The organism is Streptomyces sp. NPDC002851 (genome assembly GCF_053591935.1).
The window spans coordinates 1-57,671 of sequence record NZ_JBSFUT010000019.1 but is presented as its reverse complement, the minus strand read 5'-3'; the positions used below and the strand labels follow the sequence as shown (position 1 = coordinate 57,671).

43 protein-coding genes and 1 tRNA gene (1 of these 44 running past the window's edge) are annotated in these 57,671 nt (G+C 71.7%); 27 read left to right on the top strand and 17 right to left on the bottom strand.

The features are described 5' to 3' along the window. Window positions 1-759: the start of an alpha-L-fucosidase gene (locus ACWD10_RS21085; RefSeq protein WP_451093118.1), read on the bottom strand. Its footprint begins 909 nt before the window's first position; 759 of the gene's 1,668 nt are visible here — the first part of the coding sequence; it begins with the start codon at window positions 757-759; the stop codon falls past the left edge of the window. A 269-nt stretch (window positions 760-1,028) separates the two neighbouring features. On the opposite strand from ACWD10_RS21085, the gene ACWD10_RS21080 reads away from it, so the two are divergent. After that, window positions 1,029-2,420, top strand: a complete 1,392-nt coding sequence (locus tag ACWD10_RS21080) for an amidase (protein WP_451093116.1) — start codon at window positions 1,029-1,031, stop codon at window positions 2,418-2,420. A gap of 42 nt (window positions 2,421-2,462) precedes the next feature. On the opposite strand, the gene ACWD10_RS21075 is transcribed toward ACWD10_RS21080, so the two are convergent. Further along, complete coding sequence (locus tag ACWD10_RS21075; RefSeq protein ID WP_451093288.1) at window positions 2,463-2,717, bottom strand: hypothetical protein; 255 nt, start codon at window positions 2,715-2,717, stop codon at window positions 2,463-2,465. A 318-nt stretch (window positions 2,718-3,035) separates the two neighbouring features. Between ACWD10_RS21075 and ACWD10_RS21070 the strand changes: the two genes are divergently transcribed. Further along, a complete protein-coding gene (locus tag ACWD10_RS21070; protein WP_451093114.1) occupies window positions 3,036-3,506 on the top strand; it encodes a hypothetical protein in 471 nt (156 codons plus the stop codon). 105 nt (window positions 3,507-3,611) lie between these two features. Here the strand turns inward: ACWD10_RS21070 and ACWD10_RS21065 are convergent, their stop codons facing one another. The 3 genes from ACWD10_RS21065 to ACWD10_RS21055 all read right to left on the bottom strand — a co-directional run bounded on the left by ACWD10_RS21065 (window position 3,612) and on the right by ACWD10_RS21055 (window position 7,944). Further along, window positions 3,612-5,384, bottom strand: a complete 1,773-nt coding sequence (locus ACWD10_RS21065; RefSeq protein WP_451093112.1) for a hydroxysqualene dehydroxylase — start codon at window positions 5,382-5,384, stop codon at window positions 3,612-3,614. 93 nt (window positions 5,385-5,477) lie between these two features. Continuing rightward, complete coding sequence (locus ACWD10_RS21060) at window positions 5,478-7,001, bottom strand: SDR family NAD(P)-dependent oxidoreductase (RefSeq protein ID WP_451093110.1); 1,524 nt, start codon at window positions 6,999-7,001, stop codon at window positions 5,478-5,480. Between the two features lie 124 nt (window positions 7,002-7,125). Continuing rightward, complete coding sequence (locus tag ACWD10_RS21055) at window positions 7,126-7,944, bottom strand: (2Fe-2S)-binding protein (protein WP_451093108.1); 819 nt, start codon at window positions 7,942-7,944, stop codon at window positions 7,126-7,128. A gap of 170 nt (window positions 7,945-8,114) precedes the next feature. On the opposite strand from ACWD10_RS21055, the gene ACWD10_RS21050 reads away from it, so the two are divergent. Then, window positions 8,115-9,332: a DMT family transporter gene (locus ACWD10_RS21050; protein WP_451093106.1), complete on the top strand. Its 1,218-nt coding sequence runs from the start codon at window positions 8,115-8,117 to the stop codon at window positions 9,330-9,332. Here the strand turns inward: ACWD10_RS21050 and ACWD10_RS21045 are convergent. Then, window positions 9,322-10,524, bottom strand: a complete 1,203-nt coding sequence (locus ACWD10_RS21045; RefSeq protein ID WP_451093104.1) for a transglycosylase family protein — start codon at window positions 10,522-10,524, stop codon at window positions 9,322-9,324. The two genes, ACWD10_RS21050 and ACWD10_RS21045, sit on opposite strands and share 11 nt — an antisense overlap. A gap of 120 nt (window positions 10,525-10,644) precedes the next feature. Continuing rightward, window positions 10,645-11,631, bottom strand: a complete 987-nt coding sequence (locus tag ACWD10_RS21040) for an acetylxylan esterase (protein ID WP_451093102.1) — start codon at window positions 11,629-11,631, stop codon at window positions 10,645-10,647. 327 nt (window positions 11,632-11,958) lie between these two features. Between ACWD10_RS21040 and ACWD10_RS21035 the strand changes: the two genes are divergently transcribed. Then, a complete protein-coding gene (locus ACWD10_RS21035) occupies window positions 11,959-12,405 on the top strand; it encodes an SRPBCC family protein (protein WP_451093100.1) in 447 nt (148 codons plus the stop codon). A gap of 403 nt (window positions 12,406-12,808) precedes the next feature. Continuing rightward, window positions 12,809-14,251, top strand: a complete 1,443-nt coding sequence (gene gndA / locus ACWD10_RS21030) for an NADP-dependent phosphogluconate dehydrogenase (protein ID WP_451093098.1) — start codon at window positions 12,809-12,811, stop codon at window positions 14,249-14,251. A gap of 415 nt (window positions 14,252-14,666) precedes the next feature. On the opposite strand, the gene ACWD10_RS21025 is transcribed toward gndA, so the two are convergent. Together ACWD10_RS21025 and ACWD10_RS21020 are read right to left on the bottom strand one after the other, a co-directional pair. Beyond that, the gene (locus ACWD10_RS21025; RefSeq protein WP_451093096.1) at window positions 14,667-15,104 is read right to left on the bottom strand and encodes a nitroreductase family deazaflavin-dependent oxidoreductase; all 438 of its coding nucleotides are present in this window, start codon (window positions 15,102-15,104) and stop codon (window positions 14,667-14,669) included. Next, window positions 15,083-16,492: a phosphoribosyltransferase family protein gene (locus ACWD10_RS21020; protein WP_451093094.1), complete on the bottom strand. Its 1,410-nt coding sequence runs from the start codon at window positions 16,490-16,492 to the stop codon at window positions 15,083-15,085. The genes ACWD10_RS21025 and ACWD10_RS21020 overlap by 22 nt, the downstream gene beginning before the upstream one ends. Before the next feature lie 159 nt (window positions 16,493-16,651). Here ACWD10_RS21020 and ACWD10_RS21015 point away from each other — a divergent pair, with 159 nt between their 5' ends. The 3 genes from ACWD10_RS21015 to ACWD10_RS21005 all read left to right on the top strand — a co-directional run bounded on the left by ACWD10_RS21015 (window position 16,652) and on the right by ACWD10_RS21005 (window position 19,556). After that, on the top strand, window positions 16,652-17,509 hold the full coding sequence (locus tag ACWD10_RS21015; RefSeq protein ID WP_451093092.1) for an HAD-IIA family hydrolase: 858 nt from the start codon (window positions 16,652-16,654) through the stop codon (window positions 17,507-17,509). 93 nt (window positions 17,510-17,602) lie between these two features. Further along, a complete protein-coding gene (locus ACWD10_RS21010) occupies window positions 17,603-18,349 on the top strand; it encodes a PP2C family protein-serine/threonine phosphatase (protein WP_451093090.1) in 747 nt (248 codons plus the stop codon). Window positions 18,350-18,446: 97 nt separating this feature from the next. Continuing rightward, complete coding sequence (locus tag ACWD10_RS21005; protein WP_451093280.1) at window positions 18,447-19,556, top strand: CapA family protein; 1,110 nt, start codon at window positions 18,447-18,449, stop codon at window positions 19,554-19,556. Here the strand turns inward: ACWD10_RS21005 and ACWD10_RS21000 are convergent. Beyond that, complete coding sequence (locus ACWD10_RS21000) at window positions 19,531-21,468, bottom strand: ABC transporter ATP-binding protein (RefSeq protein WP_451093278.1); 1,938 nt, start codon at window positions 21,466-21,468, stop codon at window positions 19,531-19,533. The two genes, ACWD10_RS21005 and ACWD10_RS21000, sit on opposite strands and share 26 nt — an antisense overlap. 136 nt (window positions 21,469-21,604) lie before the next feature. Here ACWD10_RS21000 and ACWD10_RS20995 point away from each other — a divergent pair, with 136 nt between their 5' ends. After that, window positions 21,605-22,378, top strand: coding sequence for a crotonase/enoyl-CoA hydratase family protein (locus ACWD10_RS20995; protein ID WP_451093276.1), 774 nt, complete (start codon window positions 21,605-21,607; stop codon window positions 22,376-22,378). An 86-nt stretch (window positions 22,379-22,464) separates the two neighbouring features. On the opposite strand, the gene ACWD10_RS20990 is transcribed toward ACWD10_RS20995, so the two are convergent. Continuing rightward, window positions 22,465-22,989, bottom strand: coding sequence for a hypothetical protein (locus tag ACWD10_RS20990; RefSeq protein ID WP_451093088.1), 525 nt, complete (start codon window positions 22,987-22,989; stop codon window positions 22,465-22,467). A gap of 73 nt (window positions 22,990-23,062) precedes the next feature. Beyond that, complete coding sequence (locus ACWD10_RS20985) at window positions 23,063-23,866, bottom strand: sulfite exporter TauE/SafE family protein (RefSeq protein WP_451093086.1); 804 nt, start codon at window positions 23,864-23,866, stop codon at window positions 23,063-23,065. A 129-nt stretch (window positions 23,867-23,995) separates the two neighbouring features. On the opposite strand from ACWD10_RS20985, the gene ACWD10_RS20980 reads away from it, so the two are divergent. Beyond that, window positions 23,996-24,583, top strand: coding sequence for a hypothetical protein (locus ACWD10_RS20980; RefSeq protein ID WP_451093084.1), 588 nt, complete (start codon window positions 23,996-23,998; stop codon window positions 24,581-24,583). Window positions 24,584-24,820: 237 nt separating this feature from the next. Further along, entirely contained in the window at window positions 24,821-25,621 is an 801-nt protein-coding gene (locus ACWD10_RS20975) for an endonuclease I family protein (protein WP_451093082.1), read from the top strand. 68 nt (window positions 25,622-25,689) lie between these two features. Here the strand turns inward: ACWD10_RS20975 and ACWD10_RS20970 are convergent, their stop codons facing one another. From ACWD10_RS20970 to ACWD10_RS20960, 3 genes are all read right to left on the bottom strand, one after another. Further along, window positions 25,690-27,153, bottom strand: coding sequence for a glyceraldehyde-3-phosphate dehydrogenase (locus ACWD10_RS20970; RefSeq protein ID WP_451093080.1), 1,464 nt, complete (start codon window positions 27,151-27,153; stop codon window positions 25,690-25,692). A gap of 35 nt (window positions 27,154-27,188) precedes the next feature. Further along, window positions 27,189-28,172, bottom strand: a complete 984-nt coding sequence (locus ACWD10_RS20965; protein ID WP_451093078.1) for an alpha/beta fold hydrolase — start codon at window positions 28,170-28,172, stop codon at window positions 27,189-27,191. A gap of 256 nt (window positions 28,173-28,428) precedes the next feature. After that, window positions 28,429-29,655, bottom strand: coding sequence for an NAD(P)/FAD-dependent oxidoreductase (locus ACWD10_RS20960; RefSeq protein WP_451093076.1), 1,227 nt, complete (start codon window positions 29,653-29,655; stop codon window positions 28,429-28,431). A gap of 207 nt (window positions 29,656-29,862) precedes the next feature. On the opposite strand from ACWD10_RS20960, the gene ACWD10_RS20955 reads away from it, so the two are divergent. The 5 genes from ACWD10_RS20955 (at window position 29,863) to ACWD10_RS20935 (ending at window position 37,365) form a co-directional block, all read left to right on the top strand. Beyond that, the gene (locus ACWD10_RS20955) at window positions 29,863-30,648 is read left to right on the top strand and encodes an IclR family transcriptional regulator (RefSeq protein ID WP_451093074.1); all 786 of its coding nucleotides are present in this window, start codon (window positions 29,863-29,865) and stop codon (window positions 30,646-30,648) included. Window positions 30,649-30,910: 262 nt separating this feature from the next. Then, window positions 30,911-31,996 (top strand): S-(hydroxymethyl)mycothiol dehydrogenase, encoded by a 1,086-nt coding sequence (locus ACWD10_RS20950; RefSeq protein WP_451093072.1) that lies wholly within the window; start codon window positions 30,911-30,913, stop codon window positions 31,994-31,996. Between the two features lie 106 nt (window positions 31,997-32,102). After that, window positions 32,103-34,574, top strand: a complete 2,472-nt coding sequence (locus ACWD10_RS20945) for a GcvT family protein (protein WP_451093070.1) — start codon at window positions 32,103-32,105, stop codon at window positions 34,572-34,574. Window positions 34,575-34,775: 201 nt separating this feature from the next. Then, window positions 34,776-35,906, top strand: a complete 1,131-nt coding sequence (locus ACWD10_RS20940; protein WP_451093068.1) for an aromatic ring-hydroxylating oxygenase subunit alpha — start codon at window positions 34,776-34,778, stop codon at window positions 35,904-35,906. Then, on the top strand, window positions 35,899-37,365 hold the full coding sequence (locus tag ACWD10_RS20935) for an aldehyde dehydrogenase family protein (RefSeq protein WP_451093066.1): 1,467 nt from the start codon (window positions 35,899-35,901) through the stop codon (window positions 37,363-37,365). Before ACWD10_RS20940 ends, ACWD10_RS20935 begins: the two co-directional genes overlap by 8 nt. A gap of 141 nt (window positions 37,366-37,506) precedes the next feature. Here ACWD10_RS20935 and ACWD10_RS20930 read toward each other — a convergent pair. Then, window positions 37,507-37,580 (bottom strand) — tRNA-Pro (locus tag ACWD10_RS20930). A gap of 95 nt (window positions 37,581-37,675) precedes the next feature. Here ACWD10_RS20930 and ACWD10_RS20925 point away from each other — a divergent pair. The 4 genes from ACWD10_RS20925 (at window position 37,676) to ACWD10_RS20910 (ending at window position 41,086) form a co-directional block, all read left to right on the top strand. Next, on the top strand, window positions 37,676-38,167 hold the full coding sequence (locus tag ACWD10_RS20925; RefSeq protein WP_451093064.1) for a DUF309 domain-containing protein: 492 nt from the start codon (window positions 37,676-37,678) through the stop codon (window positions 38,165-38,167). 88 nt (window positions 38,168-38,255) lie between these two features. Then, a complete protein-coding gene (locus ACWD10_RS20920; protein WP_451093062.1) occupies window positions 38,256-39,464 on the top strand; it encodes a GTP-binding protein in 1,209 nt (402 codons plus the stop codon). A gap of 49 nt (window positions 39,465-39,513) precedes the next feature. Next, window positions 39,514-40,296 (top strand): precorrin-6A synthase (deacetylating), encoded by a 783-nt coding sequence (gene cobF, locus ACWD10_RS20915; protein WP_451093060.1) that lies wholly within the window; start codon window positions 39,514-39,516, stop codon window positions 40,294-40,296. A 25-nt stretch (window positions 40,297-40,321) separates the two neighbouring features. Beyond that, window positions 40,322-41,086, top strand: coding sequence for a cobalt-precorrin-6A reductase (locus ACWD10_RS20910; RefSeq protein ID WP_451093058.1), 765 nt, complete (start codon window positions 40,322-40,324; stop codon window positions 41,084-41,086). A 6-nt stretch (window positions 41,087-41,092) separates the two neighbouring features. Here the strand turns inward: ACWD10_RS20910 and ACWD10_RS20905 are convergent, their stop codons facing one another. After that, the gene (locus ACWD10_RS20905; protein WP_451093057.1) at window positions 41,093-42,850 is read right to left on the bottom strand and encodes a VanW family protein; all 1,758 of its coding nucleotides are present in this window, start codon (window positions 42,848-42,850) and stop codon (window positions 41,093-41,095) included. A gap of 361 nt (window positions 42,851-43,211) precedes the next feature. On the opposite strand from ACWD10_RS20905, the gene ACWD10_RS20900 reads away from it, so the two are divergent. The 7 genes from ACWD10_RS20900 (at window position 43,212) to ACWD10_RS20870 (ending at window position 57,469) form a co-directional block, all read left to right on the top strand. Continuing rightward, the gene (locus tag ACWD10_RS20900; protein WP_451093055.1) at window positions 43,212-46,427 is read left to right on the top strand and encodes an NACHT domain-containing protein; all 3,216 of its coding nucleotides are present in this window, start codon (window positions 43,212-43,214) and stop codon (window positions 46,425-46,427) included. A gap of 371 nt (window positions 46,428-46,798) precedes the next feature. Then, window positions 46,799-49,012 carry an ATP-binding protein gene (locus ACWD10_RS20895; protein WP_451093053.1) on the top strand — a complete coding sequence of 738 codons (2,214 nt, stop codon included), beginning with the start codon at window positions 46,799-46,801 and terminating at the stop codon, window positions 49,010-49,012. A 6-nt stretch (window positions 49,013-49,018) separates the two neighbouring features. Continuing rightward, entirely contained in the window at window positions 49,019-50,620 is a 1,602-nt protein-coding gene (locus ACWD10_RS20890) for an ABC transporter substrate-binding protein (RefSeq protein WP_451093051.1), read from the top strand. Further along, a complete protein-coding gene (locus ACWD10_RS20885) occupies window positions 50,611-52,182 on the top strand; it encodes a sugar ABC transporter ATP-binding protein (RefSeq protein ID WP_451093049.1) in 1,572 nt (523 codons plus the stop codon). Before ACWD10_RS20890 ends, ACWD10_RS20885 begins: the two co-directional genes overlap by 10 nt. Window positions 52,183-52,351: 169 nt before the next feature. After that, window positions 52,352-54,283: an ABC transporter permease/substrate-binding protein gene (locus ACWD10_RS20880; protein ID WP_451093274.1), complete on the top strand. Its 1,932-nt coding sequence runs from the start codon at window positions 52,352-52,354 to the stop codon at window positions 54,281-54,283. Window positions 54,284-54,427: 144 nt separating this feature from the next. Continuing rightward, on the top strand, window positions 54,428-55,357 hold the full coding sequence (locus ACWD10_RS20875; RefSeq protein ID WP_451093047.1) for a ribokinase: 930 nt from the start codon (window positions 54,428-54,430) through the stop codon (window positions 55,355-55,357). Window positions 55,358-55,462: 105 nt separating this feature from the next. After that, window positions 55,463-57,469 (top strand): galactose oxidase-like domain-containing protein, encoded by a 2,007-nt coding sequence (locus ACWD10_RS20870; RefSeq protein ID WP_451093045.1) that lies wholly within the window; start codon window positions 55,463-55,465, stop codon window positions 57,467-57,469. Window positions 57,470-57,671 lie beyond the last annotated feature (202 nt).

The following is a 57,671-nucleotide window of genomic DNA, read 5'->3' as shown; positions in this document are numbered from 1 at the left end:
GACCTCGTCGAGGGGGCCGTACTCGGTGAGGACCTCGTAGAGCTGGTTGAGCATATGGGCGCCGTAGTCGGTGGCGTCGAGCGTGAACGTCTTTGACGGTGATGGGCGGGAGCGGTCGCCGGAGGCGACGGGTGTGGGGATGGTCCGGCTGGTGCGTGCGCTGCCGTTGGCGTATACGCCGTGCAGGTACTGGTTCTCGTCCGCGGGCGAGAGGTAGACGCCCGCCTTGAGGCCGTGGCGGCGCATCGAGTCGGCGAAGGAGCGCAGCACATCGCCGCGGCCGTCCTGCCAGCTGCTCGACGCCACCGTGTGCTCGGTGTAGCGGGACGGGTAGAGCACGAAGCCGTCGTGGTGCTTGACGGTGAGGATGGCGAGCTCGAATCCGCCGTCGCGCAGTGCCCGCGCCCACTGGTCGGTGTCGAGCCCGGACGGCTGGAAGAGGTCCGGGTCCTCGTCCCCGGTGCCCCACTCCAGGCCCGTGAAGGTGTTCACGCCGAAGTGCAGGAACGCCGTCTTCTCCAAGCGCTGCCAGCGGACTTGACGCTCCGTCGGACGGACCCGGGCCGCCTTGTCGACCAGCTGCTCCGGGGTGTCGTCGGGGCTCACCGGGATCCGGTAGCGGGGCTCGGGGCGGGTGGCGGGTGCGGCCGGTGCGGCGGGTGCACCGCCGGGGCGGGCTGCGGCGACGGGACCGGCCGTCGGTACCGTGAGCGCGCTCGCGGTACCGACGGCGAGGAAGAGACGGCGGCTGACGGCCATGACGGGCCTCCGGGTCGGGGGACAGCGACTCCTTGCCGGGCATTCATCGGATGTCTGAGCACGCCTGATGATTGAGGGGCGGCCTTGCACTGTCAATGGGCCGTACGGCAAAGGGAGTTCGGGCAGTCATCGGATGTCCCCCGGGCGCCGGGTTGGCCGGAAACGGCCGCCGCCGCCTGCTGTTTCTGGACCTCGACGCGGGGTGCCCGCACCGGGCAGAGTGTGCCCGTCCACCCGATCACCCCCCTTACCCCGCGCAAGGAGCCACCGTGACCAGCTGGGTCGGCCGTACCGCCGTCGAGATCGCCGCCGCCGTACGGGAGAAGCGGGTGTCACCGCGCGAGGTGGTGGCCGCGCATCTCGAACGGATCGAGCAGGTGAACGGGAAGGTGAGCGCCTTCCGGCGGGTGCGGGCCGCCGAGGCCCTGGCGGAGGCGGACGAGGTCGCCGCCCGGGGCGACCTGGCCGAACTGCCGCTCGCGGGCGTGCCGGTGGCCGTGAAGGACAACCTTCCGGTGCGCGGCGAATCGACCCGGCTCGGCTCCGCCGCGACCCCGGACGCCCCGGCTGCCGCCGACCATCCCACGGTGGCCCGGCTCCGTGCGGCGGGCGCGGTCGTGGTGGGGCTCACGCATGTGCCGGAGCTGTGCGTGTGGGGCACCACGGAGGGGGTGTTCGGCACCGCGCGGAACCCGTGGGACCCGGCGCGGACCGCGGGCGGCTCGTCCGGGGGCAGTGCGGCGGCGGTCGCGGCGGGCATGGTGCCGATCGCCGTGGGCAACGACGGGATGGGCTCGCTGCGCATTCCGGCCGCCAACTGCGGGCTCGTCGGCGTGAAGCCGGGGCCCGGCGTCGTACCGCGGGAGCTGGGCGGCGGCTGGTTCGGGATGTCCGAGAACGGTCCGCTCGCGACCACGGTCGCGGACGCGCGGCTGCTGCTCTCGGTCCTCGCGGATGTGTCCGAGGACGCCTTCGGTGCCGCGGGCGCCGAGCGCGAGGGTCCGCTACGGGTCGCCGTTTCCACGCGCAGCCCGCTGGTGGGCGTGCCGGTCGGTCATGCGTACGCCACGGCCGCGCGGGAGGCCGGGAAGGCACTGGCGGGGGCGGGGCACCGGGTGGCGGAGGCCGATCCGGCGTATCCGATGTGGCTGGGTGCCGTGGCGTTCGCGCACTGGACAGCGGGGACGCGGGTCGATGTGAACGATCTGGCCGCCGCGGAGGGCTCGGATCCGGGGCGTCTGGACCGGCGCACCCGGGTGCATGCCGCGCTCGGGGCGCGCACGGTGCGGCGGGTGGAGCGGGGGTTCGGGCGGGACCGGTTGCGGGAGCGGTTCGCGCCGTTCTTCGCGGAGCACGAGGTGCTGCTGACCCCGGGGCTCGCCCGGCGGGGGCCGCGCGCCGCGGCCTGGCACGAGCGCGGCTGGCTACGGAACATTCTGGTCAACACGCGGTATTCGCCGATGACTCCGCCGTGGAACCTGACCGGGTGGCCGGCCCTCACGCTGCCGTTCGGCCATCTGTCGTCGGGGGCGCCGTGCGCCGTCCAGCTCGTCGCGGCGCCGGGCCACGAGGACCGTGTCCTCGCGGTGGCGGCGGAGCTGGAGCGGCTGCGCCCTTGGCGGCGTACGGCTCCGGACAACCAAAGCCCGTCCGGCGTTTGAGGACAAAGGAGGTCTGGGGGCGCAGCCCCCAGACCAGCAACCTCAGTCCACGCTCTGGAGGATGTGCGGCTCGGCGAGGTCGTCCTCGTACCCCGCGAGCCGGATCGGGGCCGACTTGGCCCAGACGTCGAGACTGCCGAGGTCCTTCGGTTGGCGCTTGGGGTCGCCGGGTTCCTTGGGGCCGCGCTGTTCGCTCTTCGAGTTGTCCTGTGTCACCGCGCACTCCTTCTGTGTCGCGTAACCCCCGGGCGCCACGGCCGCCCGCTCCCCGGGCTCCGTGGCCCGGTGGGGCTCCATGTGGGCTGCTCCGCCGCGGTGGCGCCGGGAACGCGTGCGGAACGTGGCCGTGGTGACCGGCTTTGCCCCGAAACGGGCCATAGGTGCTGGTAGAGCACCCATGAACTGTCCGTCCCGACCAGAGTAACCAAATGAGCACCCCCCTGCTCTATGGGGCTGGAAATTGTCCGCCCAATGGGTGACGAGGCAGCCCTTTTAGGCCAGTTACGGTCTTTGCGTCCCGTTTCTCCGTGACGGTTCACACAGCGTTGGCTCCTCGGTCAGGTCGCCATGGTCTGCTGCCCGTGCCCCGGCATCGAGGTCCTCAGGGAGCCGCGCATGGACACGCGTACCGCGTCGAAGACAGCGCCACCCACCGTCGACGAGCTGATGGAACTCCTCTACGCCACCCGCGGCATCCCCGCCACCGGCGGGCCCGGCACGGGCGGCGTCGATCTGCACGAGCACGCCCTGCGCACCGCGGCGCAGCTCCGCCGCACCCACCCCAGCGACAAGGAACTCCAGGTCGCGGGCCTGGTCAAGGACATCGGGCGGCTACTGCGCCCGGTCGACGAACCAGGGGCCGAGCACGCCGACCGGGTCGCCGCAGACACGCTCAGGCCGCTGCTCGGCGAGCGGGTGGCCCGGCTCGCCGCCCGCCTCGACCCCTGGTCCGACGACGCGGCGACGCTCCACCGGGCCGAGGAGGCGGGGCTCACGGCGACCTTCGACCCGGGGGTCCTGGAGGACTGGCGCGCGGTCCTGGAACTCGTGTCAGCGGGGGCAACAACCAGCCCGTCCGGCGTTTGAGGACGACGCCCTCCCCCAAGCTCTCGGCTTCGCTCGAGCAGGGAGGTGCCCCCCTGGGCGGACAAGGGGGTCTGGGGGGGGGCGGAGCCCCCAGGGCCGTACCTTTTAACCCACGTCGAGCACGTGTGGCAGGCCCGCGCGGTAGCGCTCAGCGTCGATGCGTTTGGCGAGCTCGAATTCGGGTGGGTGGTAGCCCTCGAAGAGGCGGACCCGCTCGGCGTCCGAACCGGCCGCGTCCAGCACGCCGTTGGCGGCCCGGCGGCCCGCCTCGTTGGCGGTCTCCATCGACGAGAAGTCCAGGTTGCTGTGCGTGCGGGCGTAATCGGCGCTGATGAACAGGTTCGGGATGGCCGTGACGACCTCGGGGCGGTGCGGCCAGGAGCCCTTGCCGTTGAGGAGGTACGGCTCGTCGTTGGTGAGGCCGTCCGGGCCGTCCTGGAGGGCCGGGTCCAGGTGCCAGGAGTGCAGCAGGGAGTCGGGGAGCACGGTCTCGCCCTGGTCTTCCAGGGCGGCCTTCATCTGGGCCCACACCTCGGCCGCGACCTCCTCACGGGTGCAGCGGGCGGCCGGTTTGCCGTACAGGATTCCGGGTTTCTCCCAGTTGGAGATGACGACGGAGAGCGAGTCACGGGCGGTGCCGTCGCCCCAGGTGGCGGGGAAGCCGGGGGTCCAGAACTGCGCCTGGGCGACCGAGACGAGTGCCCAGGGCGAATCGACGTACACCACATGGCCGTTGTGGAGCGGCGTCGGCTCGCGCAGGAAGTACTGGATGCCCTGGCACCAGATGGTGCCGAGCTGTGCGGTGCCCGCCAGGGTCGGGTCCGCGGCGAGGATGTCCTTGCTCCACAGGTGCTTGGCGCGGTCGGCGGGCAGGGCCGCGAGGAACCAGTCGGCCTCGATCCGTACCGAACTTCCCTCTGCCGTACGGGCGTTGGCGGCGGTGATCCGGCCGTCGGCGAAGGTGAGCGAATCCACGGTGTGGCCGGTGCGGAAGCGGACGCCCAGGGAGCGCAGGTGGTCGACCCAGGGGTCCTCCCAGGCCTCGCTGGTGGGGCCGTTGAAGACCCGGTTGTGCGGGCCGTCGCTGCCGCGGCGCAGCATGTCGTAAATGATCGCCTCGCCGCCCTGGGCGCAGGTGCGGGTGCTGGCCAGGCTGGGCTTGAAGGCGTTCAGGGTCTGGGCGGTGCCGCCGAACAGGCGTTGGTACTCAAGGGATTTCGACTCGGCGCGGATGAACGTCCACCAGTCGATGTACTCCCACTCGCCGAACAGGCGCTCCTTGCTGCTGGTGAGCAGGATCGCGCCGCGCTCGGCGAAGTACCCGGCCTCGTGCGGGGGCAGGTTGCCCAGCTCGGCGACGGCTCCCGCGATCATGCGCTGCAAGGCGGCGAGGTCGAGGGCGCCCGGGGCGGGCGGGGTGCTCGGGTAGGAGAGGTCCTTCTTGCCGTCCTCGCGGACGAAGGTCTGCCAGGGGACTTGGGTGAGGTTGTCGTAGACGCCCCGATCGTTTCCGGGGTACGGGATGCGGCGCAGGGTGTCCGGCAGGTTGTGGTAGAAGCCGAAGACCGCGCGGTGGCCGTGCTCCCCCGGCAGATCGCGGCGGCCGCCGGTGCCGGTGCCCGGGACCGGCGTGGAGCGGACCTTGCCGCCGAGGACGTCGCGCCGCTCGTAGACGGTGACCTCGAAGCCGCGCTCGGCCAGTTCGTGGGCGGCGGTCAGGCCGCCGGGGCCACCGCCCAGCACGGCGACGCGGTGGCCGGGGCCGCGCGGGGCGGCGGCCCGGGCCGTGCCGGTCACGGTTCCGGTGAGGGCCAGGGTGGCGGCCGAACTCGCCGCTCCGGCACCGTACTTGAGCACCTGTCTGCGTAAGACCGTCATGTATCGGCAGGGTAACCGCGTACGGCTACGGGTTGAACGCCTGAACGCCTTAACGCCCGAACGGGGGCTGCGACGCCAACGCCACCTCCGCTCCTACCACTTGGCGGGCGCGTAGTCCTTCAAGAAGACGCCGTACAGGTCCTCGCCCGCCTCGCCGCGCACCACCGGGTCGTAGACGCGGGCGGCGCCGTCGATCAGGTCGAGCGGGGCGTGGAAGCCCTCCTCGGCCAGGCGCAGCTTGTCGTAGTGCGGGCGCTCGTCGGTGATCCAGCCGGTGTCCACCGAGGTCATGAGGATGCCGTCGGTCTGGAACATCTCCTGGCCGCTGGTCCGCGTCACCATGTTCATGGCGGCCTTCGCGGCGTTGGTGTTCGGGTGCCCCGCGCCCTTGTAGCCACGGCTGAACACGCCTTCCATCGCCGAGACGTTGACGACGTACGCCCGCCCGCTCGACGCCTTCTTGGCGGCCTCGGCCATCACCGGCCGCAACTTGCTGATCAGGATGAACGGCGCCGTGTAGTTGCAGAGTTGGGTCTCGAGGAGCTCCACCGGGGAGATCTGCTCGATGGTCTGCACCCAGGTGTTGGACTCGACGACGTCCGGCACCAGGCCGCCCGCGTCGATGGCGGTGCCGTCGAGGTGCCGGGCCACGCTGGCGTTGCCCGCGACCAGGGCGAGGTCGGCGACCTTCTGCGCGTCGAGACCGCTGACGCCGACGGGCAGCGCGGCGAGACCGTCCACGGAACCGGAGTTGAAGGCACCGATGACGTGGTGCGCGGGGAGCTCACCGGCCGGCAGCGGCGCGCTCTCGCCCTCGACCAGGGCGGCGTACGCGGAGGGCAGACGGCGCACGGTCTGCGTCGCGTTGTTGATCAGGATGTCGAGCGGGCCCTGCTCGGCGACCTGGTCGGCAAGCGCCACCGACTGGGCCGGGTCGCGCAGGTCGATGCCGACGACCTCCAGGCGGTGCATCCAGTCCGCGGAGTCGTCCATGGCCTTGAAGCGGCGGATGGCGTCCTTGGGGAAGCGCGTGGTGATCGTGGTGTGCGCGCCGTCGCGGAGCAGTCGCAGCGCGATGTACATGCCGATCTTGGCGCGGCCGCCGGTGAGCAGCGCGCGCTTGCCGGCCAGATCGGCGCGGGCGTCCCGCTTCGAGCGGTTCAGGGCGGCGCACTCCTGGCAGAGCTGGTGGTAGAACGCGTCGACCTCGACGTACCGGGTCTTGCAGGTGTAGCAGGAGCGCGGGCGCTGGAGTATCCCGGCGATCTCGCCGACCACCGAGGAGGACGGCAGCAGGCCCTGGGTCTCGTCGTCGATGCGGTCCTTGGAGCCGGTGGCGGTGGCCTCGGTGACGGCGCGGTCGTGCGCGGTCTTGGCGGCGCGGCGCTCCTGGCGGCGGCGCTGCTTCACGGTGCGGTAGATGCCGGAGGTGGCGCGGCGCACGGCGACGGCGTCGGGATGGTCGACCTCCAGCTTGTCCAGCTCTTCGAGCACGCTGAGGCAGATGGCCAGGCGCTCCGGGTCGATGCCGGGGCCGTACTCCGGCTCGCCGGGTGCCTGGGGCGCCTGCGGCGCCTGCGGCTCCTCGGGGGTGCTCTGCTGGGGAGCGATGGTCATCGCCGTAGTCCTTGTGTCCGTGAAGTCCGTGAAGTTCTCCGAAGAGGGAACTTTACGTAGGCGGGGGTGCCCGCGCCAAACCGCACAAGCAGTCGAACACGCGTCGGTCGGCGCGCGGCGCCCGTCAGCGCCCCGCCCGCGTACCGCCCGGCGGCCGGTCGAAGCAGCAGTCGCCGCAGAGACCGCCGTCCGGGCAGCGGTAGAAGAGACAGCAACTGGTGCGGCGGAACGCCCCGGCCGCGGCCCCGGGCGACGGCGGGCGCAGGGTCCCCGTGTCCCGCAGCCAGGGATGGCGCATCAAGGCCGTACCCAGGGCCGCCGCCCGGTCGGCCACCTCCGGGCGGCCGTGGGCCGGGGCCCAGACGCAGAGTTCCCGCACGGCGCCGCCGAGGGCGGAACCGGCGTTGCCGCGGAGCAGCCGGTCGGCGATGCGGTGGGTGCGGTGGAGGGCGGCGGACAGGGGGGCGAGGTGGGTGTCGATCACGGTGTCGGCGAGCGCACCGGCCAAGGCTTCGCTCGCGTGTTGTCGCGGGGCTTCTCGTGGTTCCCGCGACGCTTGCTCCCGCGGTGCTTCTCGTACGCCGTCGAGCCGCAGTTCTCGTACGACGTCGAGCCACAGGTCGTCCGGGCTCGTTCCGTCCGGGTCCCAGTGCAATCGCTCCGGGTCCAGGTCGAGGAGGCGGCCGTACAAGGCGGCGGGCCCGAGCGCGATGGACCAGAGCCGGGCGGCCAGACCCAGGTGCGCGACCGAGACGCCGATCCGCTCCTCGGGCGCCCTCAGCCGCGTCGTCACCTTCCGCACCCGGAAGGACAGCGGGGCATCGTCGCCCGCGTACACCCGGGCGAGCGGAACCGCCCCGGCGGCCGAGGGCAGGCCGGTGCGCAGGGCGAAGAAGCCGCCGACGGAGCTGACCGGTTGGAGGTCCATCGGTTGGAGGTCCATCGCCCCATGATCGCAACGCGCTGCCGCGCGGGTAACCCCGGTGCCCAACTCCTGCGGAATGCCCGCGTCATCGCGGCTGTTATGCAAGGGGAACGTTCGGCACATTCCGCATATGCCGCACATTCAGCACATTCGAAACATTCGACACAGGAGCAGTCAAGGAGCGGCCGATGAGCGCCCTCGCACTGGCTGTGCTCCTCGCATTCGTCTCCGCCCTCGCCTACGCAGGCGGCGCGATTCTGCAGGAGCGGGTCGCCGCGACGTCGCCACACCGGACCTATGCGCCGGTACGGCGACCCGCGTGGTGGGTGGCGGTCGGCCTCAACGGCCTCGGCGCAGCCCTGCACGTGGCGGCGCTCGCCTTCGGACCGCTCAGCCTCGTCCAGCCCCTCGGCGCGCTGACCATAGTCTTCGCCCTGCCCATGGCGGCCCTGTTCTTCGGGCGCCGGGCCGGGCGGACCGCCTGGCGCGGCGCGGTCATGGCGACCGTCGGCCTCGCCGGGCTGCTCGCGCTCACCGGCCGGGCCGACGCGGACCCGCTGGCCGGTGCCGAACGTCTGATGCTCGCGCTGACCACGTTCGGCGCGGTGGGCGCCCTGATGGTGACGGCGTTCGCGCTGTGCCGGCACCCCGTGGTGCGCAGTGTGCTGCTCGCCGGGGCGTCGGGGGTGGCGTTCGGCATCGCGTCGGTGTTCACCAAGACCGTGGCGGTCGACGTCACGGGGAGCGGCGCGGTCCGCGAGGTGCCGAGCCTCCTGGTGATCGCGGCCTTGGCCTGCGGCGGCCTGCTGCTCGCGCAGGCGTCCTACCGGGGCGCGGGGCTCGCGGCGCCGCTCGCCGTCCTGACGGTGGTGAACCCGGTGGTCGCGGCCGCGGTCGGACTCACGCTCTTCGGCGAGACCTTCCGGTACGGCTTTGCGGGCGGGCTGCTCGCACTCGCCGCCGGAGCGGTGGCGGCGGGTGGTCTGGTGCTGCTGACCATGGAGCGGATCGCGCGTACGGAGCGGACGAAGCGGGTGATCCTGCACGGTGGGCGGGCACGGACGGCGATCGACAGCGGTACCGAGATCGGCCTTGCGGGCGGCGGCGCGCTGCCCGTCGGCGTACTCGCGGACTCCGTGCCGGTGCCCGGGCCGCCGCTCGACCCGTCCTTGGCGGCGCGGGAGTCCCCGGAGCCGCTCGACGTCCTGGACTTGGGCTCGGACCACCTGGACCTGGGCCACCAAGCCGTGCGCGAACCGGCGCTCGACGGGATCCCAGAGCCTGCGGCCGCGGCCGTCGTCCGGGCCTCGGGTGCGACCGCGATGTCCCGGCGCGGATCAGGGCGGGGATCAGGGCACGGATCAGGAGCGGCGCGCGGACGGCTGTGCGCGCGGTTCAGATCTTGACGCCGCCGGAGCGCAGATACGCGAGCGGGTCCACGTCGGAGCCGTAGTCGGGCCCGGTCCGCACCTCGAAGTGCAGATGGGGCCCGGTGGAGTTGCCGGTGGAACCGGAGCGCGCGATGCGCTGCCCGGGCCCCACGTCCTGCCCGGCCCGCACGGTGAGCGCCGACAGGTGGGCGTACTGGCTGTACTTGCCGTCGGCGTGCCGGAGCACCACCTGATAGCCGTACGCGCCGCCCCAGCCCGCCGAGACGACCCGCCCCCCGGCGACGGCCCGTACCGAGGTGCCGGTGGGCACCGCGAAGTCCACGCCCGTGTGGTACCCGCTCGCCCAGGATCCGCCCGTGGCCCGGTAAGGGGTGCTGGGACTCGCGGCGACGGGGGCGGCGAGGCCCGGCGAGGCGGGCTTCGCGTCCGGCTCCGGCTTCGGTTTCGGTGCGGGCTTCGAGTCCGGCTTCGGGGCCGGTTGCGCCTCCCGCTCGGGAGCGGGCGCGGGCGCGGGTGCCGCCTTGCCCCGCAGCGTGAGCCGCTGCCCCGGCACGATCAGGTCAGGATCGGCGCCGACAACAGCGCGGTTGCCCGCGTACAACTGCTGCCAACCACCCCGGACGTGCCGGGACTCGGCGATTCCGGAGAGGGTGTCGCCGGGTACGACCGTGTACATCTCGGCCTTGCCCGCCTTGGACTGCGGCGTGACCTCGGGCCCGGCGCCGGGCCTCCCCGACGCCGCGGCCTTGGCCACGGGCCCGGACCGCGCGCCGTCCGGCCGGATGTCCTGGCCGGTGCCGTCAGGTACGGAGCCGTCAGGTGCGGAGCCGTCCGCAGTGAGCCCCGCCCGTGCCGAGCACACCGGCCACGCGCCCGGCCCCTGCCCCTCCAGGACCCGCTCGGCGACGGCCATCTGCTGGTCCCTGGTGGCGAGGTCGGCCCGTGGGGCGTACGCCGTGCCGCCGTACTCCTCCCAGGTGGACTGCTTGAACTGGAGCCCGCCGAAGTAGCCGTTTCCGGTGTTGATCGCCCAGTCTCCGGAGGACTCGCAGGCGGCGACCTTGGTCCAGGTGCCGACGTCGGCGGCCTGCGCGGCGCCGCTGCCGACGAGGGGCAGGGCGACTCCGGCACCGCCCGCCGTGACCGTGAGCGAGGCGCGGTTGATCCTGCTCGGCCGATAGCGGCGGTGCCGCCCGCGTAAGCCCATGACGTTCCCCAGTCCCCTGAGAGCCGTACCTCGCGCGCCGCGCGGTCCTAGAGCCGGTGTCGGCACGCTCCGACGACTCGCAAAGTAAGGGACCCGTTCGGGCCATGACAAGGGTGTGGCTCAGACCGCTGTCAAGTGCCCCGGAAGCCAGCGGAGTTGGGCCGCCTGCTGGTATGGTCCGCCGCCCTCGTGGTCGTTGAAGGGGTAGACCTCGATGGCCTTGTCGGCGCCCTCGTCGCCCCCGTACGCGTTGAACGCGGCGAACACCGTGGACGGCGGGCAGGTCAGGTCCTCCAGGGCGACCGAGAACAGCGCGGGCGCGCGGCCGCGGGACGCGAAGTGCACGGCGTCGAAGTAGCCGAGCGTGCCGAAGATCTGCTCCGGGTCGGCCCGCCGGGTCTTCAGATACAGGCCGATCTCGTGGTACGGCGGCCGGTCGGTGAGCGTCGCCGCGCGCCGGAAGTCGCAGAGGAACGGCACGTCCGGGGCGACCGCCGCCAGGTCGGGCACGAGCCCGCCGACGGCGAGTGCGAGGCCGCCGCCCTGGCTGACCCCGGTGACGGCGACGCGGGCGGCGTCCACGCGCGGGTGGGTACGGGCAGCGGCGACCGCGCGGACCGCGTCGGTGTAGAGGCGGCGGTAGTAGTACGTGTGCGGGTCCTCGATACCGCGCGTCATGAAGCCCGGGTACGCCGGGCCGCTGCCCACCGGATCAGGGGTATTGCCCTCGGCCCAGCCCGCGCTGCCCTGGCCACGCGTGTCCATCACGAAGTGCGCGAACCCGGCCGCCGCCCACAGGAGATGCATATGGGGCAGGCCGCGCCCGCCGCCGTACCCGATGTACTCCACCACCGCGGGCAGCGGCCCGGCGGCGCCCGTGGGCAGGATCAGCCAGCCCTTGACCGGGTGTCCGGCGAATCCGGCGTACGTGACGTCGTACGCGTCGACGCCGGGCAGCGGCAGGTCGACCGGCTCGAACCGGGCGTCGAGCTCGTGCTCCGCGGCCTCGGCGAGGGTCTTCTGCCAGAACTGGTCGAAGTCTGCCGGTTCGGGCAACGCGGGCCGGTAGTCACGCAGTTGGTCGAGCGGAAGGTCGAACTGGGCCATGAGCGCACACTCCCCTGACGATCGACGCCGATGAAGCCGCTGTCGGGACATTCCCACGCGGCCCAAGGGAATACTTGGCCCGCGCCAGCACTTCCCAGTCAGGGTCCAGGAGGGCGCTGGACGAGCTTGTCGGTGCCGGAGGCGCGGGGCTCGGGTGGGTGGCGGCCCGGGTGGGGTGGCGGGCCGGGGGCGGGCGGCGGGCCGGGGGCGGGCGGCTGAGTGCCCTGATGCCCTGAGGGCACTGAGTGCCCCGGGGGGCCGGGTGGCACTGGTGGCCCGGTGGGCACGGTGAGATCATGCCTGTAAGAACCTGACAAAGGGGGCAAAATGTCCGCGATCAAGGAAAGCGTCGAGATCGACTGCCGTCCCGAAGACGTCTTCTCGTACGTCACCTCCCCCGACCACCTGACGGAGTGGCAGGAGAGCGCCGTAGCCGCGCATGTGGTCGGCGACGCCCCGCTGGGCGTCGGCTCCAAGATCGAGGTGACCCGGCGCATGGGCCGCGAGTTCACCACGACCCTGGAGGTCACCGAGTTCGATCCGCCGAGAAGCTGGCACTACCACGGCATCGAGGGCCCCGTCAGGCCGGACGTCCACGGCACGATCGAGCCGCTCGACGACGGCAGGCGCTCACGCCTGACGCTCGACATCGACTACGAGGGGCACGGCCCAGGCAAGGCGCTCGTGCCGCTGGCCGTCCGCCCGCGCGCCCGCAAGGAGTTCCCGAGGGACGAACAGAAGCTCAAGAGCCTGCTGGAGAGCGGCGCCCGTTAGGGCCACCAGGGCAACCGCTGCGCCCGAGAAAGCTCTCCGACCCGAACCGTCGCGTCCGTGCACACGTGCTCGCGCTTACGGCGACGGGCCGTCCCGCCGGCTCGGCATGGCTGGACGGACAGATGGCCCGTGATCCCTCCGTAGGGGTCAAGCTGCCGAAGGGGCGCAGGGAGGAGGAACACGCGCGGCCTGTCGACCTCGGAACTGTCAACTCCCAAGACTCACAACAGCGTCCGTACGCGAGCGTGCTGATCGCCCAGGGTGAGAGCATCAAGGGTGTTCAGCGTGCCTTGAGGCACGCCAAGCCGAGCACAACGCTCAACACGTACGTACATCTGTGGGAAGCGGCAGCGGACACGACGCGGGAGCTCCCCCGCCAGTGCATAACAGGAGGTCAAAGGGCATGCCGAGCACTTCAGCCCAGATCGGCGTCACGGGGCTCGCGGTCATGGGGCGCAACCTCGCCCGCAACTTCGCGCGCAACGGCTATTCCGTCGCCGTGCACAACCGCACTCCGGCCAGGACCCGAGCGCTCCTCGCGGAGTTCGGGCAGGAGGGCACCTTCGTCGGCGCCGAGTCGGCCGAGGAGTTCGTGGCCGCTCTGGAGCGGCCGCGGCGGCTCGTCGTGATGGTCAAGGCGGGCGAGCCGACGGACGCCGTAATCCGCGAGTTCGCGCCGCTCCTTGAGCCCGGCGACATGATCATCGACGGTGGGAACGCGCACTTCGAGGACACCCGGCGGCGCGAGCGCGAACTGCGCGAGCAGGGGCTCCACTTCGTCGGTACGGGCGTCTCCGGCGGCGAGGAGGGTGCGCTGCTCGGCCCGAGCATCATGCCGGGCGGCTCGGCCGAGTCGTACGCCACGCTCGGGCCGATGCTGGAGAAGATCGCCGCGAAGGCCGGGGACGGCACCCCGTGCGTGACGCACTGCGGCCCGGACGGTGCCGGGCACTTCGTGAAGATGGTGCACAACGGCATCGAGTACGCCGACATGCAGCTCATCGGCGAGGCGTACCAGCTCCTGCGCGATGTGGCGGGCTACGAACCGGCCCGGATCGCGGAGATCTTCCGCACCTGGAACACCGGCCGCCTCGACTCGTATCTGATCGAGATCACCGCCGAGGTCCTCGCGCACGTGGACGCCGCCACCGGTGGGCCGTTCGTGGACGTCGTGCAGGACCGGGCGGAGCAGAAGGGCACCGGGCGGTGGACCGTGCAGATCGCGCTCGACCTCGGGGTGCCGGTCTCCGGCATCGCGGAGGCCGTCTTCGCGCGCTCGCTCTCCGGCCACGCGGAGCTGCGCGAGGCCGCGCAGGGCCTGCCGGGCCCGACGGCGAAGCCGCTGTCCGAGGCCGAGGCGGCGGCCTTCGCCGACCAGGTCGAGCAGGCGCTCTACGCCTCCAAGATCGTCTCGTACACGCAGGGCTTCCACGAGATCCAGGCGGGCAGCGACACCTACGGCTGGCACATCGACCTGGGCGCCGTGGCCTCGATCTGGCGCGGCGGCTGCATCATCCGCGCGGCCTTCCTGGACCGCATCCGGGCCGCGTACGACACCCGCCCCGACCTGCCCAGCCTGCTCGCCGACAAGGGCTTCGCGGAGGAGATCGGGGCGGCGCAGGACGACTGGCGGTCGGTGCTTGTCGCGGCAACCCGGCAGGGCGTGCCCACGCCGGGGTTCGCGGCGGCACTCGCGTACTACGACGCGCTGCGTGCGGAGCGGCTTCCGGCCGCGCTCACGCAGGGTCAGCGGGACTTCTTCGGGGCGCACACCTACCGGCGCACCGACCGTGCGGGCTCGTTCCACACGCTGTGGGGCGGGGACCGCTCCGAGGTCACCGCATAACCTCCGGACGCTGAACCGCCGCCGGGCGGGCCGGAGTTGACGGCCCGCCCGGCGGCGGCGTCGATAGGCGGTCAGCTGGAGATGGGTCCCGGATCCGGATCCGGCACGGGGTCGGGCCCGGGCGGCTTCGGGATCGGGGACGGGGGCGGTTCCGGCACCGGCGGCGTCGGCCTGGGCGGCACCGGGCCGGGCAGCGGGCCCGGGTCCGGCGGCGGTGAGCCGGGGTCCGGGGGCGGGCCCGGAGGGGGATCGGGCGTGGGGCCCGGTCGTGACGGGTCGGGGATCGGGGGGTGGTTCATGGATCCTCCAGTGCTGCGGAGGTCGGTCCTGTCCACTGTCTCCCGGGACGCGTTCCCGCGCCCAGGGAGTCCACGCACGCGCACCTGGCCGGTAGGGCCGGGTCGCGCACGCGTGCTCAGGCGGTACGGCTGAGTCGTACCACCGGAATGTCGCGCTCTGTCTTTTTCTGGTACGCCGCGTACCTCGGGAACAGCTCCACCAGGGAGGGCCACACCCGGGCCTTCTCCGCGGGGCCCAGCGTCTCGGCGCGCGCGGCGAACCGCTCGGCTCCCACACGGAGCCGGACCTCGGGCTCGGCCTCCAGGTTCAGATACCACTTCGGGTGCGCGTCCGAGCCGCCGTACGACGCCACGATGAGGTAGTCCTCGCCGTCCCGGCCGTAAATGAGCACGGTACGCCGCCACTTGCCGGTGCGTCGGCCCCGGTAGTCGAGCAGCAGGCACGGGGCGCCCTGGATGGTGGTGCCTTTGGTGCCGCCGGACTCCTCGTAGGTGCGGGCCTGTTGGGCCACCCAGCCGGTGGGGCTGATCACTACCTCGTCGTCGTGTGCCATGCCGCTCCTCTTCCGTGCGCGGTTGCGTACGGGGGTAACGCGCGGCGCCAGTGCGACTGTTCCTGTGTACCGGGGTCGCCGGTGTCCAAGCGGTCGCCGTCCGACGTCAGGTGTCCGAGGAACCAGTCCCGTGCGAGGTCGGCGACGTGGTCGAGGGCTCCGGGTTCCTCGAAGAGGTGGGTGGCCCTGGGGACGACCTCGAGCCGGTTCTCGCAGCGGAGTTCCGCCTGGGCGGAACGGTTGAGGTCGAGCACCACCGAATCGTTCCCGCCGACGATCAGCAGGGTGGGCGCGCGGACGTCGCCGAGGCGGGGCGCGGCGAGGTCCGGCCGTCCGCCGCGGGACACCACGGCGCCCACGGCCGCTTCGTCGGTGGCGTCGGCGGCCGCGCGCAGTGCCGCCGCGGCGCCGGTGCTGGCTCCGAAGTAGCCGATCGGCAGGGACTCGCGCTCGCGCAGCCAGCGGGTGGCGCCGAGCAGCCTGCGGGACAGGGTGTCGATGTCGAAGACGTTCGCCCGGTCGATCTCTTCGGCGGGCGTGAGCAGGTCGAAGAGGAGGGTGCCGAGGCCCGCGTCGCGCAGCACGGTCGCCACTGAGCGGTTGCGCGGGCTGTGTCTGCTGCTGCCGGAGCCGTGGGCGAACATCACCACGGCTTCCGCGCCCTCGGGCACGGCCAGGTCTCCGGCGAGCCGGAGACCGTCCGCGTCCACCTCGACCTCGGCGGCGACGGGTGCGGCCCGTTTGACCGGTCGGACGTCCGCGGCCTGAGCCAGGAGCCCGATGACTTCCTCGTCGCTGGTCTGCGTGAAGTCCCGGTACCACTCGCCGACGGAGCTGAACAGGTGCGGCGTGGACAGCGCCACCACCTCGTCGGCCGCCTCGCGCAACCGGTGCACCGTGTCCGGCGGCGCCGTCGGCACGGCGAGCACCACGCGGGCGGCGCCCTGCGCCCGGGCCACCTGGCAGGCGGCCGACGCCGTGGCTCCGGTCGCGATGCCGTCGTCCACGATGATCACCGTGCGGCCGCCGATCGGTATCCGGGACCGCCCGTCGCGGTACCGCCGGGCCCGCCGAAGGAGCTCTCGTTCTTCCTCGTGCTCGACCGCCGCGATCTGCATCGGCTCGAGGCCCGCGTGGCGCACGATGTCCTCGCTCAGGACCCGTACGCCGCCCTCGCCGATCGCGCCGAAGCCGAGTTCCGGCTGGTAGGGGACCCCGAGTTTGCGGACCACGATCACATCGAGGGGGGCTTCCAGTGCCCGCGCCACCTCGAAGGCCACCGGGACGCCGCCCCGGGGCAGGCCGAGTACTACGGGTTTTTCTTCCTGCAGATGCCGCACTGCTTCGGCGAGGCGTTGCCCGGCATCCACACGGTCGGTGAACAGCACAGTGCTCGCCCCATCTCAGGGGAGTCGGGAGGACATCCGTATCTGCGCATCCGTACTTTCGGGGTACCTCTGATCACGGCATTTCGCAACCGCGGTTCGGGGGCCCCGCAGGTGCCGTCCACGCTGCGCCGCCGTACGAGGCTGACTACCGTCGGTGCTGTGGAACGAGTGAGCCGTAACGACCGCAGCGAAGGGGCCCGTGCGGTCCTCATCGACATCGACGGAGTGCTCACGGTGTCCTGGGAGCCGCTGCCCGGGGCCGTCACGGCCCTGCAGAGGCTGCGCGCCGCGGGGCTGCCCTACGCCCTGGTCACCAACACGACCTCGCGGACCCGCGCCTGGATCACCATGCGCCTCGAAGGGGCGGGGTTCCCGGTGACCGAGGACGACATCCTCACCGCGCCCGCCATCACCGCCGCGTATCTGCGCGAGCACTATCCGCACGCGCGCTGTCTGCTGCTCAACGCCGGTGACATCGGGGACGACCTGACGGGCGTGACGGTGGTCGACGCGGCGGACTGGGGGCCGGACCACGAGATCCAGTCCCTGGATCCGGACGTGGATGTGGTCGTCATCGGCGGGGCGGGCCGCGCGTTCGACTACGCGGCCCTCAACCGGGTCTTCCGGCACCTCCAGGAGGGAGCCCGTCTGGTGGCGATGCACCGGAACCTGTACTGGCGTACCGCCGACGGCCTGGACCTGGACACGGGCGCCTTTCTTCTGGGCCTGGAGCGGGCGGCCCGGGTCGAGGCGGAGATCACCGGCAAGCCGTCGGAGGCGTTCTTCGCGACCGCGCTCGACCATCTCGGCGCCGACCCGGCCGAGACGCTGATGGTCGGCGACGACATCGAGTCCGATGTGCTCGCCGCCCAGCGCAGCGGGGTCACCGGCGTCCTCGTCAAGACCGGCAAGTATCTGCCCGAGACCCACCGTGCGGCGAGCGGCACCCCGGACCACGTCCTCGACTCCTTCGCCGACCTGCCCGACCTCCTGGAACGCCTGGTACGCCCGGACTGAGCTACCGCCTGAGCCGCCGACTGAGCCGGATGCGGCGGGTGGCGCGACAATGGTGGTGCGAACACGCCCGCCGTCGCGGAAGGCGGGGCAGATATGCCGTATGTAACGGTCACCGCCCTGAGCCACCCGGGGCTCTTGCGCGATCACAACGAGGACAGCCTGGCCGTCGGGCCGTGGACGCTGTGCGGCACCGTGACCGAGAACCCGCAGACGCTGGGGTTCCCGCTCGGTTCCCCTTTGGTCGTCGCGGTCGCCGACGGTATCGGCGGTCAGCCCGCGGGCGAGGTGGCCAGTGGCCTCGTCGTCCGGCACCTGGCGGCGCTCGGGCCCACGCTGGACAGCGAGCAGGCCGTACGGGACGCCCTGAACGTGTGCAATCAGGCCGTGTACTCGGCCGCCGAGGGCGATCCGGACCTGACCGCCATGGGTACGACGGTCGCGGGTGTCGTGGTGCTCGGCAAGGAACTCCTGGTGTTCAACGTCGGTGACAGCAGAGTGCTCGACGTGACCAGCACCCGCGAAACGGTGCACCAGATGAGCGTCGACGACAGCCCGCCGCTGGCGCCGGGCCAGCGCACCACGTCGATCGTGACGCAGGCGCTCGGCGGCGCCGCGCGGTTCAGCGAGATCACGCCGCACATCAGCACGGAGCCGCTCAGCACGGGCGAGCGCTACTTGGTGTGTACCGACGGCCTCACCGACCCGGTGCCCGAGGACGAGCTCGACACCGTGCTGCGGGCCCACGACGGGGGCCGTGCGGCCTTCGAGCTGTGGAAGTCCGCCATCGAGACCGGCGGCCCGGACAACATCACCCTGGCGTTGATCGGCGTCGTCGATTAGGCGATTCGCCGACTGGGCGAGCAATACGTCCAGGCGAGCAGTCGGTCAACCGGCTGGCGCGGATCGACGCCACGACAGAGCGCGGAGGGCAGGCTTGATCACGCTGTTCTTCTGTGGCGACGTCATGCTCGGCCGTGGCGTGGACCAGATCCTGCCGCACCCCGGTGACCCGAAGCTGCGCGAGGGCTACGTCCTTGACGCCCGGGAGTACGTGCGCCTGGCGGAGTCTGCGAGCGGGCCCATTCCGCGCCCGGTCGCCTTCGACTGGCCCTGGGGTGACGCCTTGGAGGTCCTGGACGCGGCCGCGCCCGACGCCCGGATCGTCAATCTGGAGACCAGCGTCACGCGCAGCAACGCGTACGCCCCCGGCAAGGACATCCACTACCGGATGCACCCCGACAACCTCCCCTGCCTGGCCTGCGCCCGACCCGACGTCGTCGTCCTGGCCAACAACCACATCCTGGACTTCGGCCGCCCCGGCCTCGCGGAGACCCTCGACACGCTGTCCGCCGCGGGGCTGCGGACGGCCGGCGCGGGACGGGACGCCGCGGCGGCGCACCGCCCGGCGATCGTCCCGCTCGACGGGGACCGGCGGCTCCTGGTCTTCGCCTTCGGCATGCCCTCCAGCGGCGTCCCGTACGACTGGGCGGCGACCGACGACCTCAGCGGGGTGAGCTTCGTGGCCGGTCACTACGACGTCGCCGCGTCCGAACTGGCCGACCGCGTACGGGAGATGAAGCGCCCGGGCGATATCGCGGTGGCCTCGGTCCACTGGGGCACCAACTGGGGCTACCGCCTGTCCCGGGACCAGGTCGCCCTCGCCCACGCCCTGATCGACGCGGGAGCGGACGTCGTGCACGGCCACTCCTCGCACCACCCGCGCCCCGTGGAGACGTACCGCGACAAGCTCGTCCTGCACGGCTGCGGCGACCTGATCAACGACTACGAGGGCATCACGGGGTACGAGCACTACCGTGACGACCTGCGGCTCCTCTACCTCGTCTCGCTCGAACCCGATACCGGCCGGTTCACCGAACTGCGCATCGCCCCGCTCCAGGCCCGGCGCATGCGGCTGTGTCACGCCTCGGTCAAGGACGCCGAGTGGCTGCGCTCGCTCCTTGACCGGCTCTCGCTCGGGTTCCGGCCGTGCGTCGCCGAGGGCTCGGGGGACGCGGCGGGGGTCACGTTGTCGCTGCGGGCAGCGTGACGAGAGAGGTCTCTCCGGCCTGGCCGTTGTGCTCCGCTCCGTGCCCGTTGTGCTCCGCGAACTGTGTCCGGTACAGCTCCGCGTAGCGGCCGTCGGCGGCCAACAGGTCCTCGTGGCGGCCGCGTTCCACGATGCGGCCCGCCTCGACGACGAGGATCTCGTCGGCCGCCCGTACCGTCGACAGGCGGTGCGCGATGACCACCGCGGTACGCCCTGCAAGGGCCTCGGTCAGGGCCTCCTGGACCGCCGCCTCCGAGGTGTTGTCGAGGTGTGCCGTCGCCTCGTCGAGGATCACCACACGCTGCCTGGCGAGCAACAGGCGTGCGATGGTGAGGCGTTGCCGCTCACCGCCCGAGAGCCGGTAGCCGCGCTCGCCGACCACCGTGTCCAGGCCGTCCGGCAGCTCCGCCACCAGGCCGTCGAGGCGGGCCCGGCGCAGGGCGTCCCAGAGGTCGTCCTCGGTGGCGTCGGGGCGGGCGATGAGCAGGTTGGCGCGGACCGAGTCGTGGAAGAGGTGGCCGTCCTGCGTGACCATGCCGAGGGTCGCGCGCACCGAGGCCGCGCTCAACTCGCGTACGTCGACGCCCCCGATGCGTACGGCCCCCGCATCGGCGTCGTAGAGCCGGGGCGCCAGCTGCGCGATGGTCGACTTGCCCGCGCCGGAGGAGCCGACGAGGGCGACGGTGGCGCCGGGCTCGGCGCGGAAGGACACGCCGTGCAGGACCTCCTCGCCACCCCGGCCGTCGAGCGCGGCGACCTCCTCCAGGGAGGCCAGGGAGACCTTGTCGGCGGACGGGTAGCCGAAGCGGACGTCGTCGAACTCGATGGCGACCGGGCCTTCGGGCACCGCGCGGGCGTCCGGCTTCTCCTCGATCAGCGGCTTCAGGTCGAGGACCTCGAAGATCCGCTCGAAGCTGACCAGGGCGCTCATCACGTCGACCCGGGCCCCGGCGAGCGCGGTCAGCGGCGCGTACAGGCGGGTCAGGAGCATTGCGAGGGCGACGACCGCTCCCGCGTCGAGGGAGCCGCGCAGCGCGAGCCAGCCGCCCAGGCCGTAGACGAGGGCGAGGGCCAGGGCGGAGACCAGGGTCAGTGCGGTGATGAACGCGGACTGGGCCATCGCCGTGCGCACCCCGATGTCCCGCACCCGCCGGGCCCGGGCCGCGAACTGCGCGGACTCCTCCTCGGGCCGTCCGAACAGCTTGACCAGGGTGGCGCCGGGTGCCGAGAACCGTTCGGTCATCCGCGTCCCCATGGCGGCGTTGTGGTGCGCCGCCTCCCGCTGAAGCTTCGCCATCCGGCGGCCCATGCGGCGCGCCGGGAGCACGAAGACCGGCAGGAGTACGAGGGCGAGCAGGGTGATCTGCCAGGACAGGCGGAGCATCATGGCGAGCGCGAGGACCAGCATCACCAGGTTCGAGACGACGCCCGACAGGGTGGTGGCGAAGGCGCGCTGGGCGCCGATGACGTCGTTGTTGAGGCGGCTGACCAGCGCGCCGGTACGGGTACGGGTGAAGAACGCGACCGGCATCCGCTGCACGTGGTCGAAGACGGCGGTCCGCAGATCGAGGATCAGGTCTTCGCCGAGCCCCGCGGAGATCCGTCTGCTGAGCAGGCCGAGGCCCGCCTCGGCCACGGCGATCAGTGCGATGAGAAGGGCCAGGCGTACGACGGTCTCGGGGGCCGAGTCGCTGATGATGGTGTCGACGACGCGTCCCGCGAGCAACGGCGTCGCCACCGCGAGCGCCGCCGTTACGGTGCTGATCAGCACGAACGCGGCGATGCGACGCCGGTAGGGGCGGGCGAACCGGCCGATGCGGCGCAGCGTCGCGCGGGCGAACGGACGGTGGGCCTGCTTACCGTCCTGCTCGTTCATCAAGCCGTGCAGCTGGGTCCAGGCTGTGGTCTCCATGCTCATACGGGGACTGTAGAAGTTGAAGCAATGTTCAAGTCAAGAGCCGCAGGGGCGACGCATGGCCGAGCCAAGCGACGCTACAGAGAGGGTTGAGCACGCGATGACGGATCGATCCAGGACCGACGGTACGGAGATGGGCGGGGCCGCCGCGGTGCGCACCGAGCACCGCGGCCCGGTGACCACGGTGGTCCTGTCCCGGCCCGAGGCGCGCAATGCCGTCGACGGGCCGACGGCGGACCGACTCGCGGACGCCTTCCGGGAGTTCGAGGCGGACCCGGAGGCCCGCGTGGCGGTGCTCTGGGGCGAGGGCGGCACGTTCTGCGCGGGCGCGGACCTGAAGAAGGTCGGCACGGCGGACGGCAACCGGGTCGCGGCGGACGGGGACGGTCCGATGGGGCCGACCCGGCTCCGCCTGTCCAAGCCGGTGATCGCGGCGGTCAGCGGGCACGCGGTGGCGGGCGGCCTGCAGCTGGCGCTCTGGTGCGATCTGCGGGTGGCCGAGGAGGACGCCGTGTTCGGGGTGTTCTGCCGCCGCTGGGGCGTGCCGCTGATCGACGGCGGTACGGTGCGGCTGCCGCGGCTCATCGGCGAAAGCCGCGCCATGGACCTGATTCTGACGGGGCGTCCGGTGCCCGCACCCGAGGCGTACGCGATGGGCCTGGCCAACCGCCTGGTGCCGCCCGGAGGCGCGCGGGCCGCGGCCGAGGACCTCGCCGCCGAGATGGCCCGCTTCCCGCAGGCGTGCCTCCGCAGCGACCGGGCCTCCGTACGGAACCAGGAGGGCCGCTCCGAGGAGGAGGCGATGGCCCGCGAACTCCGCTACGGGATGGGGGTGTTGAGCGAGAGCCTGGCGGGGGCGGAGCGTTTTGCTTCGGGGGCGGGGCGGCACGGGGTGTTTACGGACTAGGGCCCGTCTTCCCGACCTTCGGGGCCCGCGAAGGTCGGGGAGACGGGCCCCAGGGGCGTCTGGGCCTCTGGGCGGGGCGGGAGGTGTCAGGGCAGCACGACCCAGTCCGCCACGAGTGCGGCCACCAGGCCCGCGCCGAGCAGCCACGTGCCGAGCCGGGTCCGTCCCCGGCGGCTGAGTTCGATCACGATTCCGCAGAGGATGAGCAGCAGCCCGTACACGCCGACGACCAGGACCGAGGAGCGGCTGGCCAGGCGTATCGCGAGCACCGCCGCCGCGACGGCCATGAGGACGGCGGCCGCGGCGATCCGCAGCCGCCGGGCCTGCCGTGGCGTGAGCCCGACGGGCCCGGCCTCGTCGTCGGGCCCGTCGTCAAGCCCGTCCTCGGGCTTGACCTCGGGCTTGTCCTCGAGCCCGTCCTCGGGCCTGTCCGCGTGCCCGTCCTCGGGCCCGTCTTCGGCCTCGACGTCCGCCTCGTCCTGAGGCCGGTCCTCGGGTTCGGACTCGGGCCCGGCCTTGGTGGTCGGCGCCGACTCCGCCTCCGGTGCGGCCTCGGTCGCGGCGGCCTTCTCCCGGTCCCCGTCGGCGGCTTCTTGATCATGTGCGCTCATGAACCGGATCGTATCCGCTCCCCACCGAGCGCCGTCCCGGCGGCCAGGGCCAGGGTCAGGCCAGCCGTAACCGTCAGCGCAGCACCAGCTGCATCCCGCCGAGGACGGTCGCCCAGATCACCACGCGCTCGAAGAGCCGCTGGTCGATCCGGTCCACGCAGAGCTTCCCGAGATACGCGCCCGGGATCACGAACAGCACGAGCGCCGCGTCGAGCAGCAGCGACGGGCCGTCGATGAGACCGAGCCCGACGCTGAACGGCACCTTCGAGACGTTCACTATCAGGAAGAACCACGCCGACGTCCCCAGGAAGCCGAGCTTCCGGAAACCCGCGGAGAGCAGATAGAGGGACATGACGGGGCCGCCCGCGTTGGCGACCATCGTCGTGAAGCCCCCGAGCACACCGTACGAACGAGCCTTGAGCCGCCCGCGCCCGGAGCCCGCACCCCTCTCACTCCCCTCCCCCTTATCCATGGGTGCGTCATCCATGGGTGCGTCCGCGTCACCGCGTGCCGCCCGCCGTCGGCGCCACAGGGTCAGGCCCGACATGAACAGCAGGATCGCGCCGATCGACACGCGTACCGCCGCGTCGTCGGCCCACACCATGAACACCGTGCCCGCGACCACGCCCGCCGCGACCGCGGGGAAGAGCCGCCAGAGCGTGGGCCAGTGGGCGTGCCGCCGATAGGTGAGCACGGCGAGTACATCCCCGGCGATGAGCAGCGGCAGCAGTACCCCGGTGGACTCGCGGGCGGGCAGGACCGCCGCGAAGACCGCGAGGCTGACGGTGTTGGCGCCGCTGACCGCGGTCTTGGAGAAGCCGACCAGTGCGGCGGCTGCGGCGAGCACGGCCAGCTGCCAGAGAGGGAGAGTTTCCATGCGGAGACCGATGCTATGCCCACCTATCCCCCGGCAGCGCTTGAGGGTACGGACGCGGAGGCGGGCCCTGACGCCGATCCACGCTCCCCCTGGCGCACCGGCACAGCTCCGTCGGCCATACTGCGCACCGTGGAAAAGCGCATAGACCCGAACGACAGCCCCCTGCACATCGCCTCGACGGATCCGGCGTTCATCCCCGGCATCACGCCCGCCGCTCCGGACGAGCCGACGGAGTCGGCTAAGCCCGAAGCCGAGCCCGAAGCGGACGGCACCCCGGGAGACTCCGGGGCCGCCGGGCCCGCCGAGCCCGCCGGGGAGCCCGACGCCTCGGAGGCCGCCGCGGACGCCGACGACGACGCCGAGGCTGAGGCCGACGCCGAGGCCGAGGCCGACGACACCCCGGCGTCGGACGCCACGAAGTCGGCCACCCCGGACGACGACGCCCCGACCTTCGAGGCCTCCGACCGACGAGGCGCCATCGAAGTGAACGGCTCCGGCGTGCGGTTCCAACTCGACGACCAGGAGGCCGAGTTCACCTGGGACGAGATCGGCGCGGTCGAGCACATCGCGGCGCGGTTCGGCCGCCGGTTCACGGTGACCGTGCACACCACCGCCAACCGCTCGTACCCGGCCGAGGTCGAAGCCCCGAGCCGCCGCGAGCTCAAGGAGTGGACGGCCCGCCTGGACGAGGTCCTGGACGCCCACTTCGAGGAGTGACGGAGGCCGTACCGGAACCGTCCGGTACGGCCCCGCCTCCCCAGCTCCTCAACGCGTCAACTCCTCAACTGCCCCACATCGTCCGCCCCTTGCAGCCGCACGGGGATTTCGACGTGTCCACGACATTGTCACGTGACCGACCCGCGCCGTTCACATCCACCGCCACCGGTCGTGTCACGCTCCCGGAGACCCCTGGTCAACCCGCGTAGAACGCGACTCCGGGAAAGGACACCCCACATGCCCGTCCCGCACAGACGACGGTTGATACTCACCCTGGCCACCGCCACCGTGGTGGCCGGGCTCACGCTCCCGTCGGCCGCCACGGCAACCCCCACATCAGCGGCCCCCGCTGCCGACGACACGTACTACCAGGACGCGCTCGGCAAGACCGGCCCCGAGCTGAAGGCCGCCCTGCACACCATCATCAGCGACCAGACGAAACTGTCGTACAACCAGGTCTGGGACGCCCTGAGGGTCACCGACGAGGACCCGGCGAACAGCGCCAATGTGATCCTGCTCTACTCCGGCGAGTCACGGAGCAAGAACAGCAACGGCGGCGACCAGGGCGACTGGAACCGCGAACACGTCTGGGCCAAGTCCCACGGCGACTTCGGCACCTCCACCGGCCCGGGCACCGACATCCACCACCTGCGCCCGACCGACGTGACGGTCAACAGCATCCGCGGCAACAAGGACTTCGACGACGGCGGCAGCGAGGTCGACGGGGCGCCCGGCAACTTCACGGACGGCGACTCGTTCGAGGCCCGCGACGCGGTCAAGGGCGATGTGGCCCGGATGATCCTCTACATGGCCGTCCGCTACGACGGCGAGGACGGCTTCGCCGACCTGGAGCCCAACGACCAGGTGGACAACGGCTCGGCGCCCTACATCGGCCGTCTGTCGGTCCTGAAGCAGTGGCACGCCGAGGACCCGCCGGACGACTTCGAGAAGAACCGGAACGACGTCATCTACGACCGGTTCCAGAAGAACCGGAACCCGTTCATCGACCACCCGGAGTGGGTCGAGGACATCTGGTGACACAGCGGCGCCGGGGCCCACACGGACCCCGGCGCCACCCGCACACCTTCAAAGAGCGGAAAGAGCGATCAGACCGCCGTGGCCGGGTACGTCGGGTACTCCACTCCGGAGACGTGCTGGACGACCCGGATGACCTGGCACGAGTAGCCGAACTCGTTGTCGTACCACAGGTAGAGGATCGCGTTGTCGCCCTCGACCTTGGTGGCACCGGCGTCGACGATCGAGGCGTGCCGCGAGCCGATGAAGTCGTTGGAGACCGCGTCGGGCGCGCTGGTGAAGTCGATCTGGCGGCGCAGCGGCGAGGTCAGCGACACCTCGCGGAGGTACTCGAGGACCTCTTCGCGGTCGGTCTCGCGGGCGAGCTGGAGGTTGAGGATCGCGATCGAGACGTCCGGCACGGGGACGCGGATCGAGCTGCCGGTGATCTTCGCCTTGAGGTCCGGCAGCGCCTTGGCGACGGCGGAGGCGGCACCGGTCTCGGTGATGACCATGTTCAGCGGCGCGGAGCGGCCGCGGCGCTCGGACTTGTGGTAATTGTCAAGGAGGTTCTGGTCGTTGGTGAACGAGTGGACCGTCTCCACGTGGCCGCGCAGCACGCCGTACTCGTCCTCCATCGCCTTCAGCGGCGGGACGATCGCGTTGGTGGTGCAGGAGGCGCAGGAGATGATCTGCTCGTCCGGCTTCAGCGTGTCGTGGTTGACGCCGTGCACGATGTTCGGGACGTCGCCCTTGCCCGGGGCGGTCAGGACGACCTTCTCGACGCCGGGGCGCAGGTGCTTGGACAGGCCCTCGCGGTCGCGCCACTTGCCGGTGTTGTCGATGAGGATGGCGTCCTTGATGCCGTACGCCGTGTAGTCGACCTCGCTCGGGTCGTTGGCGTAGATCACCTTGATCGCGTTGCCGTTGGCGAGGATCGTGCTGTTCTCCTCGTCGACGGTGATGGTGCCCTGGAACTGGCCGTGGATGGAGTCACGGCGCAGCAGCGAGGCGCGCTTCACGATGTCCTCGGCGGCCCGCTCGCCGCCTCCGCGCACGACGATGGCGCGCAGCCGCAGCCCGTTGCCGGAGCCCGCCTTCTCGATCAGGAGCCGGGCCACGAGGCGGCCGATGCGGCCGAAGCCGTAGAGGACGACGTCGCGTCCCTCGCGGCGCTCGATCTTGTGGGCGCCGGTGGCACCGGCGACGGCATCGGCGGTGAAGTCCGCCACCGACAGGCCGCGGTCGTCCGCCTTGTACGTCTCGGCGAGCAGACCGATGTCGATCTGGGACGGGCCGAGGTCGAGGGTGGTGAGGGCCTGCAGGAACGGCAGCGTCTCGGTGACCGAGAGCTCCTCGCCGGCTATCTGCCGGGCGAACCGGTGGGTCTTGAGAATGCTGACCACCGACTTGTTCACCAGGGAGCGGCTGTGCAGCAGGACGGTGACGTCCCGCTCGCGGTGCAGCTTCCCGATCATCGGGATCATCGACTCCGCGATTTCCTCGCGGTTCTTCCAGTTGGTGAACGAGTCGTCGTTGACAGCGTTGACAGTCACAGGATTTATCTTTCGAGCTAGGCGGCGCTCATATGCTAACCCGCCCCCGTATCGAACTCCCCCGGGGTGTGCCCGACGCCACTGAGCAGGCCCGGGGCCGGGGAGCTCGTGCCGTCCGGGGGGACGAATTCGACCGGGCCGCAGTAGGGCAGGTCGTCGATCGGCCGGTCCGTGCAGAAGCGGGCGAGGAGGTCGGCGGTCTCCTCGATCCGCTCGACCACGAGCAGATGGTCGGCCTCCTTGACCGAGGTGAACCAGGCACCGGCCAGCGCGGCGGCGACCTCCCGGCCCTGCTCGGGCGGCATGAGGGTGTCGTGCTCCCCGGTGAGGACGAGGGCGGGCACGTCCGGCACCGGCTGCGGCCGGTACCAGTCGTGGCCCATCAGCCGCCCGTTGTGCTCCACGTCCATGCTGATCTGGTCGGGGGTCCGGGCCATGAACTGCCGGTACAGCAAACGGGATACGGCGGCGTGCTTGCGGACCGTCCCGGTGCCGGGCGGCGACATGAACAGGTCCACGAGTTCCTGGGCGATGTCGCTGTTCCGGCCGTCTTCGAGCATCTGTAGCCAGCGCGGCACGAAGGCGGCGTACTCCTCCGGGATGTACTTGGTCATGCCGACGAGGATCAGCCGCCGCAGGAAGTCGGGATAGCGCTGCGCGAACCGCAGGGCGATGGCGCCGCCGAAGCAGGCGCCCAGCAAGTTCGCCCGGTGCAGGCCGAGTTCGTCCAGCATGTGGCATACGGCATCGGTGAGGAAGTCGATGTCGTAGCACGCGGGCAGGAAGTCCGCGCTGCCGTAACCCGGGAGATCCACCGTGACCATGGTGCACAGGGGCGCCAGTGGCCGCTCGTACCGCGTCCAGGAGAAGCGGTCCTGGGAGGAGCCGCCGAGCAGGACGAGCGGTTCGGTGACCGGGGCGCTCTGCTGCACTATCCGGCAGGTGAAATCGAAGCCCTTGAAGGACAGTTCATGCTCCACCACCTTCACCGGTTCGGCGCCGCGAACCTGAGCGGGCACATCAGATGAATCCCCAGAAATAGTCATGCAGGAGCACTTTCGACGTTCAACGGGATGATGTGCATGCAGCATACGCACCGCGGCAATCAGTCATCTAAGCCGCGCTCTCGACGAGTTGTACGCGCTCATGTCCACGGAGTCCAACTCGTCCACCTCGTCGTGTGACCACGTCGCGCACGGGTTCGGTAAGCGTCGTGTACCGGTTCCGCTACGTCTTGGATACGAAACGTCGCGTACATACCCCCTACAGGCCAGGTCAGGGGAGTGCGGGGGTGGGGCGGAGGCAGGAGGCCGGGACGGGGACCGGGGGCTGGCCCGGGGCGGGGGCCGTCGACCGGTCCTCCGCGCGGGCGAGTTCGCGGCGGATGCGGGTGAACGGACGGGGCCGGTCCACCGCGAGGGCGGCCGTCGTCCGGCCGTCGCGTTCGTAGACGGCGAGGAAGCCGCCCCCCTCGGTCGAGCCCTCCACGACCCGCGGCAGATCGCCCTCGCGCCGCCGCCCGGCGAACTGGATGCGGGAGCCGTACTGGTCCGACCAGAAGAAGGGCAGCGGGCGGGCGTGCTCCACGGTCCGTCCGGCGAGCAGGTTGCGCACGGCCACCCGGGGCTGGGCCGTGGCGCTGGTCCAGTGCTCGGCGCGGGAGCCGCCGACGCGGGCCACGTCGCCGACCGCGACGACCTGGGGCAGTGCGGTGACGCAGCCGTCGTCGCAGAGCACCCCGTCGTGGCAGGCGAGCGTCGATCCGGCCAGCCACTGGGTGTTGGGGACGGCGCCGATGCCGACGACGACCACGTCCGCGGGCAGGCGGCGGCCGTCGGCGAGCCGGACGGCGGTCACCCTGCTTTCGCCCTCCAGGGCGGCGACGCCGGCCGCGGTGATGAGCCGGGCGCCGCCGCGTTCGTGCAGCGCGGCGCAGGCCGCGGCCATGTCGGAGCCGAGTTGGGGCAGCAGCGGCAGTGGCGCGGCCTCGACGACGGTGACGTCATGCCCGAGGCCGACGCAGGACGAGGCGGTCTCGGCGCCGATGAAGCCGCCACCGATCACCACGACCCGCTGCGGACCGCGGAGCAGGTCGCCGCGGAGCGCGCGGGCCTCATCAAGGGTGCGCAGGGTGTGGACGCCGCGGAACTCGGGGCCGGGCAGCCGTCGGGCGCGGGCGCCGGTGGCGATCACGACGCCGTCGGTGGACACGGTGCGGCCGTTCTCGAGGAGGACGGTGCGGCCCCGGGCGTCGAGGCCGCGGGCGCGTACGCCGAACATCCACTCGGCGCCGAGTTCGAGGGTCTCCTCGTCGTCGCAGAGGGTCAGGTCGCTCTCGGCCGCCGTGCCGACCAGGAAGTCCTTGGACAGTGGCGGTCGGTCGTAGGGGCGGTGCTGTTCCTCGCCGATGATCACCAGTCGGCCGTCGAAGCCCTGCGCCCGCAGCTCCCGGGCGGCGTACAGTCCGGCGAGCGAGGCGCCCACCACGGTCACGGTCCTCATGAGGCTGTGCCTTTCTCGTGGGTTGCTCCGGTACGACGCAGCAAGTGGTGCGTGACCCCTTGGTCAGGACTGCCGAGTAACCTACTGTTCCGCATCACGCACTCGAAAGCGCTATGCGCGACAGAATCCGGTCGGGATGCCCCTCACGTCAAGGGCTTCTCGCAGATGCGGCCCGACAAGTGGCCGCCAGGTGGTGAGAGTTCAGCCATGTCCGATAAACAAGTGCAGGTGCGAGGCTCGGCGGGCTCCGTGCAGTCCGTGGACCGTGCCATCAGCGTCATGGAGAGCCTCGCGCGCCACGGCGAAGCGGGGGTCACGGAGATCGCCGAGGAGCTGGGGGTGCACAAGTCCACGGCATTCCGGCTCCTGGGCGTCCTGGAGAACCGCGGTCTGGTCAGCCAGTCCAGCGACCGGGGCAAGTACTTCCTGGGGGCGGGGGTGCTGCGCCTCGCGGGGGCGGCGGCAGCGCGTCTGGACATCTCCCAGGAGGGGGCGCCCGTCTGCCGCGATCTGGCGGACGAACTGGGCGAGACCGTCAACATCGCCATCCTCGACGACGATGCCGCGGTCAACATCATGCAGGCGCGCGGCTCGGCCTCGGTCACCGCGCAGAACTGGCTGGGCCGCCGCACCCCGCTGCACGCCACCTCCAGCGGCAAGGTGTTCCTCGCCCATCTGCCGCGCGCCCTGCGCGAAGGTCTGATCGCCCGCACGCTGCCCCGGTTCACCGAGCACACCGTGACCGGCACCGCGGTCCTGCGCGCCGAGCTCGACGCCGTGATCGAGCAGGGATTCGCCCCGGCCAGGGAGGAGCTGGAGATCGGCCTGACCGCCGTGGCCGCACCGGTGCGGGCGCACGACGGCAAGGTGATCGGCGCACTCAGCGTCTCCGGGCCGGTGTACCGGCTGACCGAGGAGCGGTTGCCGGAGCTGGCGAAGCGCGCGGCGGCGGCCGCCGCGGAGCTGTCCCGCCGCCTGGGGTACGGCTTCTGAGCCGACGCCGCACCGTGGTGCGTATGGCGCTACGCGCATCACACGCCCCACGCGCACCTCGCCGCGGCGAACGGAACGCGGGGCCGGTGACGTCCGGCCCCGCGTTCTCGTGTGTCGGGCGCGTTGCCTGCACGCCGCAGCGATTTCCGTACGCGTAACCGACGACCTCTTGACGGCGTCCCGATGGCGTTCCCAATATGAGCGCATCGTCTCTCATAGCGCAGCGCATCGTGTAATGCGCAACAGCAAGGGAGTTTCCGTCGTGCCACACGAGGTCCGTGCCGTCGTCGCCCTCAAGAAGGGCGCACCCGTCGAGGTGCAGACGATCGTCGTTCCCGATCCCGGCCCGGGCGAGGTCCTGGTCAAGGTGCAGGCCTGCGGGGTCTGCCACACGGATCTGCACTACCGGGAGGGCGCGATCAACGACGACTTCCCGTTCCTGCTCGGCCACGAGGCGGCCGGTACGGTCGAGGCGGTCGGTGCCGGGGTCGCCGACCTCGTCCCCGGTGACTACGTGGTGCTCGCCTGGCGTGCGCCCTGCGGAACCTGTCGCTCCTGTCGCCGCGGCCGCCCTTGGTACTGCTTCGACTCGCGCAACGCGGCCCAGGCCATGACCCTGCTCGACGGCACACCGCTGTCACCGGCGCTCGGCATCGGCGCCTTCGCCGAGAAGACGCTGGTTTCGGCCGGGCAGGCGGTGAAGGTCGATGCCGCGGCCCGCCCCGAGGCGGCCGGTCTCATCGGCTGCGGCGTGATGGCGGGCTACGGCGCCGCCGTCAACACCGGCCAGGTGCAGCGCGGCGACACGGTCGCGGTCATCGGCTGCGGCGGTGTCGGCAACGCGGCCATCGCGGGCGCCTGCCTCAACGGCGCGCGCAAGGTCATCGCCGTGGACATCGACGACAAGAAGCTCGACCAGGCCGAGAAGTTCGGCGCCACCCACACCGTCAACTCCCGTGGTACGGACCCGATCGAGGCCGTACGCAAGCTCACCGACGGGTTCGGCGTGGACCTCGCGATCGACGCGGTGGGCAGCCCCGAGACGTACAAGCAGGCCTTCTACATGCGCGACCACGCGGGCACCTTGGTCCAGGTCGGGGTGCCGGACCCGAAGATGCAGGTCGAGATCCCGCTGATCGACCTGTTCTCGCGCGGCGGCGCCCTCAAGTCGTCCTGGTACGGGGACTGTCTGCCGAGCCGGGACTTCCCGGTCCTGATCGACCAGTACCTGTACGGGCTGCTCGACCTGAACGGCTTCATCACCGAGAAGATCTCCGTCGACCAGGTCGAGGAAGCCTTCGCGAAGATGCACCACGGTGACGTGCTGCGCTCGGTGGTCGTGCTGTGAACCGGTCGCGCACCGGAGCCTGAATCGCGCCGTCGGCTCGCGCACCGCATATCGCCCTTCGGGCCGTCCTGAAACTCCGGACAGGCTGTATTTCCCAAGGAGAGCCATGCCAAGGACTCCGCGCCCAAGCCCCCGCGTCGTCATCGTCGGCGCAGGCATCGTCGGCTGCTCGCTCGCCGATGAGCTCACCGCCCGCGGCTGGACCGACGTCACCGTCCTCGAACAGGGCCCGCTGCCCGCTCCGGGCGGGTCCACCTCGCACGCCCCCGGTCTGGTCTTCCGTACCGGCCCGTCCAAGACGCTCACCGAGTTCGCCAAGTACACGGTGGAGAAGTTCAACTCCCTTGAGGTGGACGGCCTTTCGTGCTTCAACCCGGTCGGTGGGCTCGAGCTCGCGACCACCCCGGAGCGCTGGGCCGATCTGCACCGCAAGGCGGGCTGGGCCTCGGCCTGGGGCGTGCGCGGGGAGCTGATCTCCGCGGCCCGCTGCAAGGAACTGTGGCCGCTCATCGACGAGTCGAAGGTCCTCGGCGGCTTTCACACCCCCGAGGACGGCCTGGCCCGCGCGCTGCTCGCCTCCCGCGCCCAGATGGAGCGGGCGACGGAGCGCGGCGCCACCTTCCTGGAGCGGCACACGGTCACCGGTATCGAGCAGGAAGGCGGCAAGGTCACCGGCGTCGTCACGGACCGGGGCACCTTCCCGGCCGACCACGTCGTGTCCGCCGCCGGTTTCTGGGGGCCCGTCATCGGCCGCATGGCCGGGGTCGACGTACCGCTGCTTCCGCTCGCCCACCAGTACGCGAAGACGGAGCAGCTGCCCGAGCTCGACGGCGCGGGCGGCCCGCGCACCGAGGCCACCAAGCCGATCCTGCGGTTCCAGGACCGCGACCTGTACTTCCGTGAGCACGCTGAGCAGGTCGGCACGCGACTCGGCATCGGCAGCTACGCCCACAAGCCGCTGCCCGTCGACCCGTTCGCGGTGCTCGACTACGACACGGCCCGCGCCCAGAACATGGACATGCCGTCGTCGTACCCGTTCACCGAGGAGGACTGGGCGCCCAGCTGGCAGGACGCCAAGTGGCTGCTCCCGGTGCTGCGGGACGCGGAGGTCGAGGAGGGCTTCAACGGTGTCTTCTCCTTCACGCCCGACGGCATGCCGGTGCTCGGCGAGGCGCGGCAGCTGCGCGGGTTCTGGCTCGCCGAGGCCGTGTGGGTCACGCACTCGGCGGGGGTCGCCAAGGCCGTCGCCGAGTGGATGGTCGACGGCAAGCCCTCGCTCGACCTGCACGAGTGCGAGCTGACCCGGTTCGAGGACGCCCAGCGCTCCCCCGCCTACGTACACGACCGCGGGGCGCAGCAGTTCATCGAGGTGTACGACGTCATCCACCCGCTCCAGACGATGGAGCAGCCGCGGCCGCTGCGGGTCAGCCCGTTCTACGCCCGGCAGCAGGAGCTCGGCGCGCACTTCCTGGAGGGCGGCGGCTGGGAGCGCCCGCACTGGTACGAGGCCAACGCCCACCTGGTGACGGACGTGCCCGGGCGGGACGCCTGGTCGGCCCGCTACTGGTCGCCGATCGCCGCGGCCGAGGCGCGGGTGACGCGCGAGCAGGTCGCCCTGTACGACATGACGCCGCTGCGCCGCCTTCAGGTCACCGGTCCCGGCGCCCTGGACTTCCTGCAACGCATGACGTCCAACAACCTCGCGAAGAAGCCGGGCGCGGTCACGTACACCCTGCTCCTGAACGAGGACGGCGGGATCCGCTCGGATCTGACCGTCGCCCGGCTGGCCCCGCACCACTTCCAGGTGGGCGCCAACTCGCCCGCCGACCTGGACTGGCTGCTTCGGCACGCCCCGGACGACGTGCACATCAGCGACATCACGTCGGGCACCTGCTGCATCGGCGTCTGGGGTCCGCTCGCCCGCGACCTGGTGCAGCCGCTGACCCGCGACGACTTCTCGCACGAGGCCTTCGGCTACTTCCGCGCGAAGCAGACCTACCTCGGCCATGTGCCGGTGACGGCCATGCGCCTGTCGTACGTGGGTGAGCTGGGCTGGGAGCTGTACACCACGGCCGACCTCGGGCTTCGCCTGTGGGACACGCTGTGGGAGGCGGGGCGCGGCCTCGGCGTGATCGCGGCCGGTCGGTCGGCGTTCAACAGCCTGCGTCTGGAGAAGGGGTACCGCGCCTGGGGTCACGACATGACCGAGGAGCACAATCCGTACGAGGCGGGCGTCGGCTTCGCGGTCCGGATGGACCGGGGCGACTTCGTCGGCCGGGACGCGCTCGCCGAACTCCCCGCGCCGCGGCGGAAGTTGACCGCGCTGCTCCTGGACGACCCGGCCGCCGTGGTCCTCGGCAAGGAGCCGGTACACGTCGAGGGCGCGGGCGGCGCCCCGGCGGGATACGTCACCAGCGCCTCGTACGGCTACACCCTGGGCCGCTGTGTCGCGTACGCCTGGCTTCCGCCGCTGGCGTCCGGGACGGGCGTGCACATCGAGTACTTCGGCGAGAAGGTCCCGGCGACTGTCGCGGACGAGCCGTTGTTCGACCCGAAGATGACCCGCATCCGCCGCTAGGGAGTTCCTTACGGATCACGTATCCGTGCCGTCGGCTCGGTTGCCGTCTTCTGGGGGCTGCGCCCCCAGACCCCTTTCGCCCCAGGGGGGTACCTCCCTGCTCGAACGAAGCTGAGAGCTTGGGGGAGGGGCTCGTCCTCAAACGCCGGACGGGCTGGTTGTCGCCCGTCCGCCGCCCCATCGAACTGTTCGGAGTACGCCGTGACGACGACCCCCATCGCCCCCAGCCTTGTGGCCACCCTGCCCGGGAACTACTACACCGACCCCGAACTGTTCCGGCTCGAACAGGAGCGTGTCTTCGAGTCGATGTGGTTCTGCGCCGTGCGCAGCGCCGACCTCGACAAGCCGGGTGCGTTCCGCACGGTCCAGGTCGGCCGGGAGAGCGTCCTGGTCACCCGGTCCCGCACCGGTGAGCTGCGCGCCTTCCTGAACGTCTGCCGCCACCGCGGCGCCCGACTGTGCACCCAGGAGTCGGGCGAGGTGCGCCGCAACCTCCAGTGCCCGTACCACGCCTGGACCTATGACCTCGACGGCAAGCTGGTCGCGGCGCCGAACCTGACGAAGATGCCCGACGTGGACCGCACCGAGTACGGCCTGATCAAGGTCGCGCTGCGGGAGTGGCTCGGCTACGCCTGGCTGTGCCTGGCCGAGGAGCCGCCCTCGTTCGAGGAGACGGTGATCGGTGCGGTGGTGGAGCGTCTCGGGGATGTGGCGTCCATCGACCACTACCGCACCGAGGGCCTCGCGCTCGGCAAGCGGATCACGTACGACGTGAAGGCGAACTGGAAGCTGATCGTCGAGAACTTCATGGAGTGCTACCACTGCGCGACGATCCACCCCGAACTGACCGAAGTTCTCCCGGAGTTCGCCGACGGGTACGCGGCGCAGTACTACGTCGGGCACGGCGCCGAGTTCGGTGAGGAGGTGCAGGGGTTCACGGTCGACGGCAGCGAGGGCTTCGGGCGGCTTCCGGAGGTCGCCGAGGACCAGGACCGGCGCTACTACGCGATGACGGTGAAGCCGACCGTCTTCATCAATCTGGTGCCCGACCACGTGATCCTGCACCGCATGTTCCCGATGGCGGAGGACCGCACGATCGTCGAGTGCGACTGGCTGTACGCGCCGGAGGTCGTGGCGTCGGGCGCCGACGTGTCGAAGTCGGTGGAGCTGTTCCACCGGGTCAACGCGCAGGACTTCGAGGCCTGCGAGCGCACCCAGCCCGCGATGTCCTCGCGCGCCTACCGGGACGGCGGCGTCCTCGTACCGACCGAACACCACATCGGGATCTTCCACGAGTGGCTCATCAAGCAGCTGGGGGTCGAGGGTGCCTGATCTGTTCATCGACGGCACCTGGACGTCCCCGCGCGACGAGCGCACCCGGGAGATCCGCTGCCCGGCCGACGGTTCGCTCGTCGCCGTCGTCGACGAGGCGAGCGGCAAGGACACCCTCGACGCGATCGGCGCGGCCCGCCGCGCGTTCGACGAGGGGCCCTGGCCGCATACGACGGGCGCCGAGCGCGGCGATCTGCTGCTGCGCGTCGCGGATCTGCTCGCCCGCGACAAGGACGCGCTGGCGCGCGCCGAGTCGCTCGACACCGGCAAGCGCCTGGTGGAGAGCGGCTACGACATGGACGACATCGCGAACTGCTTCCGGTACTTCGGGCGGCTCGCGGCCGCGGACGCGGGACGGGTCGTCGAGACGGGCGTCCCGGACGCCGAGAGCCATGTCGTGCACGAACCCGTGGGCGTCTGCGCGCTGATCACCCCGTGGAACTATCCGCTGCTTCAGACCGCCTGGAAGGTGGCGCCCGCCCTGGCCGCGGGCAACACCTTCGTCCTGAAGCCGAGCGAGCTGACCCCGCACACGGCGATCCACCTCGTACGGCTGCTCGCGGAGGCCGGGCTTCCGGCCGGGGTGGCGAACCTGGTGCTCGGCGCGGGCCCCGAGGCGGGCGCGCCGCTCGGCGACCACCCGGACGTGGACCTGGTCTCCTTCACCGGCGGGCTCAACACCGGACGGCAGCTGATGGCCGCCGCGTCCGGCACGGTCAAGAAGGTCGCCCTTGAGCTGGGCGGCAAGAACCCCAACATCGTTTTCGCGGACGCCGACTTCGAGGCCGCCGTGGACATGGCGCTCACGGCGGTGTTCCTGCACTCGGGCCAGGTCTGCTCGGCCGGAACCCGGCTGCTCGTCGAGGACTCACTGCACGACCGGTTCGTCGACGAGGTGGTGCGCAGGGCCGAGCGGATCCGGCTCGGCGGCCCGTTCGACGAGCGGGCCCGGACCGGGCCGCTGATCTCGGCGGACCACCTGGCGAAGGTCGAGGCGTATGTCGCGCGCGGTCTGGAGGAGGGCGCGGTGCTGCGCTGCGGCGGCGCCCGGCCCTCGGGCGCGGCGTACGACCAGGGCTTCTTCTACCTGCCGACCGTGCTCGACGCGTGCTCGAGCAGTATGTCGGTCGTCCAGGAAGAGTCGTTCGGACCGGTCCTGACCGTGGAGCGGTTCGTCGACGAGGAGCAGGCGGTACGGCTCGCCAACGACACGATCTACGGCCTCGCGGGCGCCGTATGGACGAGCGACGAGGCCAAGGCGCGCCGCATGGCGTCGGCGCTGCGGCTGGGCACGGTGTGGATCAACGACTTCCACCCGTATGTGCCGCAGGCCGAATGGGGCGGCTACAAGCAGTCGGGCACCGGCCGTGAGCTGGGCCCGGCCGGACTCGCCGAGTACCGCGAGACCAAGCACATCTGGCGCAACACGCGACCCGCCCCGCAGGGCTGGTTCGCGTAACCCCAATTCCCGCCCCGGGACCGGACGTCCGCACCGACGACGAACTCCTGAAGGAGGACCACCGGTAGGGCGCTCCGGAATGCGCCGAGGGGCCGCTTCGGATTCCTCCGAAGCGGCCCCTCGACCTGCGACTTCGCACAGTCGGGACGACAGGATTTGAACCTGCGACCCCTTGACCCCCAGTCAAGTGCGCTACCAAGCTGCGCCACGTCCCGATGCGTTCACCGTGGGGTGCCCCGCGGTCACGCAGAAAGAACCTTACCTCACCCCGGACCTGCACCGATCACCCCCTGACCGCCACAATCGAGGGGTGACGAACAACGACCGTGACCGCGACCCCGAGGGCCGCGCCCGCAGCGCCCGCCCCCGCGACGGCCTCGGCCGCCCGCTGCCGTACGGCACGCCGGGCGTCGAGCGGCAGCCGGAGGGCGTACTGCGGACTCCGAAGCAGACGCTCGACGAGGCGCAGGCGCTGCTCGACGCGGGCAAACCGTTCCACGCGCACGAAGTCTTCGAGGACGCCTGGAAGTCGGGGCCCGAGGAGGAGCGGCAGATGTGGCGCGGGCTCGCCCAGCTGGCGGTGGGTCTGACCCACGCCGCCCGCGGCAACCGCACGGGCGGGGCCCGGCTGCTGCGCCGCGGCGCCACCGCGATCGGCCGCGCCCCCGGCCCGTACGGACTCGATCTGCCCGGAATCGCGGACTGGGCCGAGGCGCTCGCGGCGCGGGTCGAGCAGCAGGAAGCGCCGGTGGACGCGGCGCGGTGCGCGCCGGTGCTACGCGGCGACCAGAGCAGTGTTTGAAAACCGTTTCCATTAAGCTAGCCTTCCTCGGGCGCCGTGCCCTCTGCTCGGCCGCCCCGCTCCCCCCTGCACGCCCGAGGAGGCGCCCGTGTCCACCCCTGCCCCCGCTCCCGAGGCTCCCGACGGCGGGCTGCTGCCCGTCACCGTGCTCTCCGGCTTTCTCGGCGCGGGCAAGACGACGCTCCTCAACCACATCCTCGCCAACCGCGACGGGCTGCGCGTCGCCGTCGTCGTGAACGACATGAGCGAGATCAATATCGATGCCTCGCTGGTACGCGACGGGGGCGCCCTGTCCCGCACCGAGGAGCGGCTCGTCGAGCTGACCAACGGCTGCATCTGCTGCACCCTCCGCGACGACCTGCTCGACGAGGTGGCCCGGCTCGCCCGCGAGGAACGCTTCGACCACCTCCTGATCGAGTCCAGCGGCATCTCGGAACCGATGCCGGTCGCCGCCACCTTCGCCTTCGCGCGGGACGACGGCGCCTCGCTCACCGGGCTCGCCCGCCTGGACACGATGGTGACCGTCGTGGACGCGGTGAACTTCCTGCCGGAGCTGGGCCGCGGCGACGATCTGACCGAGCGCGGCCTCGCGCCGGTCGAGGACGACGAGCGCACGGTGACCGATCTGCTCGTGGACCAGGTCGAGTTCGCCGACGTGATCCTGCTCAACAAGACCGATCTGGTCACCGAGCAGGAGGCCGACCGGCTCGCGGCGACCCTGGCCCGCCTCAACCCCGCCGCCCGCGTCCGCCGTATCACGCACGGCGTGATCGACCCCGCCGAACTGCTCGGCACCGGACTCTTCGACCTCGCGAAGGCCGAGCAAGCGCCGGGCTGGGTGGCCGAGTTGAACGGCGACCACGTGCCGGAGACCGAGGAGTACGGCATCTCCTCCCTGGTCCTGCGCGACCCGCGGCCCTTCCACCCCGAGCGGCTCTGGCAGCTGATCACCGGGCCGCTCGACCACGGGACGTACGGTGACGTGCTGCGCTCCAAGGGCTTCTTCACCCTCGCCACCCGGCCCGGCGTCACCGGCCTGTGGTCGCACGCGGGCGCCGTCGCCCGCTTCGAGCCGTCCGCCGCGGCACACGGCGACGACCCCGTGCAAGGTCAGGAACTCGTCTTCATCGGCACCGGCCTGCGCCACCAGGAGCTGCGCGACGCCCTCGCCCGCTGCCTGCTCACCGACGCCGAACTGACCGCGGGCCCGGAGCACTGGACCAGCATGGCCGACCCCTTCCCCGAGTGGGACGTGCGCCCCGCAAACGGCACCGACGTCTGCGACCTGGAGCACTGAGCACTGACCGCGGCGCCGGGCGCGTTCGGGCGTACGGCAGACTGGGGCGGTGCGAACGATTCATGTGATCGGTATCGGGGCGGGCGACCCCGACCACCTGACCCTCCAGGCCGTCAAGGCGCTCAAGGCCACGGATGTCTTCTTCATCCTCGACAAGGGCGAGGAGAAGGCCGACCTCGTGCAACTGCGCCGGCACATTCTCGACGCACATCTGCCGCCCGGCTCGTACCGCGTGGCCGAGGACCGCGACCCGGCCCGCGATCGCCGTACGAACAACTACGCGCCCGCCGTGGACGATTGGCGCAGCCGCCGCGCGGACATCTACGAGCGGATGGTGCGCGAGGAGCTTGCCGAGGACGAGCACGGGGCGTTCCTGGTGTGGGGCGACCCGGCGCTCTACGACTCGACGATCGGCATCCTCGAGGAGGTGCTCGCGCGCGGGCGGGTGGAGTTCGCGTACGACGTGATTCCGGGGGTCAGCAGCGTCTCCGCGCTCGTCGCGAAGCACCGCACCGGCCTGAACCGGGTGGCCCGGCCGGTGCAGATCACCACCGGGCGGCGGCTCGCCGAGGGGTTCCCTCCGGGGGTGGACGATGTGGTGGTGATGCTCGACGCGCATCAGGCGTTCATGCGGTACGCCGAGGAGGATATGGAGATCCACTGGGGGGCCTATATCGGGACGCCGGACGAGATCCTGGTCTCCGGGCCGATTGCGGAGGCGGCGCCGCGGATTCTTGAGGTGCGGGCGGCGGCTCGGGAGCGGAAGGGGTGGATCATGGATACGTATTTGCTGCGCAGGCTGGATGTGGGGGCGCGGGGGGCTCGGGGTTAGGGCGAACGGAATCTTGGGCCCGGTCTTGTCCCCGCACGTCCTCTCCCCTCACGTCCTCCTCCTCGGCGGCACCGCCGAAGCCCGGCGGCTTGCCGGTGAGCTGGTGCGGCGGCAGCCCGGTGTGCGGGTCACGAGTTCGCTGGCCGGGCGGGTCGAGCGGCCCGCCGCGCTGCCCGGGGAGGTGCGCGTCGGGGGGTTCGGTGGGGCCGAGGGGCTTGCCGACTGGGTGCGGGAGCACGGGGTCACCGCGCTTGTCGATGCCACGCATCCGTTCGCCGCGGGTATCAGCGCCCATGCCGCCTACGCCGCGGCCGCGACCGGCGTGCCCCTGGTCGCGCTGCGCCGCCCGGGCTGGCGGCAGGAGCCCAGGGACCGTTGGCACGGTGTGGCGTCGCTCGCCGAGGCGGCCGCCGTGCTGCCCGAACTCGCGGGGAACGGGCGGGTGTTCCTCACCACCGGGCGCCTCGGGCTCGCCGCCTTCGCGCACCTGGACGGGCTTCACTTCCTCGTACGCTCCGTGGAACCACCGGATCCGCCGCTGCCCCGCAGCACCGAAGTCCTGCTCGACCGGGGGCCGTTCACGGTCGACGGGGAGGCCGCGCTGCTCGCCTCGCGGCGGATCGACATCCTCGTCACGAAGGACAGCGGCGGCGCGGCAACGGCCGCGAAGCTGGTCGCCGCCCGCCGGCTCGGCCTGCCCGTGCTCGTCGTACGCCGCCCCGAACCACCGGCCGGGGTGCCGGTGGTCGAGGACGTGGCCGGGGTGTTGGCGTGGCTGACCGCGGGGTGAGCCGGGTCAGTCCTTCTCGCAGATGACCTCGTCCCGCGGCGTGTAATGCGTACGGAACGGTTCCCGCTTCACTTCCTCGCCGTCCTGCTTGAAGATGCGCTCCACCGTGATGTCGAAGCCCTCCATCGGGGTCTGCGGCTCGCAGGTCTTGCTGGAGCTCTTCTTCTTCGCGGGTTCCTTCACGTTCTCGCGCGGGCCCTTGGTCGCCACGATCTCGTCGTACTTCTTCGTGCCGAAGAAGGTGACGGTGATCGACGAGTCGGTGGCCTGGGCCTGGATGTAGATCGCGTTCCCGGAGTCGTTGTTGAAGCGCAGGTCGAGGCTGCCCCAGGCGACCGTGGCCTCCCGCCCCTCCGGATAGCGCTCGATGTAGAACGAGTGGGCGCCGTACTCGACCGGCTTCACTCCGGCGAAGAACATCGCGTTGAACATGGTGGTGGCCACGGCCGAGACGCCGCCGCCTTGCGACTTGAAGTACCGGTCGTTGAGGATCATCGTGCCCTCCACGAAGCCGTTGGCCTTGGTGCGCTCGCCCACGGTGTCGTTGAAGCTCCAGGTCTTGCCGGGCATGACGACGGAACCGTTGATCAGCTCGGCGGCGCGGCCGATGTTCGTGGTGCGGTACGGGGCGGGCTCGAAGTTGACCGTGAAGGTCGACATCTGCTCCTTGAGGCCGAGCTGCCCGACGCTCTCCCGGGTCATCTCGGGCTGCTCGACCTGGGCGGCCACCTCGCCGGTGCGGGCGGCCGCGCCGGTCTTGGTGAGCAGCGGCAGCACGGCCTTGCGCAGCGCCTTGTCGCTGACCGTGAGGCCGGGCTTGCCCTCGGTGAGGGCGACCACCTTGCCGCCCTCGACGCCCAGCTTGGCCTCCTCGGGCTCTCCGGTGAGCTCACCGAGCGGCCCGGCCACCTCGGGGTCGGCGCGCAGGCCCTCGACGTCGAGGCGCGGGGTCAGGCGGACCTTGTCACCGTCGTCGCCGGCGTTGCTTTCGGTCTGTGGCTTCATCGTGAGGTGGCGGCCGAGGGCGGCCTGGCCGACGGTGAGCTGCTTGTCCCCGATCTTCAGCGTGATGGGGCCGGACATCGCGGGCCGGGCGAATTCGCGTACCGCCCGCTCGGTCTCCTCGCGGGAGACCTTCGGCTCGGTCGTGTGGGTGGGCAGCGTCACCGCCTTCGCGGTCTTCTGCTGCGGGGCAGCCACCGCCCGCTTCTCGTACGCCGTACGCAGCGGGTCGACCGCGGCGGCCACGTCCAGGGCGTGGCCGGTGCGCGCGGTCACCTGCTTGTACGTGCCGCCGGAGAAGGTGACGGAGCCGTCACGGACCTTCTGCTCGTTCTCGGCGGCCAGCTTCTTCAGGGCCGAGCGGGCCTTGTCCTCGTCGGTACGGATCACGGGGTCGACGGGGCCACCGGAGCGGAAGAGCCCGCCGATCACGGTGACCGGGTCGGCGCCGCTGTGGGCCGCCTCGTCGAGGGTGGCCGGGATGTCGACGGAGAGGCCCGCGCGGTCCGGGTCGACCTGGGCGGTGCGCTCGCCGATCTTGACCGGCAGCGGCCGGTTCGCTGAGGGCAGCAGCTCCTTCTCCAGGCGGGCGGTCGCCTCGGCGCGGCTCAGGCCGCCTATGTCGACGCCGCTGACCGTCGTGCCGGAGTCGATTCCGTCCCCGGTGACGAGGAGCCCCGCAAGGTAGAGACCACCGGCCCCGACAGCCAGCGCGCCCCCGGTGAGGGCGACGGGCGGAACGGTGGGTATTCGGCGGCGCATGAGGCTCCCTGGGACGGCTGCGGGGGCGGAGGGCGTACGTCAAAGGTGCGGAGGTTCGGGCAACCTTGCAAGTGACTCATAGTCGGGCATAAACGGAAATGGCAGATCTCACACCGCTGGGTTCGCGCGTGCGTCTTTTCCGGTGTCGCACCGACGACGGCCCCAGCCATCCATTGAGTGACCACGGCGGCGAGCAACCAGGTCCGCGAGAGCGGCACCGGTTTAGGCGCAAGAAGGGGGCCGACGGCACGGATCGTGATCCGTAAAGCACACTCCCCGCGCATCCATACGCCCTGACGCCCTGCCGCCCCCGCCCGATACTCTTGCCCCGACGCGGGGGACTCACGAGGGGGAGGGTGCTGTGGACGGCGGTGCCGTTGGGCTGCGGATCGCTTCGGCGGTGGTCGCGCCCCTGCTCAAGCGGTTAGTTCTGCCGCCCGCCAAGGCCCCGGAGGCGGAGTACGGCGACCGGCCCGTGCCCATCCGCAGACTCCTGTCGTTCGCCACCGAGCACCGCGTACTCACCGAGGACGACCTGCACAAACTCGCCCGCGAGCTGGTCCGCCGGGCCATCCGCGCCGCCGGTCCGCACGACCCTCCCGTGGCCCCCGACGAGCACGACGCCGTCGGGCAGGCCCTGACCCGCACCCTGCACGCACTCGGCGACCTCGACATGAACGACGTGCAGGCGCTCGCGCTCGGCCCGGAGCGGCTGGCGGCCGAGCTCTCGCGGCGGGCGGGCCCGAGCACCCGGCGGCTGCTCAGCGATGACGCCGCCCGCTTCCACGACCGGCTCCTGGAGACCGCCTGCGTCCATCTCGTCCGGTTCTTCAGCCAGCGGCCCGGCTTCGCGGCCCGCGCCCAGATCGAGCAGAGCCGGGAGCTGCGCGCGCAGAGCGAGAAGCTGGCGCTGATCCTGGAGCGGCTTCCCGATGTGTCCCGGCAGGACGCCGCGTTCGAGGAGGAGTACGCCCGGTACGTCGTCGAGTACCACGGGCGGCTCACCATCTACGGCGTCGACCTGCGGGAACCCGGCGGCCAGGACTGGCCGTTGGAGACCGCCTACCTGAGCCTTCAGGCCACCCCGTACCGCGGCGGCGACACCGCCCTGGAGCCGAACGGCGCGTCGGGCGGCGACCGCGACCCGGAGGCCGACCGCGCCGGCGGCCCCGCCGAAGCGGTGCTCGGCAACCACGAGCGGGTGGTCCTTCGCGGCGTCGCGGGCACCGGCAAGACCACCCTCGTGCAGTGGCTGGCCCTCACCACCGCACAGCAGGAGCGCGCGCCCGGCGGCCTTCCGCAGTTGTTCGGGCGGGTGCCGTTCGTGCTTCCGCTGCGCACCCTCGCGCGCAAGGACAGCGAACTGCCCATGCCCGAGGACTTCTTGCGCTGGATCGGCTGTCCGCTGGTCGGCACCCAGCCGGACGGCTGGGCGGCCCGGGTGCTTCGGCACGGCCGGGGTGTGCTGCTTATCGACGGCGCCGACGAGATCCCGCGCGAGGACCGCGCCCGGGTACGGGCCTGGCTGCGCAAGCTGCTCGCGGTCTTCCCCGGCAACCTGTGGCTGCTGACCTCGCGGCCCTCGGCCGTGGAGCGCGGCTATCTGGCCCGCGAGGGCTTCCAGGAGTTCACGCTCTCGCCGATGCGGCCCGCCGACATGAAGCGCTTCGTGCGCCGCTGGCACCGGGCCGCCGGGGCCTCCGAGACGCTCGGCGAGTCCCTCACCCTGTCACTGCGCGGCAGCCCCGAGTTGAGCCGACTGGCCACCAACCCGCTGATGTGCGGGCTGATTTGCGCCCTGCACCGGGAGCGGCGCGGCTTTCTGCCGCAGGGCCGGGCCTCGCTGTACGAGGCGGCGCTCTCCATGCTGCTCGAACGCCGCGACCTGGAGCGCGAGGTGTACGGGCGCAGCCGGAAGCCCGAGCTGGACCAGAAGTCCGCGACGGAGCCGCTGCAACGCCTGGCGTACTGGCTGATCCGGAACGAGCGGACCCGGCTCGACTGGGACGACGCCGTCAACGTGATCCGCCTTTTGCAGCCCTCGGTGCCCCGGCTCGCGGACATCGGCGCGCCCGAGGACGCGCTGCACCTGCTGCTCGATCGCTCCGGGATCCTGCGGGAACCGGCCACCGGGGCGGTCGATTTCATCCACCGTACGTTTCAGGACTTCCTTGGTGCCAAGGCCGTGCTTGAGGAGCGGGACATGGGCATGCTGGTGAATAACGCGCATTTGGACCAGTGGGAGGACGTGGTGCAGATGGCCGTGGCCCAGGCCCGCCACCAGGAGCGCGCCGACCTCCTCACCCGGCTCCGGGAGCGCGGCGACCGCGAGAAGGACGCCGCGGTCCGCTCCCGCCTCCGCCTCCTCGCCCTGGCCTCCCTGGAACAGGCGACGCGTCTGGAGCCGGAGGTGCGCCAGACCATCGAGGACCGCGCCGCCCGCATGGTGCCGCCGCGCAGTCTCCGCGAGGCCCGCCAACTCGCCCGCACCGGGCCCCTGTTGTTGGGCCTGCTCCCCCCGGCGCAGGAGCTCGCCGGGGACGAGGAACTGGCCACCGTGCACGCCATCTGCCAGATCGGCGGGGACGCCGCGATCCCCCGCCTGCGCGAGTTCCTGACCACCCGGCAGCCCGCCGTACGCGCCCAACTCCTGGGCCACTGGGACCGGTTCGACACCGATGTGTACGGCGAGGAAATCATCCGGCCACTCCTGGAGGCCGGGCCCGACGAGCTCGTCACGGTCCGCTCCGCGGCCGAGCTCGACGCCCTGCGCACGATGTCCGGCTACCGTCGCGTGGCGCTGCACGGCGACTTCACGCCGGACCAGATCGGCTCCCTGGACCCGCGGGAGCTGCGCGAACTGCGCCTGGCGGGCGCCCTTCAGCCGGAGGACCTGCGGCTCCTCGACGCCTACCCGGGCCTGGAGGTCATCGCCCTCCAGGGCTGCCGGAACCTGCGCGACCCGGCGCCGCTGACCCGGCTGCCCGAGCTGCGGCGGCTCGCGCTGCGGGACCTGCCCCAGTTCGAACCGCTGCTCGCGCTCGCCGACTGCCGACGGCTCGACGCGCTGCTCGTCGGCGCCGATGTGCCCTGGCGCGGCCTGTCCGACCTGCCGCGCGCCGCCGAGCTGAAGCTGCTCGCGCTGCCGCCCGCGGCCACCCGGCTCAGCGACATCACGGCCTGTTCCGGCCTGGAGGAGCTGCGCCTCCAGGACGCCAGCGAGCGGCTCGTGCCCGACGAATGGGGCTCCCTCGTGGGGGCGTTGCCGAATCTGCGGCGGCTCGGCCTGTCGCCGCAGCAGCTCACCATGCTCCTGTTCGCGCCGCGCACCCAGATACCGCAGGTGACCCGGCTCGACGTACCCGCGCGGCCCGGCACACCGGTACCGCTGCGGCGGATCGCCCTGCGGCTTCCGGGACTTGAGGAGATCCACCTCTCCCAGGTCGCCGACCTCGACCTCGCCTCGCTCGCGGGCCTGCGCCGCCTTCGCCGGGTGCGGCTCGCGTATCCCGGGGAGGTACGGGGCGCGGAGTCGCTGCCCGAGAGCGTGGCCCTCGACATCTACCCCCAACCGTGAACGACCGCCCGCCGAGCACCCCCGAACCGTGAACCACCGGTCCGCCGTGCCTTCCTGACGCACTGTCCGTGCGACGCCCGCTGCCCCCGCTGCCCCGTCCGTGCGACCCCCGTTGCCCCCGATACGCCCCCTCTGCGCCTGCCTCGCGCCCGGTCCCGACCGCCCACTACCGCAGGTCACAACCGTATGACGTAGTTCTCCCTGTGTCTGGCGAGCGGCGGGCCGTGGAGGTAAGTTCTCGTGCTCCAGGAGTAGTTGGCAGGTACGGACGTCAGCGGCTGATGTACCGGGGGAACGGGGCCGCCCGTCTCCGAGTCGCGGCCGTCGACAGTCATCGACGAACTCGGACGACGGAGGCGGGACTCAGCCAGATGCGCATAACGGAAGGGCCACCGCTGTATGGCCGGGACCCGCTGCTGCGCTCACTGCTCCCCCGGCTGACCGGCCTCGCCTTCGACGAGCGGGCCCGGGCCTCCCGGGAACTCCACGGTGATCTGCCGGTGGTCCTCGTGACGGGACGGCACGGCATGGGCCGCAGCGCCGTCCTGAAGTCCCTCGCCGAGCACTACGCGGAGCGGCTGCCCCTCGCGTACGTACGGGTCGTGCCGCCCGACCCCGACCTGCCGCCACCGCCGCCGTCGGCAGCGGAGGGGACCACCGGGGTGCCGCCGGACGCGCCTTCCAGGGTGTCGTCCGAGCCCGCCGTCGCCTCGTCCTTCGTCGAGCTGCTCACCGAGCTGGTCTGCGGGCTCGGGCCCGAGCTGCGCAGGCACTTCCCGGTGCTCGTGCCGGGCCTGTTCGCGGTCTCCGCCTGGGAGTACGACGACGCCGAGCAGCGGGACGCGGCGTGTCTGCGGTACGCCCGGCTCCAGCTCGCCTGCCGGCTCGGCGCGGGCAGCGAGGCGCGGGCGCGGCAGTCCTGGGCCACCGCGGTCGACCAGCGGCTCGCGCGTGTGGGCGCCGCGCGCGACCAGGCCGCCGTGACGGCCGCCGTCGTGGCCGAGTACACCGAGCGGCACCGGCCCGACGCGGCCCTGGCCTGGTACCGGGAGCGTTTCCCCGAGCAGGGCGCCGAGGGCGACGAGGGGGCGCCCGGCGACCCCCTTGAACTGCTCGGCGAGTGGTTCCACCAGGGCGGCGACTACCGGCACGCCGCCGAGCAGACCCTGATGGCCGCGTTCCTGCACGATGTGGCGGACTCGTACGGGTGGCTACAGCGCTGGAACCGCGAGCCCCGGCCCCTGGTGCTGCTCGACGACGCGCACCGCGCGGCCGGGCGCACCTTCCTCGACCTGCTGCTCGAACACCGCGCGCAGCCCGACCGTACCGACCGCGAAGAGCTCGTCGTGGTCGCCACCCGGCTCGGTGACGTGCCGGACGACGCGCCTGCCGCGGTCCGCCGCGCCCTGCCCGACCTGATGAAGTCCATCGGCTGGAAGCGCTCGGGCCTGGAACCGTCGGCCGGTCTGCTCGCCGTCGCGCTGACCCCGCTGAGCCGGGACGACATTCTCATGCTCCTGGTGCCCCGGCGCCGCTCCCGGCCGCTGCACCCCTATCTGGCGTCCGCCGTGCACTCGTTGACCGGCGGGCACCCGGCGGCGACCACCGCGCTGTGCTCGGCCGCGCTGCGGGCGACGGAGAAGGGCGCGACCGTGGTCCCCGGTGACCTGCTGCGCCTGGACGCCGAGGACGGCCGCCCGGTGACCGAGACGCTGCTGCGGCGCCTCCTCCCGGACCGGCGGCAGCGGGGGCGGCTCACCGTGCTCTCGCTGGCCCGCGACGGCACGGCCGCGGAGGCGCTCGCCGCCCATCTGCGCCTTGAGGGCCCCGATCAGCTGGCCGCCAATTCGGCCGCCGACTACCTGGAGGAGCAGCAGTGGCAGCGGGTCACGGACCCCGACGCGCCGCTGGTCTGCGACCCGCTCCTTCAGACGCTGCTCGTGCACGAGGCCCGCCGCACATCTGGTGCACGGGGAATGCCCGACGACGAGCACAGCTGGCAGGGCATCCACCGGTTCCTGCGCGCCCACCACGCCCAGCGCGGCGAGGACGGCGAGCCGGACGCGCTGCGGCACACCCTGGCGGCCGGGAATGCCGAACTGGTGGTCGCCGCGCTCGCCGAGGAGTTCCAGTCCGAGCAGGACGAGCAGGCGGCCGCGCACTGGCTTACCTGTCTCTGGTACGCCGCCACGGCCCCGACCCCGCCGACGGCACCCGCCGGTGACTGGACCGACGAACGCGTACCGATAGCGCTCGGCGCGCACGACGGCCGGTACGCCGATCCGCACGAGATCGAGCGGTGCGTGAACCGTCTCCTGCACGCCCTGTGGCAGGTCTCCGAGCCGCACACCGACCCGGACCGGGATCTGTGCAAGGCGGTCGGGGAAGAGCTGGGCTATCTCTCGCCGCGCCATCCGACCTGGCATGCGGTGCTCGGTCAGGCCGCCCGCACCTGGCCGGTGGCCGCGCGCAAGAAGAAGCCCTTCCCCGTGCCCGGCGTGCCTGGCGTGCCTGGCGTGCCTGGCGTGCCTGGCTTTCCTGGCTCCCCCGGCGCCTCCGGTGTTCCCGGCGTCTTAGGTCAGTGAGGATCCATGCTGCTGCGTCTGCGTCTGTTCCGTCGTCATCCCCGCGAGTGGGGTCCCGTCGAGTGGCTGGCCGGCGGGGCCCTGGTGCTGCTCGTCGCCGGAGTGCTCGTGCTCGTCGTCAACTTGTGGCAGGGGCCCGGGCGTTGCGGCCACGACCTGGAGGACATCGACGGCGACTGTGTGGGCGTCACCGCGGGCGCCTTCGAGGCCGACCCCGCGGTGGCGAGCCTGATCGACGCGATCGCGGCCGAGAACGCCAAGGTGCAGCGCGCCTGGGAGGACCCGGCGGGCAACGCGCCGCGGATCCCGTACGTCCGTATCGCCCTGATGATGCCGTTCACGGCGGACGACCACAGCGCGATGACCACCGACATGATCCGCCGCGCGCTCGCCGGTTCCCTCGCCGCGCAGCAGCAGGCCAACCGTTCCGGCGGCCCGCACTACCAGCTCCTGCTCGCGCCGGACGGGCGGAACCTGCGCCAGTGGCCCACCGTGGTGAAGCGGCTCGCCGAGCTGTCCGCGGACGACGGCACGCCGCTGGTCGGCGTCACCGGCACACCCAGCAGCACCAAGGAGACCCGTAAGGCGATCGACGAGCTCAGCAAGCACAACATCCCCACCATCGGCCCGGTGATCACCGCCTCCGATATGAACTCCCGCTATTTCTTCAAGACGTCGCCGAACAACGATGAGCTGACCCAGGCCCTCAAGCTCTACCTCGACCAGAACCCGGGACGCGGCAAGGGCTTCCTGGTCTGGGACAACCGCACCGAGGACGTGTACTCGCAGAATCTGCGCGCGGAGTTCGAGGAGCAGTTCGGCGAGAAGTACCGGCTCGACGAGCACCACTCGAACTTCACCGGCACCTCCGGCACCGACCGGGGCATCCCGCAGCGCTTCACCGATGCCGTCACGAAGATCTGCAACGAGAAGTCCGACACCGTCCTGTTCGCGGGCCGCGACCAGGACCTGCCCGCGTTCATCGAGCGCCTGGCCCAGGAGGGCGACTGCGGCCGCCCCGGCAAGCTGCGCATCCTCAAGGTCGGCATCGGCCTGGAGCCCACGCTCACCGCCCCGGCGCCCACCGGCTGGCTGGCCGAGGCGAACGCCGTGATCGTCGACGCGTCGTCCGTGGACCCGGCCTGGTGGCACGGCGAGCACGACCCGCCCGCGGCGCTCGGCCGGTTCCTGAGCCGCTTCGAGAAGCTCCGCAAGGAACACGACCTCGGGCCCAAGCCGCTCGACGACGGCTACGCGGTGATGTACCACGACGCGTTCGTGCTCCTCGCCGACGCCGTGGACCGCACCTTCGCCGAGGTCAACGAGGGCGGCGAGGAGACCCCGGAGGCGGCCCGGCTGCCCACCAAGGACGACGTGTACAACACCCTGATCCAGCCGACCGTGAGCAGCGGCGACTGCACCAACTGCCTGCGCGGCGCGGCCGGTACGTACGGTTTCGAGGGCCCGGGCGCGCACGACCAGTGGGCGGTGTGCAAGCCGGTGCCACTTGTCGAGTACCCCGCGTACCCACGGTCCGACGCGGCGCGCCGCGAGCCGCTGCCGCTGTACCGCACATTCAGCGGCGCCTCCGGCAAGGGGTGCCCCTAGCTGAGGAGCAACCTGTGCGCTATTCCGACGCGTTGCTGCGTATCGAAGGGATACGCAAGTCCTTCCCCGGCGTGGTCGCGCTCGACGAGGTCGACTTCGCGCTGCGCCCCGGCGAGGTGCACGCCCTGCTCGGCGAGAACGGCGCGGGCAAGAGCACCCTCGTCAAGCTGCTCTGCGGCACGCACCGCCCGGACCGCGGCCGGATCCTGATCGACGGTCAGGAGGTACGGGTGCACGGCGCGCAGGACGCCGAGCGGCTCGGGATCGCCACCATCCACCAGGAGTTCAACCTGGTGCCCGATCTGACGGTGGCCGAGAACATCTTCCTGGGCCGCCAGCCGCGCCGCTTCGGCCTGGTCGACCGCGGGCGCATGGAGCGCGAGGCCGCCGCACTCCTGGAACGCGTCGGGATCGACCTTCCAGCGCGCGCCCGGGTGCGCGAACTGGGCGTCGCACGGCGGCAGATGGTCGAGATCGCCAAGGCGCTGAGTCTACGGGCCCGGGTCCTGGTCATGGACGAGCCGACCGCCGTACTCACCTCCGAGGAGGTGGACCGGCTCTTCCGGATCGTGCGCACGCTGCGCGCGGACGGCGTCGCCGTCGTCTTCATCACCCACCACCTGGAGGAGATCGCGGCGCTCGCCGACCGGGTCACGGTGCTGCGCGACGGCCGCAGCGTCGGCGAGGTGCCCGCGTCGACGCCCCGGGACGAGCTCGTACGGCTGATGGTGGGCCGGAGCATCGAGCAGCAGTATCCGCGGGAGCGGCCCGATGCCTCTGCCGTGGACCCCCAACTGGCCGACGGGGACGAGCTGTTGCTGTCCGTGCGCGGGCTCACCCGGGCCGGGGTCTTCCACGACGTCAGCTTCGAGGTGCGGGCCGGGGAGGTGGTCGGCCTCGCCGGGCTCGTCGGCGCCGGGCGTACCGAGGTGGCCCGTGCCGTGTTCGGCGCCGATCCGTACGACGCGGGCCGGGTCGAGGTGCGCGGTGCGCCGCTGCCCCGGCACGACGTGACCGCCGCGCTCGCCGCCGGGCTCGGCCTCGTACCGGAGGACCGGGCGGGCCAGGGGCTGCTTCCGGATGCCTCGGTGCAGGAGAACCTGGGCCTGGTGACGCTGCGTTCGGCGACCCGGGCCGGGTTCGTGGACCGCGGCGGGCAGCGTGCGGCCGCCGCCGAGGTGGCCGAGCGTCTGGGCGTACGGATGGCCGGGCTCGGGCAGCGGGTGCGCACCCTGTCCGGCGGCAACCAGCAGAAGGTCGTCATCGGCAAGTGGCTGCTCGCCGACACGCGGGTGCTGATCCTCGACGAGCCGACCCGGGGCATCGACGTCGGCGCGAAGGTCGAGATCTACCGGATCGTCAACCGGCTCACCGCCGCCGGGCACGCGGTCCTGATGATCTCCAGCGATCTGCCCGAGGTGCTCGGCATGAGCGACCGGGTCCTGGTGATGGCGCAGGGCCGGATCGTCGGCGAGCTCACGGCCGACGAGGCCGACCAGGACTCCGTGATGGCGCTCGCCGTGGGCGCCCGACAGAAGGTGGAGGACACCCGTGGCGAGTGAGGCGCGCAAGAGCGAGCCGGCCGAGGCCCCCGGCTCGGGCGGCCCGGACGGCTCCGGCAGCTCCGGCGGCTCCGGCGGCTCCGGCGGCTCCGGCGGCTCCGGCGGCTCCGGCAAGCAGCGCACCGGGAGCGGCTTCGGCAAGCAGCGCACCGGGAGGAGCGGCTTCGGCCTGCGTGGCTTTCTGCTCGACAACGGCGCACTCAGCGCCCTCGTCGTCCTGCTCGTCGCGCTGTCGCTGCTCTCCGGTGACTTTCTGACCACCGAGAACCTCCTGAACGTCGGGGTGCAGGCCGCCGTGACGGCGATCCTCGCGTTCGGCGTCACGTTCGTCATCGTGTCCGCCGGGATCGACCTGTCGGTCGGCTCCGTCGCGGCGCTCTGCGCGACCGTGCTCGCCTGGGCGGCGACGGACGCGGGCGTGCCGGTGTGGCTCGCGGTGCTCCTGGCCATCGGCACGGGCGCGGCCTGCGGCTGGGTCAACGGCGCCCTGGTCGCGTACGGCAAACTTCCCCCGTTCATCGCGACGTTGGCGATGCTGTCGGTAGGCCGCGGCCTCGCCCTGGTGATCTCTCAGGGCAGCCCGATCGCGCTGCCGGACTCGGTGTCGGCGCTCGGGGACACGCTCGGCGGGTGGCTGCCGGTGCCGGTGCTCGTGATGGTCGCGGCGGGCCTGATCACGGCGGTGATTCTGGCGCGTACGTATCTGGGGCGGTCCATGTACGCGATCGGCGGCAACGAGGAGGCGGCCCGGCTCTCCGGCCTGCGGGTGCCGCGCCAGAAGATGGCGATCTACGCCCTGTCCGGCCTGTTCGCCGCGGTCGCGGGCATCGTCCTGGCGTCCCGGCTCGCCTCCGCGCAGCCGCAGGCCGCGCAGGGCTACGAGCTGGACGCGATCGCGGCGGTGGTGATCGGCGGCGCGAGCCTGGCGGGCGGCGTCGGCAAGGCGTCGGGGACGCTGGTGGGCGCGCTGATCCTCGCGGTGCTGCGCAACGGCCTCAACCTGCTTTCCGTGTCGGCGTTCTGGCAGCAGGTCGTGATCGGCGTGGTGATCGCGCTCGCGGTCCTTCTCGATACGGTACGGCGCCGGGCCGGGGGCGGCGCGGGCGTGCCGGGCGCCGGTGGTACGGGCGGTTCGGGCGGTTCGGCGGCCGGGAACGGCGGCTTCGGCTCGGGCCGCCGGGGCGCGCTGCGGCTCGGGCTCGCCGCGGTGCTCGTGGCGGCGGTGCTGGGCGGTCTGTCGCTGTTCAACTCCGGTACGGCCACCGCCACCACGCGGGTCGGCATGTCGCTCTCCACCCTCAACAACCCGTTCTTCGTGCAGATGAAGGCGGGCGCCCAGGCCGAGGCGGAGAAGGCCGGTATCGAGCTGACGGTCACGGACGCGCAGGACGACGCCTCCCAACAGGCCGACCAGCTCCAGAATTTCCGCGGCGAGGGCATGAGCGCGGTGATCGTCAACCCGGTGGACTCGGACGCCGTGGCCCCCGCGGTGCGGGCCGCGAACCGGGCCGGTATCCCGGTGGTCGCCGCCGACCGCACCGTCAACAAGGCGGAGACCGCCACGCTCGTCGCCTCCGACAACGTCGCGGGCGGCAGGCAGGCCGCGAAGACCCTCGCCGAGAAGCTCGGCGGCAGCGGCAAGGTGATCGTCCTTCAGGGCACCCCGGGCACCTCGGCCAGCCGCGAGCGCGGCCAGGGCTTCCGCGAGGGCCTGAAGGCGTACCCGGACATCGAGGTGGTCGCCCGGCAGCCCGCCGACTTCGACCGCGCCAAGGGCCTGGACGTGATGACCAATCTGCTCCAGTCGCACCCCGACGTCGACGGCGTCTTCACCGAGAACGACGAGATGGCGCTCGGCGCCGCCAAGGCCCTCGGCGACAAGACCGACGACATCCCGGTCATCGGCTTCGACGGCACACCGGAGGCCATCGAGGCGGTCGAAAAGGGCACCCTGTACGCCTCCGTGGCGCAGCAGCCGCGCGAACTGGGCCGGATCGCGGTGCAGAATGCGGTCAGAACGGCCCAGGGCAAGGACGTCCGTACGGCGGTGAAGGTGCCGGTGAAGGTCGTGACGGCGAAGAATGTGGCGGACTTCCGGTGACCCTATTCAGCCCGTCCGGCGTTCACCATCAGCCCCTCCGGCGTTTGAGGAGCGGGGGTCTGGGGCGGAGCCCCCAGTTTCGGGAAGGGGCGGGACAGGGGAAACAATGCGCCGCAGGCCCAACACAGCCGAAGGGAAGCAGCCATGCACGAGTACGACCTCCTGGTCGTGGGTTCGGCCAACGCCGACCTGGTGGTCGGGGTCGAGCGGCGGCCCGCGCCCGGCGAGACGGTGCTCGGTTCCGACCTGGTCGTCCATGCGGGCGGCAAGGGCGCCAATCAGGCGGTGGCCGCGGCCCGCCTGGGCGCCCGTACGGCCCTGCTCGCCCGGGTCGGCGACGACGCGCACGGGCGGCTGCTGCTCGACTCGCAGCGCGCGGCGGGCGTCGACACGGCCGGGGTCCTGGTCGGCGGGGCACCCACCGGGGTCGCTCTGATCACCGTGGACCCGTCCGGGGACAACAGCATCGTGGTGTCGCCGGGCGCCAACGCGCACCTCTCGCCCGAGGACGTACGGGCCGCCAAGGACCTGTTCGCCGCCGCGCGCGTGGTCTCCGTCCAACTGGAGATCCCGCTGGACACCGTCACCGAGGTGGTACGGACGCTGCCGCCGTCGGCGCGCTTCGTCCTGAACCCCTCGCCGCCCGCGCCGCTGCCCGCCGAAGTCCTCGCCGCCTGCGACCCGTTGGTGGTGAACGAGCACGAGGCCCGCGCCGTCCTCGACGATTACGGGCGCGAGCCGTCCGGCACGGACCCGGAGGACCAGGCACGGGCCCTGCTCACCCTCGGGCCGCGCTCCGTGGTGGTGACGCTCGGCTCCGAGGGGGCGCTGGTGGCGTACGGGGGGCAGGGGCTCGACGCGACGTGCGTACGGGTGCCGAGCCCGCGGGTCGACGCCGTCGACACCACCGGCGCGGGCGACGCCTGCACCGCCGCGCTTGCCTGGCGTCTGGGCCGGGGCGAGGACCTGCCGACGGCGGCGGCGTTCGCGGTACGCGTGGGGGCCGCGGCGGTCACGGCACGCGGGGCACAGGAGTCCTTCCCGACGCTCGCTCAGGTCGACGCCCTCGGCTGATACACACCGCGCGCCCCGGGCCCGTCATTCAACTAAGACGAGCGAACTCCGTCATACCCTCCGTTATTGGGCAAATCGCCCCACGTCCATGCACGAGGAGTGAAGATGGGATTCCGCCCGAGCCGTCGCACCATGCGCCTCTCTCTCGGCTGCGGGGTGGTGCTCGTCCTCGTCGGCACCAACGCTCCTGCTGTCTATGAATTCGCGTCGGAGCGTTACCACGCGTACGTGATCAACCAGCCGGAGTACAAGGCGGAGAACGGCCATTGGCGGATCGTCGACGTGCCGAGCCGATACCGTGTCAACACCATCCACGCGGCGCTGCTCCACACCGGAAAGGTGCTCCTGGTCGCGGGTTCCGGGAACGACGCGAAGATGTTCGACGCGAAGACCTTCCGTACGGTGTTGTGGGACCCGGTCAAGAACACCTTCAAGAACATCCCTACGCCCGCTGACTTCTTCTGTGCCGGGCACACTCAACTCCCGGACGGGAACTTGCTGGTGGCGGGTGGCACCCAACGTTACGAAACGCTCAAGGGCGATGTCCAAAAGGCCGGCGGCCTGATGATCGTCTACAACGAGAACCCGGACAAGCCCAAGACCCTGCCGGCGGGCACGCGTTTCACGGGCCAGGAGAACGGCAAGACCTTCGCGTCGCAGAGCAATGTCCTCGTGCCCCGGGCCAAGAAGAAGACCGACCCGAAGACCGGCAAGATCACGGTCACGGCGAGCAGCGCCCGGGTCTACGTCGAAGCCCTGAAGAAGGGTGAGAAGTACCAGACGGGCACCCAGGACCAGTACGTGCTTTCCGGGCTCAAGGGCGACGAGAAGAAGAACATCTACGGCATCGCGCAGAAGCTGTCCTTCGACAAGAAGGATTTCCAGGGCATCAAGGACGCCTACGAGTTCGACCCGGTGGCCGAGCGCTATGTGAAGGTCGACCCGATGAGCGAAGCCCGCTGGTATCCGACGCTGACCACCCTCGAGGACGGCAAGGTCCTTTCCGTGTCCGGGCTCGACGAGATCGGACAGGTGGTCCCGGGCAAGAACGAGATCTACAACCCGAAGACCAAGAAGTGGTCGTACCTTCCCAAGTCCCGGTTCTTTCCCACCTACCCGGCGCTGTTCCTGACGGCGGACGGCCGGATCTTCTACACCGGCTCCAACGCCGGTTACGGCCCTGATGACATCGGCCGCGAGCCGGGCCTGTGGGACCTGGACACCAACAAGTTCACGAAGGTGCCCGGAATGAAGGACCCGGGGATTCTGGAGACGTCCATGTCGGTCCTTCTGCCGCCCGCCCAGGACCAGAAGTTCCTCGTTCTGGGCGGCGGCGGGGTCGGTGAGTCGCCCGAGTCCACGGCCCGTACGGCGCTGACCGACCTGAAGGCCGACAAGCCGCGCTTCACCGATGGTCCGAAGCTGTACGCCAAGGCGCGCTATCCGACCAGCGTGATCCTGCCCGACGACACCGTGCTCACCACCAACGGCTCGGGCGACTACCGCGGCAAGGGCGACAGCAACATCCTCAAGGCCGCGATCTACCACCCGAAGAGCGACAAGTTCACCTCCGTCGCCGATCCGCTGGTGGGCCGCAACTACCACTCCGGCGGGCTGCTCCTTCCCGACGGGCGGGTGATGACCTTCGGCTCCGACTCGCTCTTCGCCGACAAGGCGGGCACCAAGCTCGCCACCTTCGAGCAGCGCATCGAGCTGTACACGCCGCCGTATCTGCATCAGGGCGGTGAGCGCCCGGAGCTGCGCGACCCCGATGGCGGCCGCAGAACCGTGAAGTTGGGCGCGAAGGCCACGTACCGGAGCAAGCACGCCGCGTCGATCAAGAAGATGCGGCTCCTTCGGCCCGGCGCCTTCACCCATGTCACCAATGTCGAACAGCGTTCCCTCGCCCTCGACTTCGAGAAGACCGAGGACGGCGTCACGGTCACGCTGCCCGAGAACCCGGCGCTGGTGCCGCCGGGCTGGTACATGCTGATGGCGGTCGATGACCGCGGGGTGCCGTCCGAGGCGGTGTGGCTCAACGTCCCGGTCACCAAGGACGCGCCCACGCACAAGACGGTCCAGGAGGACCCCCCTGCGGCCGACGTCCAGTAAGGAACGGCCGTTCGGGGCCTAGGGCGTGTCCGATGGGTCCTGCCTGGGTCGCGGCGCTGGCCCGCACGCCCCCACTCTCGGCTTCGCTCGAGCGGGAGGTGCCCCCGGGCGTTGTCGTCGGTCGCCGACGCGCCGCGTCGACTCCCTCCTCCGCCTTGCAGCTGCTGCTCGCCATCCGAAGGATGAATCAAAGAGGCGAGGC

Coding starts and splice junctions, on each gene's coding strand:
- ACWD10_RS20995 (WP_451093276.1), top strand. CDS start 21,605: ATGGGCGGGGCCGCCGCGGTGCGCACCGAGCACCGCGGCCCGGTGACC.
- ACWD10_RS21065 (WP_451093112.1), bottom strand. CDS start 5,384: ATGACGGTCTTACGCAGACAGGTGCTCAAGTACGGTGCCGGAGCGGCG.
- ACWD10_RS21055 (WP_451093108.1), bottom strand. CDS start 7,944: ATGGACCTCCAACCGATGGACCTCCAACCGGTCAGCTCCGTCGGCGGC.
- ACWD10_RS20875 (WP_451093047.1), top strand. CDS start 54,428: ATGCACGAGTACGACCTCCTGGTCGTGGGTTCGGCCAACGCCGACCTG.
- ACWD10_RS21075 (WP_451093288.1), bottom strand. CDS start 2,717: ATGGAGCCCCACCGGGCCACGGAGCCCGGGGAGCGGGCGGCCGTGGCG.
- ACWD10_RS20870 (WP_451093045.1), top strand. CDS start 55,463: ATGGGATTCCGCCCGAGCCGTCGCACCATGCGCCTCTCTCTCGGCTGC.
- ACWD10_RS21040 (WP_451093102.1), bottom strand. CDS start 11,631: ATGGCCCAGTTCGACCTTCCGCTCGACCAACTGCGTGACTACCGGCCC.
- ACWD10_RS21045 (WP_451093104.1), bottom strand. CDS start 10,524: ATGGGCTTACGCGGGCGGCACCGCCGCTATCGGCCGAGCAGGATCAAC.
- ACWD10_RS21025 (WP_451093096.1), bottom strand. CDS start 15,104: ATGGCACACGACGACGAGGTAGTGATCAGCCCCACCGGCTGGGTGGCC.
- ACWD10_RS21070 (WP_451093114.1), top strand. CDS start 3,036: ATGGACACGCGTACCGCGTCGAAGACAGCGCCACCCACCGTCGACGAG.
- ACWD10_RS20990 (WP_451093088.1), bottom strand. CDS start 22,989: ATGAGCGCACATGATCAAGAAGCCGCCGACGGGGACCGGGAGAAGGCC.
- gndA (WP_451093098.1), top strand. CDS start 12,809: ATGCCGAGCACTTCAGCCCAGATCGGCGTCACGGGGCTCGCGGTCATG.
- ACWD10_RS20955 (WP_451093074.1), top strand. CDS start 29,863: ATGTCCGATAAACAAGTGCAGGTGCGAGGCTCGGCGGGCTCCGTGCAG.
- ACWD10_RS20890 (WP_451093051.1), top strand. CDS start 49,019: ATGCTGCTGCGTCTGCGTCTGTTCCGTCGTCATCCCCGCGAGTGGGGT.
- ACWD10_RS21060 (WP_451093110.1), bottom strand. CDS start 7,001: ATGACCATCGCTCCCCAGCAGAGCACCCCCGAGGAGCCGCAGGCGCCG.
- ACWD10_RS21010 (WP_451093090.1), top strand. CDS start 17,603: ATGCCGTATGTAACGGTCACCGCCCTGAGCCACCCGGGGCTCTTGCGC.
- ACWD10_RS20960 (WP_451093076.1), bottom strand. CDS start 29,655: ATGAGGACCGTGACCGTGGTGGGCGCCTCGCTCGCCGGACTGTACGCC.
- ACWD10_RS21035 (WP_451093100.1), top strand. CDS start 11,959: ATGTCCGCGATCAAGGAAAGCGTCGAGATCGACTGCCGTCCCGAAGAC.
- ACWD10_RS21050 (WP_451093106.1), top strand. CDS start 8,115: ATGAGCGCCCTCGCACTGGCTGTGCTCCTCGCATTCGTCTCCGCCCTC.
- ACWD10_RS20985 (WP_451093086.1), bottom strand. CDS start 23,866: ATGGAAACTCTCCCTCTCTGGCAGCTGGCCGTGCTCGCCGCAGCCGCC.
- ACWD10_RS20945 (WP_451093070.1), top strand. CDS start 32,103: ATGCCAAGGACTCCGCGCCCAAGCCCCCGCGTCGTCATCGTCGGCGCA.
- ACWD10_RS20975 (WP_451093082.1), top strand. CDS start 24,821: ATGCCCGTCCCGCACAGACGACGGTTGATACTCACCCTGGCCACCGCC.
- ACWD10_RS20895 (WP_451093053.1), top strand. CDS start 46,799: ATGCGCATAACGGAAGGGCCACCGCTGTATGGCCGGGACCCGCTGCTG.
- ACWD10_RS20905 (WP_451093057.1), bottom strand. CDS start 42,850: ATGCGCCGCCGAATACCCACCGTTCCGCCCGTCGCCCTCACCGGGGGC.
- ACWD10_RS21000 (WP_451093278.1), bottom strand. CDS start 21,468: ATGGAGACCACAGCCTGGACCCAGCTGCACGGCTTGATGAACGAGCAG.